Annotated in this window: 44 protein-coding genes and 1 pseudogene; 12 read left to right on the forward strand and 33 right to left on the reverse strand. The window is 30.5% G+C overall.

The genetic code is table 11. The annotated features are described in order from the left end of the window. Positions 1 to 119: 119 nt before the first annotated feature. From gyrA to dnaA, 8 genes are all read right to left on the reverse strand, one after another. Positions 120 to 2,630 (reverse strand): DNA gyrase subunit A, encoded by a 2,511-nt coding sequence (gene gyrA, locus JOC47_RS12895; RefSeq protein ID WP_204702504.1) that lies wholly within the window; start codon positions 2,628 to 2,630, stop codon positions 120 to 122. 104 nt (positions 2,631 to 2,734) lie between these two features. Beyond that, a complete protein-coding gene (gene gyrB / locus JOC47_RS12900; protein WP_204702505.1) occupies positions 2,735 to 4,642 on the reverse strand; it encodes a DNA topoisomerase (ATP-hydrolyzing) subunit B in 1,908 nt (635 codons plus the stop codon). Positions 4,643 to 4,677: 35 nt separating this feature from the next. Next, on the reverse strand, positions 4,678 to 4,926 hold the full coding sequence (remB, locus tag JOC47_RS12905; RefSeq protein WP_204702506.1) for an extracellular matrix regulator RemB: 249 nt from the start codon (positions 4,924 to 4,926) through the stop codon (positions 4,678 to 4,680). Positions 4,927 to 4,942: 16 nt separating this feature from the next. After that, positions 4,943 to 5,815, reverse strand: a complete 873-nt coding sequence (locus JOC47_RS12910; RefSeq protein WP_204702507.1) for a DciA family protein — start codon at positions 5,813 to 5,815, stop codon at positions 4,943 to 4,945. Between the two features lies 1 nt (position 5,816). Continuing rightward, on the reverse strand, positions 5,817 to 6,929 hold the full coding sequence (gene recF / locus JOC47_RS12915; protein WP_204702508.1) for a DNA replication/repair protein RecF: 1,113 nt from the start codon (positions 6,927 to 6,929) through the stop codon (positions 5,817 to 5,819). A 19-nt stretch (positions 6,930 to 6,948) separates the two neighbouring features. Then, entirely contained in the window at positions 6,949 to 7,161 is a 213-nt protein-coding gene (locus JOC47_RS12920; RefSeq protein ID WP_204702509.1) for an RNA-binding S4 domain-containing protein, read from the reverse strand. Positions 7,162 to 7,187: 26 nt separating this feature from the next. Then, a complete protein-coding gene (gene dnaN / locus JOC47_RS12925; RefSeq protein WP_204702510.1) occupies positions 7,188 to 8,294 on the reverse strand; it encodes a DNA polymerase III subunit beta in 1,107 nt (368 codons plus the stop codon). A gap of 303 nt (positions 8,295 to 8,597) precedes the next feature. Further along, the gene (gene dnaA / locus JOC47_RS12930) at positions 8,598 to 9,962 is read right to left on the reverse strand and encodes a chromosomal replication initiator protein DnaA (protein WP_338035354.1); all 1,365 of its coding nucleotides are present in this window, start codon (positions 9,960 to 9,962) and stop codon (positions 8,598 to 8,600) included. A 340-nt stretch (positions 9,963 to 10,302) separates the two neighbouring features. On the opposite strand from dnaA, the gene rnpA reads away from it, so the two are divergent. From rnpA to JOC47_RS12980, 10 genes are all read left to right on the forward strand, one after another. Next, positions 10,303 to 10,638, forward strand: a complete 336-nt coding sequence (gene rnpA, locus JOC47_RS12935) for a ribonuclease P protein component (RefSeq protein WP_204702511.1) — start codon at positions 10,303 to 10,305, stop codon at positions 10,636 to 10,638. A gap of 4 nt (positions 10,639 to 10,642) precedes the next feature. After that, positions 10,643 to 10,864 (forward strand): membrane protein insertion efficiency factor YidD, encoded by a 222-nt coding sequence (gene yidD, locus JOC47_RS12940; RefSeq protein ID WP_204702512.1) that lies wholly within the window; start codon positions 10,643 to 10,645, stop codon positions 10,862 to 10,864. Between the two features lie 62 nt (positions 10,865 to 10,926). Further along, the gene (locus JOC47_RS12945) at positions 10,927 to 11,976 is read left to right on the forward strand and encodes a YidC/Oxa1 family membrane protein insertase (RefSeq protein ID WP_239551239.1); all 1,050 of its coding nucleotides are present in this window, start codon (positions 10,927 to 10,929) and stop codon (positions 11,974 to 11,976) included. 1 nt (position 11,977) lies between these two features. Next, on the forward strand, positions 11,978 to 12,604 hold the full coding sequence (gene jag, locus JOC47_RS12950; RefSeq protein WP_204702513.1) for an RNA-binding cell elongation regulator Jag/EloR: 627 nt from the start codon (positions 11,978 to 11,980) through the stop codon (positions 12,602 to 12,604). Between the two features lie 208 nt (positions 12,605 to 12,812). After that, positions 12,813 to 14,192 (forward strand): tRNA uridine-5-carboxymethylaminomethyl(34) synthesis GTPase MnmE, encoded by a 1,380-nt coding sequence (gene mnmE / locus JOC47_RS12955; protein ID WP_204702514.1) that lies wholly within the window; start codon positions 12,813 to 12,815, stop codon positions 14,190 to 14,192. Between the two features lie 18 nt (positions 14,193 to 14,210). Next, the gene (gene mnmG / locus JOC47_RS12960) at positions 14,211 to 16,094 is read left to right on the forward strand and encodes a tRNA uridine-5-carboxymethylaminomethyl(34) synthesis enzyme MnmG (RefSeq protein WP_204702515.1); all 1,884 of its coding nucleotides are present in this window, start codon (positions 14,211 to 14,213) and stop codon (positions 16,092 to 16,094) included. Between the two features lies 1 nt (position 16,095). Further along, positions 16,096 to 17,964 (forward strand): tRNA uridine-5-carboxymethylaminomethyl(34) synthesis enzyme MnmG, encoded by a 1,869-nt coding sequence (mnmG, locus tag JOC47_RS12965; protein ID WP_204702516.1) that lies wholly within the window; start codon positions 16,096 to 16,098, stop codon positions 17,962 to 17,964. Positions 17,965 to 17,976: 12 nt separating this feature from the next. Beyond that, positions 17,977 to 18,699, forward strand: a complete 723-nt coding sequence (rsmG, locus tag JOC47_RS12970; RefSeq protein WP_204702517.1) for a 16S rRNA (guanine(527)-N(7))-methyltransferase RsmG — start codon at positions 17,977 to 17,979, stop codon at positions 18,697 to 18,699. 278 nt (positions 18,700 to 18,977) lie between these two features. Further along, positions 18,978 to 19,391 (forward strand): hypothetical protein, encoded by a 414-nt coding sequence (locus tag JOC47_RS12975; protein WP_239551241.1) that lies wholly within the window; start codon positions 18,978 to 18,980, stop codon positions 19,389 to 19,391. Between the two features lie 177 nt (positions 19,392 to 19,568). Continuing rightward, positions 19,569 to 20,348: an enoyl-ACP reductase FabI gene (locus JOC47_RS12980; RefSeq protein WP_204702518.1), complete on the forward strand. Its 780-nt coding sequence runs from the start codon at positions 19,569 to 19,571 to the stop codon at positions 20,346 to 20,348. Between the two features lie 117 nt (positions 20,349 to 20,465). Here the strand turns inward: JOC47_RS12980 and JOC47_RS12985 are convergent, their stop codons facing one another. Beyond that, positions 20,466 to 20,903, reverse strand: a complete 438-nt coding sequence (locus JOC47_RS12985) for a Dps family protein (protein ID WP_204702519.1) — start codon at positions 20,901 to 20,903, stop codon at positions 20,466 to 20,468. 293 nt (positions 20,904 to 21,196) lie between these two features. Between JOC47_RS12985 and JOC47_RS15990 the strand changes: the two are divergent. Both JOC47_RS15990 and JOC47_RS15995 read left to right on the forward strand, forming a co-directional pair. After that, positions 21,197 to 22,492, forward strand: a pseudogene (locus tag JOC47_RS15990) (ammonium transporter); the annotation flags it as partial. Between the two features lie 537 nt (positions 22,493 to 23,029). Beyond that, the gene (locus tag JOC47_RS15995) at positions 23,030 to 24,172 is read left to right on the forward strand and encodes a SpoIIE family protein phosphatase (protein ID WP_369127969.1); all 1,143 of its coding nucleotides are present in this window, start codon (positions 23,030 to 23,032) and stop codon (positions 24,170 to 24,172) included. A 154-nt stretch (positions 24,173 to 24,326) separates the two neighbouring features. Here JOC47_RS15995 and JOC47_RS12995 read toward each other — a convergent pair whose 3' ends face one another. From JOC47_RS12995 to JOC47_RS13110, 24 genes are all read right to left on the reverse strand, one after another. Next, positions 24,327 to 24,764, reverse strand: a complete 438-nt coding sequence (locus tag JOC47_RS12995; RefSeq protein ID WP_204702521.1) for a Dps family protein — start codon at positions 24,762 to 24,764, stop codon at positions 24,327 to 24,329. A gap of 147 nt (positions 24,765 to 24,911) precedes the next feature. Then, the gene (locus JOC47_RS13000; RefSeq protein WP_204702522.1) at positions 24,912 to 25,169 is read right to left on the reverse strand and encodes a hypothetical protein; all 258 of its coding nucleotides are present in this window, start codon (positions 25,167 to 25,169) and stop codon (positions 24,912 to 24,914) included. A gap of 113 nt (positions 25,170 to 25,282) precedes the next feature. Continuing rightward, positions 25,283 to 25,861: a hypothetical protein gene (locus JOC47_RS13005; RefSeq protein WP_204702523.1), complete on the reverse strand. Its 579-nt coding sequence runs from the start codon at positions 25,859 to 25,861 to the stop codon at positions 25,283 to 25,285. 22 nt (positions 25,862 to 25,883) lie between these two features. After that, positions 25,884 to 26,411, reverse strand: a complete 528-nt coding sequence (locus JOC47_RS13010; protein WP_204702524.1) for a hypothetical protein — start codon at positions 26,409 to 26,411, stop codon at positions 25,884 to 25,886. A gap of 55 nt (positions 26,412 to 26,466) precedes the next feature. Further along, the gene (locus tag JOC47_RS13015) at positions 26,467 to 27,126 is read right to left on the reverse strand and encodes a leucine-rich repeat domain-containing protein (protein WP_204702525.1); all 660 of its coding nucleotides are present in this window, start codon (positions 27,124 to 27,126) and stop codon (positions 26,467 to 26,469) included. Positions 27,127 to 27,237: 111 nt separating this feature from the next. Further along, the gene (locus tag JOC47_RS13020) at positions 27,238 to 27,681 is read right to left on the reverse strand and encodes a hypothetical protein (protein ID WP_204702526.1); all 444 of its coding nucleotides are present in this window, start codon (positions 27,679 to 27,681) and stop codon (positions 27,238 to 27,240) included. A 2-nt stretch (positions 27,682 to 27,683) separates the two neighbouring features. Continuing rightward, positions 27,684 to 28,736, reverse strand: a complete 1,053-nt coding sequence (locus JOC47_RS13025) for an AAA family ATPase (RefSeq protein ID WP_204702528.1) — start codon at positions 28,734 to 28,736, stop codon at positions 27,684 to 27,686. A 36-nt stretch (positions 28,737 to 28,772) separates the two neighbouring features. Beyond that, entirely contained in the window at positions 28,773 to 29,294 is a 522-nt protein-coding gene (locus JOC47_RS13030) for a hypothetical protein (protein WP_204702530.1), read from the reverse strand. A gap of 36 nt (positions 29,295 to 29,330) precedes the next feature. Next, positions 29,331 to 29,783, reverse strand: coding sequence for a hypothetical protein (locus JOC47_RS13035; protein WP_204702532.1), 453 nt, complete (start codon positions 29,781 to 29,783; stop codon positions 29,331 to 29,333). Between the two features lie 52 nt (positions 29,784 to 29,835). Next, on the reverse strand, positions 29,836 to 30,780 hold the full coding sequence (locus JOC47_RS13040) for a protein kinase domain-containing protein (protein WP_204702534.1): 945 nt from the start codon (positions 30,778 to 30,780) through the stop codon (positions 29,836 to 29,838). Further along, the gene (locus JOC47_RS13045) at positions 30,740 to 31,750 is read right to left on the reverse strand and encodes a PP2C family serine/threonine-protein phosphatase (protein ID WP_204702536.1); all 1,011 of its coding nucleotides are present in this window, start codon (positions 31,748 to 31,750) and stop codon (positions 30,740 to 30,742) included. The genes JOC47_RS13040 and JOC47_RS13045 overlap by 41 nt, the downstream gene beginning before the upstream one ends. 1 nt (position 31,751) lies before the next feature. Then, positions 31,752 to 32,543 (reverse strand): vWA domain-containing protein, encoded by a 792-nt coding sequence (locus JOC47_RS13050; RefSeq protein WP_204702538.1) that lies wholly within the window; start codon positions 32,541 to 32,543, stop codon positions 31,752 to 31,754. Positions 32,544 to 32,606: 63 nt separating this feature from the next. Further along, entirely contained in the window at positions 32,607 to 33,347 is a 741-nt protein-coding gene (locus JOC47_RS13055) for a hypothetical protein (RefSeq protein WP_204702540.1), read from the reverse strand. Positions 33,348 to 33,358: 11 nt separating this feature from the next. Then, positions 33,359 to 34,573 (reverse strand): hypothetical protein, encoded by a 1,215-nt coding sequence (locus JOC47_RS13060; protein ID WP_204702542.1) that lies wholly within the window; start codon positions 34,571 to 34,573, stop codon positions 33,359 to 33,361. Beyond that, positions 34,563 to 35,384: a protein phosphatase 2C domain-containing protein gene (locus JOC47_RS13065; RefSeq protein WP_204702544.1), complete on the reverse strand. Its 822-nt coding sequence runs from the start codon at positions 35,382 to 35,384 to the stop codon at positions 34,563 to 34,565. Before JOC47_RS13065 ends, JOC47_RS13060 begins: the two co-directional genes overlap by 11 nt. Before the next feature lie 57 nt (positions 35,385 to 35,441). Continuing rightward, positions 35,442 to 36,161, reverse strand: a complete 720-nt coding sequence (locus tag JOC47_RS13070; RefSeq protein ID WP_204702546.1) for a vWA domain-containing protein — start codon at positions 36,159 to 36,161, stop codon at positions 35,442 to 35,444. Positions 36,162 to 36,364: 203 nt separating this feature from the next. After that, complete coding sequence (locus JOC47_RS13075) at positions 36,365 to 37,537, reverse strand: protein kinase domain-containing protein (protein ID WP_204702548.1); 1,173 nt, start codon at positions 37,535 to 37,537, stop codon at positions 36,365 to 36,367. Between the two features lie 507 nt (positions 37,538 to 38,044). Beyond that, the gene (locus JOC47_RS13080; RefSeq protein ID WP_204702550.1) at positions 38,045 to 38,428 is read right to left on the reverse strand and encodes a hypothetical protein; all 384 of its coding nucleotides are present in this window, start codon (positions 38,426 to 38,428) and stop codon (positions 38,045 to 38,047) included. A 91-nt stretch (positions 38,429 to 38,519) separates the two neighbouring features. Then, a complete protein-coding gene (locus JOC47_RS13085) occupies positions 38,520 to 44,150 on the reverse strand; it encodes a WD40 domain-containing protein (RefSeq protein WP_204702552.1) in 5,631 nt (1,876 codons plus the stop codon). Positions 44,151 to 44,182: 32 nt separating this feature from the next. Next, positions 44,183 to 45,493 (reverse strand): hypothetical protein, encoded by a 1,311-nt coding sequence (locus JOC47_RS13090; protein ID WP_204702554.1) that lies wholly within the window; start codon positions 45,491 to 45,493, stop codon positions 44,183 to 44,185. An 18-nt stretch (positions 45,494 to 45,511) separates the two neighbouring features. Further along, on the reverse strand, positions 45,512 to 48,412 hold the full coding sequence (locus JOC47_RS13095; RefSeq protein WP_204702556.1) for a hypothetical protein: 2,901 nt from the start codon (positions 48,410 to 48,412) through the stop codon (positions 45,512 to 45,514). 139 nt (positions 48,413 to 48,551) lie between these two features. Then, positions 48,552 to 48,728 (reverse strand): hypothetical protein, encoded by a 177-nt coding sequence (locus tag JOC47_RS13100; protein ID WP_204702558.1) that lies wholly within the window; start codon positions 48,726 to 48,728, stop codon positions 48,552 to 48,554. Further along, complete coding sequence (locus JOC47_RS13105; protein WP_204702560.1) at positions 48,718 to 50,055, reverse strand: ankyrin repeat domain-containing protein; 1,338 nt, start codon at positions 50,053 to 50,055, stop codon at positions 48,718 to 48,720. Before JOC47_RS13105 ends, JOC47_RS13100 begins: the two co-directional genes overlap by 11 nt. Before the next feature lie 176 nt (positions 50,056 to 50,231). After that, positions 50,232 to 50,873: a hypothetical protein gene (locus JOC47_RS13110; RefSeq protein WP_204702562.1), complete on the reverse strand. Its 642-nt coding sequence runs from the start codon at positions 50,871 to 50,873 to the stop codon at positions 50,232 to 50,234. Positions 50,874 to 51,240: the final 367 nt, after the last annotated feature.

Below are 51,240 nucleotides of genomic sequence, written 5' to 3' on the forward strand. Positions count from 1 at the left end.
AAACATTAACCTAGTATTCAATAATTCAAAGCTATGAACTGTTTTTTGGTTTTGAATTTACTACTAGCCACTAGCTTTTATCTACTAGCTAGTGGAACGATAGTACCACTTTATATAGATTATTCCTCAGTTGCTTGTTGTTCCTCTTGTTGTTCCTCTTGTTGTTCCTCTTTGCTTTCTTCTTTCTCTTCTTCTTGATTACTTACTTTATCACTTTCATTAATATAGCCTACTGAAACTACTTGATCATCTTCACTTAAACGCATCACAGTAACACCTTGCGTATTACGACCAGTTTTTGAGATCTCTGCAGCAGAAGTTCTTAATAGAATTCCTTCTTTAGAAATCAGAATTACTTCTTCATCTTTTACTGTTTTAATATCGATTAACTTACCATTTCTTTCAGTCTCTTTAAGAGTAATAATTCCTTTTCCAGATCTCTTTTGAGCTCTATATTTAGGTAATGGAGTTCTTTTACCATAACCTTTATTAGTGATTACTAATAGCTCTTTATCATCATCAACGATATCCATTCCTACGACTTTATCATCGTTTTGCAGGGAAATCCCTTTAACTCCTTTAGCCGTTCGTCCCATATTTCTTACTTCTTTTTCAGAAAATCTGATTGCTAATCCTTCTTTAGTTCCTAAGATAACTTCTTCTTCACCAGTTGTTAACTTAGCATCAACTAATCTATCACCTTCATTTAATCCTAAGCCAATCAAACCTGTATAGTTAGTATTAAACTCTTCTAAAGAAGTTTTCTTCACTAATCCTTGTTCTGTTGTCATAAATAAATATTGGTCTTCTTTAAATTCTGAAATTGGAACTACGCTCGTAATATTTTCTTCAGGGTCAAGGTCTAATAAATTAATAATTGGAATCCCTTTAGCCTGACGACCTCCTTCAGGAATCTGATATCCTTTCATCCTGTAAATCCGACCTTGGTCAGTAAAGAAGAAGAGATAATTATGCGTTGAGGTTACATAAATGTCTTTAGCAAGATCATCTTCTTTAGTCTTTAAAGCAATAACACCTTTACCGCCTCGATGTTGGTTACGATATGTATCAAGACTAGTTCTCTTAATGTAGCCATCTTTGGTAATTGCTACTACTATATCTTCTTCTTCTATCAAATCTTCCATTTCTAGGTCAATATTTTGATCTCTAATTTCTGTTCGGCGTTCATCACTATATTCTTCTTTAATCTCTTTTAATTCATCTTTAACAATTCCTAATAATTTATCTTCACTAGCTAAAATAGATTTGTAGTAGCTTATTTTTTCTTGTAATTCTTCATACTCATCATCTATTTTTGTTCTCTCTAAACTAGTTAATCTACTTAAACGCATATTTAAAATTGATTTAGATTGTTTTTTAGAAAAACCAAACTCTGCTATTAACTCTTCACGAGCAGCAGAAGTATCTTCAGCTCCTTTGATTAATTCTACAACTCTATCAATATTACTTAAAGCTTTCTTGAAACCTTCTAAAATATGGGCTCGAGATTCAGCCTTATTTAGGTCATGTTTAGTTCTGCGAGTAATAACTTCTTTTTGGTGGTTAATGTAATGTTCAATCACTCTCTTAATACCTAAAACTTTTGGTTCCCCATCCACTAAGGCTAACATTATGACACCAAAAGTAGTCTGCATTCTTGTCTGCTTAAATAATTTATTTTCAACTACTTGAGGATTAATCCCCTGCCGCAGTTCAATTACTACTCTCATTCCTTCGCGGTCAGATTCATCTCTTAAATCTGTAATACCATCTATTTTATCATCACGAACTAATTTAGCTATTTTTTCTACTAACTTAGCTTTATTAACCTGATAAGGTAATTCATTAACTATAATTTGATATTTATTGTTACCTATCTCATTTATTTCAGTACGAGCTCTAACTTTTACTTTTCCCCGACCAGTTTCAAAATAGCTTTTAATCGGTTTGCGGCCCATAATAATACCGCCAGTTGGAAAATCAGGTCCCTTAATAGTTTTCATTAATTCAGTCGTTTCAAGTTCAGGATTATCAATTACCTTTATAACCCCATCAATTACTTCTCTTAAATTATGTGGCGGTATGTTAGTACTCATTCCTACAGCAATTCCAGCAGAACCATTAATTAATAAATTAGGCACTTTGGCTGGTAATACCTCTGGTTCTTGTAAGGTACCATCAAAGTTATCAATAAAATCAACAGTGTTCTTCTTAATATCTGTTAACATCTCAGTAGTTATAGGATCCATTCGAGCTTCAGTATAACGCATAGCTGCTGCCGAATCACCATCAATTGAACCAAAGTTACCGTGGCCATCTACTAATTCATAACGATAAGAAAAATCTTGTGCCATTCGTACCATTGTATCATAAACTGCTGTATCACCATGAGGATGGTATTTACCTAAAACCTCTCCAACTATTCTTGCCGATTTCTTATGCGGCTTATTAGGCGTTATACCTAAATCATACATTGCATACATAATTCTACGATGTACTGGTTTTAATCCATCACGCACATCTGGTAAAGCACGACCTACAATTACACTCATTGCATAATCTATATATGCACTCTGCATTTCATCTTCAATATCTACCTGTCTTACATCATCTGCTCCTAATTGTTTCATAAATAAACCTCCTACAATAAACTAAATTCAAATCTTAAAATTTAAGAATGGGTCAAAAACTATGATTTCCATAGCTAATTTTTCATAATTACTTAACAGGTTCTCTAAATGTCTAAGTTATCTACTTCTTTAGCATTTTTCTGTATGAATTCACGCCGTGGAGCAACCTTATCGCCCATTAAAGTAGTAAACGTTTCATCAGCTCTAATAGCATCACTAATTTGAACTTGTAATAAAGTTCTATTTTCCGGATCCATTGTAGTTTTCCATAACTGTCCTGGATTCATTTCACCTAATCCCTTATAACGTTGCCGAGAAACTCCTCTACTACCGAGTTCTGACAATAGTTCCTCTAGTTTACGATCATTGTAAACATAATATTCATCACTATAATGAGTAACCTTATATAACGGTGGTTGAGCAATATATATATTTCCTTCTTCCAATAACGGACGCATATAACGATAAAAGAAAGTTAATAATAATGTTCTAATATGTGCTCCATCAACATCAGCATCAGTCATGATAATGATCTTTTTATAACGGGCATTTTCAATATCAAATTCATCTGCAATTCCCGTTCCTAAAGCAGTAATTAAAGATTTGATTTCTTTATTACCTAAAATTCTATTTAAACGAGCTTTTTCTACATTTAATATTTTACCTTTCAATGGTAAAATAGCTTGAGTTTCTCTATCTCGTCCCTGCTTTGCAGAACCTCCTGCTGAATCTCCCTCCACAATATAAATTTCACTTTCTTCGGGATCTCTGGAAGAACAATCAGCCAATTTCCCCGGTAAAGCAGTACGTGATAAAGCGCTTTTTCGCTGAGTTAATTCTCGAGCTTTTTGTGCTGCTTTTCTAGCTTGGGCAGCCGATTTAGCCTTATTAACTATTACTTGCGCAATTTCAGGATTCTCATTTAAAAAGTTACTTAAATTTTGTGATAAAAAAGAATCAACAATCCCTCTTACTTTACTATTAGCAAGTTTCGTTTTAGTCTGACCTTCAAATTGAGGTTCCGGTAACTTTAAATTAACAATCGCTACAATACCTTCTCTAATATCATCTCCTGCTAGATTATCTTCACTATCTTTAAGCAAATTATTTTGACGAGCATAATCATTAACTGTTCTAGTTAATGCAGATTTGAATCCACTTAGATGTTTACCACCTTCATGGGTATTGATATTGTTAGCAAAAGTAAAGATTTTTTCTACAAAATTATTATTATACTGGATTGCTATTTCAAGCTGAATCCCATCAATTTGGTCTTCAAAAAATATAACATCTTTAAATAGTGGTTCTTGATGTGAATTAATTTCTTTTACAAAAGAAATTATTCCACCATCATATTTAAAGTCTTCCTCTTTTTCTTTGTCCACTCGGTCATCAATAATTTTTATATTAATCCCTCGATTTAAATATGCTAACTCCTTAATTCGTTTAACTAAAGTATCATAATCAAATTGTACTTCTTCGAAAATTTGTGGGTCAGGTTTAAAAGTGATTTTTGTACCACTTTCTTCTGTTTCTCCAATCACCTGCACATCATCTTCAGGAACTCCAGTCGTATATCTTTGATAATAAATTTTATTATTTCTTTTAACTTCAACTTCAAGCCATTCTGCTAGAGCATTAACTACAGAAACTCCAACACCATGTAGCCCACCTGAAACTTTATAACCTTCGCCATCAAACTTACCACCAGCATGTAAAACAGTCATTACTACTTCTAAGGCTGGTCGATCCATTTTACGATGCTGAGAGACTGGAATACCTCGTCCATTATCAGTTACAGTAATCGTATCATCATCATGAATTATTACTTCAATTTGATCACAGTAACCAGCTAAAGCTTCATCAATACTATTATCTACAACTTCATAAACTAAGTGATGTAATCCTTTTTCACCAACCCCGCCAATATACATGCCTGGCCTTTTTCGAACAGCTTCCAATCCTTCTAAAACTTGTATTTGTTCTGCATCATAATTAATTTCTGATTTCATGCAATTAAAACCTCCATTTAAGGTTTTTCTAAATTTTATTCTAAATTATATACAAAGTTCATTCGCTTTCTTAAAGTCTCAGAAGAGATTATAGAATAATAAATTTTTTCTTCTGTTACTACGAATGATTTGGGATCTCCCTCGGCATAATCAATTATAAATCCTTCTTCTTCAGAAATATCCAAAAAATCAACCGTATCTTCTGAGTCTGTAGTAGCCTCCCAATCAGCTATTAATACAACATCTTTCGCTGGAATTGTACGTCCCTGTCCTAAATGTAACATATTCCCCCTCCTCAAATCACAAATTATTATAAATTTTCATTTTATTAGAGCCAATAATTTTCTCAATTAACCTATCTGTTAAATTTTCAGGGCTCACTCCTGTTTCTAGCATCACATAATTTTGCACCAATACCCTTAATTTCTGTTTATCAATTTCACCTTCTAAAGCTAAAACCATCATTTCATCTAACTTAGTTTCCAATCGTTGTGCTAAATTATCTTTAATAGCATCAAAATCACGCTGCTTTAGTTGAGGAAATTTAGCTGCTAATTTATCATAACTAAGCCATGGTGTTGTATAAAGTGATTGCTCAATTTTTTCTACTAACTGTTCATTATTTTCTTTTAATTCACAAATAGAACACTTATCTTTGAATTCAGGGATTAAAACTTCACATTCAGGACATTCATGCCAGTTGTTTTTTTCTCGCCATTTATTAGTTTTTCTACTTTCAGTTAATAAATTTAAAAATTTTTCTCTTAAATTATCATCATCAATATAATTAGCTGTCTGTTCTAATTCTTTTTTTTCTGCTTTATTTAAATCTTCTTTTTCTATTCTATTTTTTTTCTGTTGAGCAAAATTATATTGTTCATCAGAAATATGACCAACCTTAAACCTAATTTCCGTTAACAATTCTTCCTTTAGCTTTTCATTTATCTTAGTAATTAAATTTTCTTTCATGAATAAAAGCTGATGAGCCCAAGAGGAATTATCAACATTAACAAATAAAGTTCCGCGGTCAAAATATTTAGCTTCTGTATGTTCCTTAATTTCTTCTCCAATTACTTTTGACCAAGTATTTAAAATCTGAGTTTTTTTAACTTTTTTAGATATCCCTAAATTCCTTAACGCTTTATCTAGAACATCATCTATTGATTCAGCCATATCAATTCACCTCAGTTACTGAACCTTTCTTTATTCTGTAGATGTTATGGTTTTGTCTTAATTCCTTTAATCGCTTAAGATTAGTATTAGTAATAAAAGTTTGAATCTTATTTTTGATTGTTTCTAATAAATAATTTGAACGCTTATTATCTAGTTCAGAAAACACATCATCTAACAATAAGACAGGGTATTCTCCAATTTCAGATTTCATAAATTCTAGCTCGGATAATTTTAAAGCTAAAGCAGTAGTTCTTTGTTGACCCTGTGAACCATATTTCCTAACATCAACATCATTGACTACTAAAGATATATCATCACGATGAGGTCCTACAGTGGTAACCCCTCGCTCTATCTCTTTTTTTCGTTTGCGTTGTATATAAGAACTAAATTCAGTTTTGATTTCTTCTTTAGAACTATCCCCATCAATATTTAATTTACTGTCATACTGCAATTTTAAACTTTCTGCCCCATTAGTTAATTTACGTTGCATTAAACGAGCTAATACTTTTAATTTTTCTAAAGCTTCAAGTCTTTTAACTATGACTTTAGTTCCTAAATCAACTAATTGTTGGTCCCAAACCTCTAACATTTCTTGTGGGGCATTAGCATCACGAATTTTTTTCAGTAACTGATTTCTTTGCTTAACCACTTGGTCATATTCTTTTAAAGTATGTTTGTAATAAGGTTGAATTTGTGATAATTCTAGGTTCAAAAATTTTCTTCTGCGACTAGGACTTCCCTTAACAAGTTCTAGGTCTTCAGGGGAAAAGATAATAATATTTAAATACCCTAAGAGATCTGAATTTTTTTCTAATTTATTATTGTTAACTCTAATTTCTTTACTGCGTCCTTGCATCTTTATTTCTAATTTATAATTTTGAGTCTCTTTAATCAATTCTCCCTTTAAATAAAATCCATTTTCTTCCCAATTTACTAATTCTGAATTAACGTTAGTTCGGTGAGAATTGCCCGTACCGAGCAAATAAATTGCTTCTAATAAGTTAGTCTTCCCTTGGGCATTATCTCCAATTATTAAATTTAGATTAGGATTGAACTGTAAATATTCTTCACTATAATTCCTGAAATTATTTAAAAATAATTGTGATAAGTACAATTGCTAAAACTCCCTCCTTTTAGGAGGCAACTACTTTATATTTTTGCCCTTCAAATTCGACTATATCACCAGGTTTTAGTGTTTTGGCACGTTGCGTTTCTACTTCTCCATTAACTTTAACTCTTTTTTCGTTAATTACTGCTTTAGCTTCTCCACCAGTAGAAACTAAATTACCCCATTTCAAAAGCTGTCCTAAATCAATAGTTTCGGTTTTTATTTTTATTTTTTCCATAATTTATTCCTCCTAATTACTTAATTTTAAGCACTTCGTACTGGCATAATTACATAAATATATTCACATTCACTTGTAGTTTTTATTACTCCAGGCGATAAAGAACCGGATAATTCTAGATTAACATTTTCATCAGAAATAACTTTTAGACAGTCAATTAAATACCGAGCATTAAAGGCAATTTCTGTTTCTTCTCCTTCTAAATCAATAGGTACTTCCTCATATGCTTGCCCTACTTCAGGAGTATTAGCAGTAATAATTAATTTATCAGATTTTAAATTTATTTTTATAATATTAGAATCTTGTTTAGCTAATAATGCAGCACGTTTAGTAGCACTTAGTAACCTATCTTTATTAACTTGAGCAGTAGTAGAATTTTGGTCAGGAATTACCTGCTTGTAGTTAGGAAACTGACCTTCTATTAATCTTGAAACAATAGAAATACCAGAAAAATTAAATAATGCTTGATTTTCTGTAATACTAATTTGTACTTCATCTTCTGAATCAGATAATAATTTACTTAATTCACTAAGAGTTTTACTAGGAATAATAATTTCATCAACTTCTAAATTTGGTGCATCTATTTTATCTTCACGATAAGCTAAACGATAAGTATCAGTGGATGCTACTTTTATACTTCCATTCTCAACTAACATTAATCCTCCATTTAAAAATGGTTTACTCTCATCATCTGAAACAGCAAATTCAATTTGATCAATAATTGCTTTTAATTTTTCTTGACTAATAGAGAAATTAATGCCTGACTCTACTTCAGGTAATAATGGAAATTCATCAGTAGGTGATCCATGAATATTAAATTGAGAATTACCACATTTAATCTGAGCAGTATTATTTGATTCTTCGGTAGTTAAAATTATTTCTTCACTTGGTAATTCTCTAACAATGCTAGTTAAATATTTAGCTGGTAAAACAATAGAGCCTTCAGATATAATTTCTGCTTCTACAAAACATTCTATTCCTATTTCTAAGTCTGTTCCAACTAATTTAATTTTATCATCTTGAGTTTCTAATAAAATACCCGATAAAATAGGTAATGTCGTTTTTGAAGAAACAGCTTTACTTGTAGTTTGAATTCCTTGATACAGATCTTCCTGATTGACCTTTAATTTCATAAATAAACCTCCCTTGTTTATAAATGGCTATATAACATTGTGCTTATTACAGTAATATAGCTATAAACTACTAGTATTATATTTTTTTTAAAACTAGTAGTAGTAGTAGTAGGGCCTGTGGATAATGTGGATAACTCAACTCGTCCCTTGATATGACTAGGATGATGCTTGTGGATAGATTGTGGAAAACCTGTGGATAACTTAGCGACTTATCCACAGGTTGTGGATAAATAAACTTATCCACAAAGTTATCCACAGCAACACCCCACTTATCCACAGGATATCCACAGACTTATCCACAGCCTAATTATTTACTTTATTGGTTAAAGTTTCAATAGTTTCTTTAAACTTTTCTTCGTCATTAATTTTATTTTTGATTTTATCATAAGCATGAATTACTGTACTATGGTCTCGTCCCCCAAATCTTTTCCCAATTTGTGGTAAAGATAAATCAGTTAACTCTCGAGAAAGATACATAGCAATTTGACGAGGAAAAGCTATTGCTCTAGTTCTTTTTTTAGATTTCATTTTATCGATTGTAATTTCATAATAATCAGCTACAATTTGTTGAATTAAACTAACAGTAATTTCTCTTGTTGTTTTGCCTTCTGATTCATTGATCATATTTTGCAGAGCTTTTTTAGCTAAATCAACTGTTATTTTTTCATTACTTAAAGAAGAATAAGCCACTACTCTGATTAGAGCTCCTTCTAACTCCCGAATATTAGTTTTAAATTGATTTGCTATATAAACAATTACGTCATTTGGAAGCTTGATATCTTCTAATGTGGCTTTTTTCTTTAAAATAGCTATTCTAGTTTCTAAATCTGGTTTTTGGATATCAGTGATTAAGCCCCATTCAAATCTTGACCTTAGTCTTTCTTCTAATGTTGGAATTTCTTTTGGAGGCCTGTCACTAGATATGATTATTTGTTTATTTGCTTCATGTAATGCATTAAAAGTATGAAAAAATTCTTCTTGAGTTCGTTCTTTACCAGCTAAAAATTGAATATCATCAATTAAAAGAATATCGATATTACGATATTCATTGCGGAATTCCATAGTTCTATCGTCCTTAATAGCATTAATTAAACTATTTGTAAATTTTTCTGAAGTTAAGTACATAATTTGCAAATCAGATTTATGATTGAGTACATAATTTCCAATAGCATGCATTAAGTGAGTTTTCCCTAATCCGACATCACCATAAATAAATAGCGGGTTATATGCTTTAGCTGGAGCTTCTGCTACTGCTAAAGAAGCAGCATGAGCAAATTGATTACTGCTGCCAATTACAAAAGTATCGAAAGTATATTCTGAATTGAGATCAGCTTGTACTTCATTGACAGTTGTTTCTTCTTCTTCTGTAATTTCCTCTGGTGGTGCTTCTTCTTCTAAATTAATTTCATCTTCCATTTCAGGTATGATAAATTTTATTTCATAAGAATTATCAGTTACTTCTAGTAGAGATTCTTTGATTAACTTAGAATATCGAGTTTCTAACCAATCTTTAGCAAACTCATTCGGTACTTCAATTAAAGCAGTATTTTTTTGAATTCCTAAAATCTCAGTTGGTTGAAACCAAGTTTCAAAACTAGGTGTACTCAGTTGTGATTCAATTTCTTCTAATGTCTTTTCCCAAATTTCTTCAGCGTTTTCTTTTTGCACAATATTAGCCTCCTGTGCATAGTTATCCACAGTTACTGTGCATAACCCTGTGGATAACTTTTTAAAATATGATAAATTAGCTTAAAAAAACAATTAGTTACTCACAACCTTTAAAGCGCAAATACACTTTAGGGTTGCGAATAACTAATTTTAATTTTAAATTGCTTATTTAATTATGTATACTCATTGTAAGATAATCATACCAAATAATCGTCCGATTATCAACTTTTTGTAGAATAATTTAACTCAGGTTAAGTATTAATCTTGACATGCCAGATTAGATAATCTATAATTTAGTAGAGTAGGGTTAAAAGTTAGCTCCTTATTAGGAGGAAATTGTATGAAAGATGGAAAATTAAAGAAAACACATCAATTTAAAAATGTTTATAATAATGGTCAATCTTATGCTAATAGACTTCTTGTGCTCTATGTTTGGGAGAACAGGAGAAAAATTAGGAGAATTGGCTATTCTGTAAGTAAAAAAGTTGGAAAAGCTGTAGTTAGAAATCGCATTAAACGTCTACTAAGAGAAATATATAGACATAATAAAGATAAGTTGGAAGTAGGATATGATTTAATTTTTATAGCGCGAAATCCTATTGTTGATGCTTCATATCAACAAATTGAAGCAGCAGCTAATAATTTATTTGCTCAGGCAGATATTATAGAGGGTTGATATCATGAATATCTTTTCTATGCTATTGATTAAACTCATTAGATTTTATCAAAAGTTTATTTCCCCACTTAAAGGAAGGCGTACTTGCCGATTTCATCCTACTTGCTCTACATATGCTATCAGAGCGTTGAAAAAATATGGATTGTTAAAAGGTATTTATCTAGCCATTAAACGGGTTTTAAAATGTCATCCCTTTCATTCAGGAGGACATGATCCAGTAGAATAAAACCCAAATAAAAAATAAAAAAGTTATCATGATAAGGATAAGAATTAGGAGGAATACAATTAATGTTTAGGAAAAAATTACTACTAGTTTCGATTGTATTATTAGCACTTGTAGTTACTGGGTGTTCGACGACGGCTGGTATTAATGTAAAGGTGCAGGAAAGTGATGATCAGCAAACAGTATCAGTAAAACCGCAGCAGGAAGAATATGAAGAAGGAGAGAAAGTTACTCTAACAGCTTTTCCTAAGGAAGATTTTAAATATTGGTCTGTTAGCGATAAAAAAGAAAGTAAAAGAATTGAAGAAAATCCGTGGCAAATCAAGTTAGATAGTAAAGATAACATTAAAGCAGTCTATAAAAATGGTGAAGTAGCAGTTGATTTAGTGCAAGACTTTGGTTTTATAGGTAATTTCATGCAGAAACTATTAAATACGCTTTATGATTTTACTAATAGTTATGGGTTAGCAATTATTCTATTAACTGCGATTATTAGAATAATTTTATTCCCGTTGATTTCTAAACAGACTAAGTCGATGAAAAAAATGCAGAAGATTCAACCAATGATAGAAGAATTAAAAGAGAAATATGATGACCAAGAAAAACAGCAAGAAGAGATGATGAATCTATACCAAAAGTATAAGATTAATCCAGCAGCAGGCTGTCTACCGTTATTAGTGCAAATGCCGATTTTAATTGCTTTATTTAGAGCTTTAAAAGGATGGAATGCTCTACAGACTGAGTCATTTTTATTAATTCCTGATTTAAGTCAACCATATATTCCATTAGTTATTTTAACAGGTCTAGCAATGTTTGCTCAGAGTCATTTACAGCAAAAATTCTCTGGAGGTTCACAAGGTAGTAAAGCTGCTTACTTTATGCCGTTATTGATTGTTGTGATTGGATTTAGTTTTCCAGCTGGTGTGTTGTTATATTGGCTTACTTCTAATTTAGCAATGACAGCTCAGCAATATATTATTTATCAACAACCTGATCCAGAATTAGAAGCAATTGATGAAACAGAAGATAAAGAAAAAGATACAGCATCTGAGACAGATGAGACAGAGGATAGTTCAGATTCGCAAAATAGTTCGGATGAGAAGGAGGAATCTTAATATGAAAAGGGTCATTGTAAGTGAGGATACAGTAGATGAGGCCCTTAATAAAGGATTAGAAAGATTAGGTACGATTAAAGAAAAAGTAGATTTTGATGTTCTGCAAGAAGGTGAAGAAGGATTTTTAGGTCTGTTTGGTACTCAATCAGCTAGAATTAAGATTAAAAATCCTGAATCTAAATCAGAACATGCAGAAATGTTTTTACAAAAAGTTGTGAATAATATGGCTTCTGATTTAAGTGTTGAATTAATTGAAGAAAATAAAGAGAATCAAAAGATAGTTCTTAATATTACGGGTGAAGATTTAGGATTAGTAATTGGTTATCGAGGGAAAACCCTAGATGCTTTACAGTATTTAACCAACTTAGCAATTAATAAAGGCGAAGAGGATTATTTACAAGTTGTTTTAGATGCAGAAGGTTATCGTGCTCGGCGCAAGAAAACTTTAGAAAAGTTAGCAATAAAAATGTCTAAAAAGGCTAAAAGTAAAGGAACAAAAGTTAAATTGGATCCGATGCCGCCGCATGAAAGAAAGATAATTCATACTACTTTGCAAAAGAAATCCGGTGTTTCAACGCATAGCGAAGGCCAAGAGCCTTACCGCAAGGTAGTTATTGTAGCTGAATAGAAATTAATGACTAAACCCAGTATTTAAAAAATGCTGGGTTTGATTAATTAATTTCTGTATAATTAAATAGCATTTATGAATTTTGCATATGTAGATACTTGGCATTGCTTGATTTTGTATGTATCATATTAGGATTTTATTTTGATACTGAAATTATATATATAAATTATAAATTCAGGGTAAGCTATTTTAGAACGAGGTGATAAAATTGTATTCAAATGATACTATCGCAGCTATTGCAACTGCAGTTGGCGAAAGTGGAATTGGAATTATTAGAATTAGTGGTCCAGAAGCTATTGCGATTACCAATCAAGTTTTTGAACCTAAACAAGATAAGGATTTAAATGAGGTAGAAAGTTATACTGCTCATTATGGTCATATTGTGGAAGAAGAGCAAGTAGTAGATGAAGTAATTACTTTAGTAATGAAAGAACCAAAAACTTATACTAAAGAAGATGTAGTAGAGATAAATTGTCATGGTGGTACAGTTGTATTAAGGAAAATTTTAGATTTGATTTTAAATCAAGGAGCACGTTTAGCTGAGCCAGGTGAATTTACTAAACGAGCCTTTTTAAATGGTCGGATTGACTTGGCCCAAGCTGAGGCTGTAGCTGATTTAATTCAATCTAAAACTGAAGCAAGTATGGAAGTTGCTTTAGACCAATTAGAAGGTGGATTATCAGACCAAGTAAATGATATTAGACAAGATTTGATTGCGTTATTAGCTCATTTGGAAGCAACTATTGATTTTCCTGAAGATGAAATCGAAGACTTTCAATCTGAAGAATTGGGAGCTAGAATAGATACTGTGCAGCAGAAGATAGACGATTTGTTAGCTACTAGTGAACGTGGTAAAATACTAAAAGAGGGTGTAGAAGCTGCTATTGTAGGGCGACCTAATGTTGGTAAATCAAGTCTATTAAATGCTTTAGTACGAGAAAAAAGAGCAATTGTAACAGATATTCCTGGTACTACTCGTGATGTAATTGAAGAAGTAATTAATATAGATGGGATTCCAGTTAAAATTATTGATACAGCTGGGATTAGGAACGCTGAAAATCAAATAGAAAAAATTGGTGTAGAGAAATCAGAAGAGTATTTAACTAAAGCAGAATTAATTTTATTAGTAGTAGATATTAGTGATGGAATTACTGATGAAGATAAGAGATTAATGAGAGATGCTCAAAATAAAGAAGTGGTAGTTATAGCTAATAAATTAGATTTAGAGCATCAATTAGAATTAGAAAAGATTAAAGAAATTTTACCAGAAGCAGCAATTGTCAAAACTGCTGCTATTGCTAATCAAGGTATTAATGAATTAGAAGACGCTATTGCAAATTTAGTCTATAGTGGTAAGATTAACGCTCAAGAAGAGACAATGGTGTCTAGTTTAAGACATAAAAAGGCTTTAGAAAGAGCTAAAGAAAATGTTAGTGATGTAAAATCAACCTGGGAACAGGGATTACCTAATGATTTCTTAACTATTGATTTAAGGGCTGCTTTGGAAGCAGTTAATGAAATTACAGGAGATGCAGTTGGTGAAGATATTATTGACCAAATCTTTGCTGATTTCTGCTTAGGAAAATAATAACACAGGAGGATAACAATGAAAGAGTATGATGTAGTAGTTATTGGGGCAGGACATGCTGGGTGTGAAGCAGCTTTAGCTAGTGCAAGAATGGGCTGCAGCACTTTGTTATTAACTTTAAATGTCGATCATGTGGCTTTAATGCCGTGTAACCCGTCGATTGGAGGACCTGCTAAAGGTCATATTGTAAGAGAAATTGATGCTTTAGGCGGTCAAATGGGTAGAAATATTGATAAATCATATGTTAATATTATGATGTTAAATACTTCAAAAGGGCCAGCTGTACATGCTTTAAGAGCCCAAGCTGATAAACCTACTTATCAATCGGAAATGATAAGGACTTTGGAAGCGGAAGAAAATTTAGATTTAAAACAAGATGTTGTAACAGAGTTATTAGTTGAAAACCAAGAGGTTACTGGAGTTAAGACAATCACTGGAATGAGTTATCAAGCACCAAAAGTTGTGTTAACTACTGGAACTTCATTAAATGGGAAAGTTATTATTGGTGATGTTAAATATACTGGAGGACGACAGGGTGAATTTGCAGCGACTCATTTAGCAGATAGTTTAAAAGATGCAGGGATTGAATTAGATAAGTTTCAAACTGCAACTCCGCCTCGAATAGATCAGCAAACAGTTGATTTTAGTGGGATGAGAATTCATCCTGGTTCAGAAGAAAAGCTGCAGTTTTCTTTCTTTCAAGATCGAGCTGAAAGAGAACAGAAACCTTGTTGGGTAACGCATACTAATGAGAGAACTAAAGAAGTAATTGAAAGTAATATTGAAGATTCGCCTTTAAGTACAGGGATTGTAGAAGGAGAAGGTCCTCGTTATTGTCCTTCTATTGATCGTAAAATAATGCGTTTTCCTGAAAAAACAAGTCATCAAGTATTTGTAGAGCCAGAAGGAATGGATACTAATGAGCTTTATTTAAATGGTTTAACTACTAGTATGCCAGAAGAACTGCAGGTTAAGATAATTCAAAGTGTACCTGGGTTAGAAGAAGCTGAAATAATGCGACCGGGATATGCTGTACAGTATGATGCGATTCCCACGTATCAATTAAATTCGACAATGGAAAATAAACGAGTTAAGGGACTTTATACTGCAGGACAAATCAATGCTACTAGTGGCTATGAAGAAGCAGCAGCCCAAGGTTTAATGGCAGGTATTAATGCTGTTTTATCTTTACGGGATCAGGATCCATTAATTTTAAAGAGATCTGATGCCTATATTGGTGTCTTAATTGATGATTTAGTTAATGAAAATCCAAAAGAACCTTATCGGATGTTAACTTCTCGAGCTGAATATAGATTATTGTTACGTCAGGACAATGCTGATTTAAGATTGAGTGAAATTGGCTATGATTTAGGTCTGCTCAGTGATGAAGAATATCAACAAGTTAGAAAAAAAGATACTGCTATTACTGATACGATGCAGTATCTAGATAATAATCGTATTACTCCAACTAAAGAGGTCAGAGCTACACTAAAGGATTTGAATAGTGGTGGATTAAAGAAACCAGTTAGTTTAGCAACTATTTTGGCTCGTCCAGAATTAGACTATCAAGATTTAAATCTTTTAGTTGATGATTTACCAGAAGTAAAGCCTGAGATTGCTGAACAAATAGAGATTGAGACTAAATACCGTGGTTATATTGAAAAACAGATGAGACAAGTTGAAAAATTCAAGAAGATGGAGAAGAAAAAACTGCCTGAAGACATTGATTATTCTGAATTAGAAACTTTACGAACAGAGGCCAGAGAAAAATTAGATAAGATCAGACCTGTTTCCCTAGGTCAAGCCTCAAGAATACCAGGCGTTTCACCAGCTGATATTTCAGCTCTAATGATCTATTTAGAAACGTATAAGCAAGATGCTGATGATGAGGAGGAGGAATAGAATGAGAGAATATGATGTAATTGTAGTCGGAACTGGTCATGCTGGTTGTGAAGCTGCTTTGGCCAGTGCACGATTAGGATTTAAGACTTTAGCAATCACAGTTGATTTAGATAATGTAGCCTTGATGCCTTGTAATCCTGCTATTGGAGGTCCTGCTAAAAGCCAAATTGTAAGAGAAATAGATGCTTTAGGTGGTCAAATAGCTAAGAACATGGATAAAAGCTGTATTCAAATGCGGTTATTGAATACTGGAAAAGGACCGGCAGTGCAAGCGCTACGTGCTCAAGCAGATAAACAGACTTATCGTCATGAAATGAAATTAACACTAGAAGAACAAGATAATTTAGATTTAAGGCAGGGTATAGTTGAAGAACTACTAATTGAAGACAATACAGTAACAGGAGTTAAAATTAAAAGTTTAGAAGTATTTAAAGGAAAAAAAGTTATTTTAGCTACAGGTACTTTCCTGCAGGGTAAAATAATAATTGGGAATACTTCTTTTGATTCAGGTCCTCAAAATCAATTTCCGGCTAAAAAATTATCGGAACAACTAGAAGAATTAGGCTTTGAATTGCGAAGATTTAAAACTGGAACTCCTCCTCGAGTTGATAAAAATACTGTTGATTTTTCCGAGTTAAAGCAGGAAGCTAAATTAGAAGAGCCAGTACCTTTATCTTATAGTAATCAGCAGTTAGATAATGATTTAGAGCAACAAGATTGCTGGGAAATTCATACTACTGAAGAAACTCAGCAGGTAATTAAAGATAATTTAGAGTCTTCCCCAATGATTAATAACCAAATAACTGGTGAAGAGCCTCGTTATTGTCCGTCTATCGAGACTAAAGTAAAAGAATTTCCTCATAAGACTAAGCATAAGTTGTATTTAGAGCCAGAAGGGGCAGCAACTAATGAAATGTATTTAGCTGGTTTTTCTACTAGCTTACCTGTGCAGGTACAATTAGAGATGTTGAGAACTCTACCAGGTTTTTCTAAGGCAGAAATTGTGCGGCCAGCTTATGCTATTGAATATGACTGTCTTGATCCTACTAGTTTACAGCCTAGTCTAGAAACTAAGTCAATTAATAACTTATATACTGCTGGTCAATTAAATGGTACTAGTGGTTATGAAGAGGCGGCAGCCCAAGGCTTAATAGCGGGAATTAATGCTGTGCGAGATTTAAAAGGCGAAGAACCGCTTATTTTAAAGAGATCTGAGGCTTATATGGGAGTTTTGATCGATGATTTAGTAACGCAAGGAACTAATGAACCTTATCGGATGTTAACCTCTCGCGCTGAACACAGATTAGTTTTGAGACAGGATAACGCTGATTTGCGATTAACAGAGCTTGGGTATGAATTAGGTTTAATCGATGAAGAAAGATATAATGCCTTTAAAGAAAAGCAAAGGGCTATTGCAGCAGAAAAAGAGAGATTGCGTAATACTAAGTTATCTCCTAGTAATGAAGAAGTACAGCAGCATCTAGAGAGTTTAGATAGTGCTAGAATTACTAAAAAAGATAATTTGGCTCGCTTAATGAAAAGACCTGAATTAGATTATCAGTCTTTAGCATCTCTTGACCCTGAACGACCTGAATTACCTCAAGCAGTAACTGAAGAAGTAGAAATTCAGTTAAAGTATGAGGGCTACATTAAAAAGCAGCGTAAACAAATTGAAAAACAGAAAGAATTAGAGAACAAAAAATTACCAGATGAGATAGATTATCATGAAATTGAAGGATTACGCTTAGAGGCTAAAGAAAAATTGAATGAAATTCGTCCTGTTTCTCTAGGTCAAGCGTCCCGTATTTCTGGCGTATCTCCTGCAGATATTTCTGTGTTAACTGTTCATTTGGAAAAATTAACAGAGTAGGTGGGATAATTTATGTCTGCTAAGAATAAACTAAAAACAGGTGCTCAAGAATTAGGGTTGGATTTGAGTAAAGAACAGTTAGATATATTATTAGAGTATATGGATATTTTACGAGAATGGAATCAAAAGATTAACCTAACAGCAATTGATGATCCTGAAGAAATAGTAGTTAAACACTTTTTAGATTCCCTATCATTATTACAAACATTAGATCTATCAGGTGAGGAACGAGTGATTGATATTGGTACTGGAGCAGGATTCCCTGGTTTAGTATTGAAAATCATTTATCCTAATTTGCGTTTAACACTATTAGATTCAGTTAAGAAAAAAGTTAACTTTTTACGCCAAGCCGCTTATCAATTGGATTTAGACTTAGATACTATTGAATTCCTTCATGGTCGAGCAGAAGATTTAGGTCGTAATCGGCAACACCGTGAACAGTATGATTATGCTATAGCTAGGGCAGTAGCTTATTTGAATATTTTAAGTGAATATGCTTTGCCTTTTGTTAAGGAAGGCGGTCAGTTTATTGCCCAAAAAGGTGAAAATGCTAAAAAAGAGGTAGTTGATAGTCAGGTTGCTTTAGAAAAATTAGGCGGCGAGACTATTAATTTAGCTCCTGTAGATTTACCTTATAATGATGATGACCGTTATTTAATTGTGATTGAAAAAATAATGGCTACTACAAGTCAGTATCCTCGCAGGGCAGGAACTCCCAAGAAAAAACCATTGTAGCAAGTAGGCAATAAGCAAAAAGCACTGCATATAGAATGCGGAATCACAGTAATTTGCAAAATGCATTATACTTTGATTGCGTAAAGTAATTGGCTACAAAGTTAAGTGCTGTGGGCTACACGAAGAGTCTTGTCTTTTAGACTCGTAGGCACTTAATTAGCTCTAAATAGAGAGGTTAGGGCTGCACGAAGTGTCAAATGTTGCGGAGTTAAAAAATTATTTTAAATAGTAAGTAGGCAATAAGCAGGAAGTTTTTAAAAACATCAAGGAGCGAGATTATGAGATTAAAGTTAATTTGTTTGCTATTAATAATTATTTTGCTTACACTTCCTGCTTCTGCGCAGGTAAAGCTAGATACTTTATTGACTACTGAAGGATTAAATAAATCTGGAAATCCGGTGACAGTTAAAAGAGAATTTAGCTTTACTGAAGAGCAGGGAGTGCAGTATTATGTGAAATGGAATTCTGATAATCAACAGCATGATGTAGCTGTGAGATGGTTTGGTCCGCAGGATAAATTAATTAATTTTCTTTACTTAGCTAACTTTTCTGAAAATATAGTGAGGGATTATATTAGTTTTGAACAAGAAACAGCCACCCAGTATTTCATTCCTCAAGAACGAGGAGAATATAGTATTCAACTTTATTTAGATCAACAATTAGTTGCTATTAGTAATTTTATAATTAAATGATTTTTTGCATCCTATCTGTGGATGCTTTTTTAATTAAAGTGCAGGATTATTGCAATTGAGGTATAATTATAATTGTAAGTAGCACAATAATTATTAAAAATATCATATTAGAAACAAAAATTTACATAAATTATTTATTGTCTTTTGATTTAGTATACCTTCAAGGGAGGAATTAAAATGACAGAATTGATGGCTGGTAAAAAAGGATTAGTTATGGGTGTAGCTAATAAAAAATCTATGGCCTGGAAAATCGCTCAAACATTAGACGAAGCAGGAGCTGAGCTAGCATTTACATATAAAGATGAACAAGTAGGCCAAAAAGTAGTACCCTTATTTGAAGAAATAGGTGCAGACTTTTATGAAACTTTAGATGTTACAGATGATGATGATTTTGAAGAGGTATTTACTAAGTTAGAGGAAGAATTTGATGGTCAATTAGATTTTATAGTTCATTCGATTGCTGGCGGACCCGAAAAAGAAGATTTACGTGGTAAATATATGAATACTTCACGGGAAAGTTTTTCTAGAGCTTTAGAAATTAGTGTTTATTCTTATGTTAAAGCTGTGCAGATGGCTTATCCAATGTTAAAAGAAAGTGATGGTGCTGCAGCAATTACTTTATCATATTATGGAGCAGAAAAGGTAGTACCTAACTATAATGTGATGGGAGTAGCTAAAGCTGCATTAGAATCATCTGTTTATTATTTGGCTGATGATTTAGGTTCAGATAATATTAGAGTTAATGCTTTATCTCCAGGACCAGTTTTAACTAGAGCAGCTAGCGGTATTGGAGACTTCAGAAACTTATTAAGGGAGTTCAAAGATAAAGCTCCTCTGGAAAGATTAGTGGATCAAGATGAAGTAGCTAATAGTGCATTATATTTATTAAGTGATCTTTCTTCAGGAGTAACTGGAGAAATAATTCATGTTGATTGTGGATTTAATATTGAAGCTTAAATAATTTCTTTCTCTAAAATTATATAAAAAACTCAACGCCCCTAACTATATATTTCTAAATAGATTAGGGGCGTTGAGTTTTTAAAGAAGTAATAGTTTGATTAATTTAATTAGTCTCTATTCGGCAAGCATACTTTCTAGGAACCATAAATTTTTACTGTAATTAGCTATATGTTCTTCGAACTCTCCAACTACTTCAAAGTCATCAACTTCATCCGCTTCTTCTCTAATTTCATTTGCTAATGATTTCATTTCCTCTAAATCAGATTTAACAATTTTTAATACCTCTTGATCTCCAAAGCTTTTTGCTTCTAACTCTTCAATTGTTGCATTATCGGCATAATCAGTAATTTTAACTAATGGTACTTCACCTTTCATTTTAATTAATTCAGCAACTTCGTCAAATAATTCAAAGAATTGAGTATATAATTCTTCAGTATACTCATGAACCTGCATGAATTTTGCTCCTTCTACATTCCAATGCAAATTGTGTAATTTAGTATTCAAAACAGCTAAGTTTGATAAATAAGTATTTAACTTTTTATAGTTTTCCATTGATATCCCTCCAAATTTGATTATCAATAACTATTATTGATTAGTAATTATATTATATACTTAGTTTAGATATATGTCAAGGTAGAAAAAATACTTTTTATTGTATTAAACTGGAATACATTATGAAATTTTTTGCTTGATATAGGGTGAAATGTTTTTCTTTTATTCATGCAGTTGTTATAATTAAACTATGATTTTTTTAAATCTGTTGTTTTAAAATTTAATGACCTATTAGAAATAATTTTTTATTAATAGTTTAAGGTCAAAGAGTATTAAATTAAGGAGTAACTAAAATGAAAAAAATTATAGCTATTCTATTAATCATATTATTATTACCGATTGAAGTAAAAGCCGCTAATGTAATAGATAATTCGATAAATAGTACAATTTGGATTTTGATGGCCTCATTTCTTGTCTTCTTTATGCAGGCAGGTTTCGCTATGTTAGAAGCAGGTTTTAGCCAAGCTAAGAATGCAGGTAATATTGTAATGAAAAATATAATGGATTTTGCGGTTGGTTCTTTAGTTTATTGGGTTTTTGGTTTTGCTATTATGTTTGGATTAAGTAATCAAATTGTAGGACAAGGTCCTCTTTTCTTACAAGGAGATTTTGCTCAACTTAATTTAAATGTTCCCTTGTCATCGTTTTGGCTCTTTCAAACTGTTTTTGCTGCTACAGCAGCAACTATTGTTTCAGGAGCTATGGCTGGGAGAACTAAATTTAGTGGCTATTTAACTTATAGTATTGTAATTACTGGATTTATTTATCCAGTAGTTGGCCATTGGATTTGGGGTGGAGGTTGGTTATCAGCTATGGTTGATTTCTCTGGTGCTACTGTTGTTCATTCAGTAGGGGGCTGGACAGCTTTAGCTGGGGCCAAAGTTTTAGGGCCAAGGTTAGGTAAATATAATTCTGATGGGAGCAGTAATCATCTAGCTGGTCATAATTTATTGATAGCTGCTTTAGGCACTTTTATTTTATGGTTTGGGTGGTTTGGATTTAATACGGGAAATTTAGTAGCCCAAACTAGTCTAAAAATCGATAATATTTTCAAAATTGCTGATATTGCAGTAGTCACAAATCTATCGGGAGCTGCAGGTGCCACTACAGCGTTAATAACTAGTTGGTTTAAAGATGGTAAAGCTGATGTTAAATCTACTCTAAATGGAGCTTTAGCAGGGTTAGTAGGGGTGACTGCAGGATGTTTTGTAGTTAATAATTTTGGGGCAGTGATTATAGGTTCTCTATCAGGACTAGTGATGGTTTATACAAGTCAATTCATAGATCAAGTTTTAAAGATAGATGACCCAGTAGGAGCTATTTCTGTGCATGGAGTTTGTGGATCTTTAGGTACATTATTAGTCGGTTTTTTTGCTGTGGATAGAGGTTATTTCTATAGTGGAGAGTTAGAATTGCTTTTTATCCAGGCTAAAGGAGTAATTAGTGTAGCAATTTGGAGTTTGACTACTGCTTATATTTTATTTAAATTAATTGATCTTACAATTGGCTTAAGGGTATCTAAACTTGAGGAAAGGTCTGGATTAGATAAATCAGAACATGGTGCTGAAACTTATGCTGGATTTACTTCTTTGGAATACAAAAATGAATTTGAAAAGTTCAGTTCAGAACTAGCAGTTAATTTTATAAATTTGGAGTTTGCCGAATTAGATAAAGCAATTGAGCAAGGACTAAAAAAGGTCACTATGTTTTTTGAAGCTAATAGTAGTTATATATTTTTATTTGATGAAGATAGACAATTGGCAATTAGAAATTATGTATGGACAAATACCGGTGATGATTTAAAATTTCCTCAGCAACTAGAAGTGACTAATTTTCCTTGGTTAATGGGCAAGGTAAATTTAGACCAAAATATTTTACTATTTGATAGAGATGATTTACCTGCTGTAGCGCAAAATGAAGCAGAGCTTTTTAATTCTAGATCTATAAATAGTTTGATTATAACTTCTATTACTAAGCAAAATTCAGTCATAGGTTTCTTTGCCATAGAAGGAATTAATGATCATAGCCTGTGGGAAACTAATCTTTCAACTTTGCTAGAAACTATAGATCAGACGTTTGGAGATGTATTGGAACGTAAAAAGATTGAAGAAAAAATTAAAGAGAGTATGGATGAACAGCAATTATTATTAGATAATATTAAAACGCAAGTTTGGTATATTAAAGATCCCTGTACTTATGTAGCAGCTAATGAAGCCCGAGCTGATTTCTTAGGTGTTGATAAAGAAGATATAGCCTATGCTGAAATTGATAATTTACTTTCATCAGAAATTGCAGGGAGCTGTAAACAAGATAATCAAGAAGTCTTCAAACAAAAAGAGATTGTAAAGACTCAAGGTTGGGTTAGAAATGCAGCCGGAGAGCGAAGATATCATTCAATTACTAAAATACCTAAATTGAATGAACATGGTGCAGTAGAGTATGTCATTTGCTCAGCTGAAGATATTACTGAACAAAAGAAAGCAGAAGCCAAATTAAATCAGTATGCTGAAAAATTAGATGAACAAATTGTTAAAGCACAGCAGTTACATGAAAAATTCTTACCATCAAAATTGCCAGAAATTCCTGAGGTTAGAATGGCTGATTATTATCAACCAGCCGAAAGATTAGGCGGAGATTTTTATAATATAATTAATTTAGATGATATTTTAATGGGCTATGTAGTTGATATTACAGGCCACGGGCTTGATGGTTCCCTATTGAATATATTTGTGCGGGAAACAATTAATAGCTTTTTATTATCACATTTCGATTTAAAAAAGAAAAATCATTTATCAGAATTAATGAAATTTATTACCCGCAAGTATCAACAAGAGGAATTTTCTGATGACTATTTCATTTCAATTATCTTATTTGAATTAGATAAAAACACAATGGAATTAACTTATAGTAATGCAGGGATTCATATTCCCCCTTTATTAATCACTGATGGGCAGTTGGTATCTTTTGAAGCGATTAAAGAACCACCTATTTCTTCTGTGATTGAATTTGATACTTATGAATTTAAAGAAAGATCTCTACAATTAGAACCGGGGAGTTCATTTTTAATCACTACTGATGGATTAGTGGAAGAAAAAGTGGGAACAGAACAATATAGTAAGGAAAGACTACAGGAAAAATTTCTAGAATATCATTCATCCTCTCCGCAGAATATAATAGAGTTACTCATTAATGATTTTCAAAATTTTTCGGGCAAAAATTCAGGCAAAGATGATATCACATTATTAATTTTGCAGCGCGAGTCAGACTAAATTAAAAATCAGAACATGTAACCAAAACACCTATCTTTGTTTACATGCCATCATTTCTTTACTCAATAAAAAAAACAACTCCCTTAGCTATTAAATAGCTGCAGGGAGTTGTTTTTTTTTGGTAAATAATATTTTTATTTAACTCACTTAATTTCTATTCAGCAAGCATACTTTCTAAGAACCATAGATTTTGACTATAGTGAGCAATATGTTCTTCAAATTCTCCAACTACTTCGAAGTCATCAACTTCATCAGCTTCTGCACGAATTTCAGTTGCTAATGATTTCATTTCTTCTAAGTCGGATTTAACAATTTCTAATACTTCTTTGTCTGCAAAGGCTTTTGATTCTAGTTCTTCGATTGTTGCATTTTCAACATAATCATCAGCTTTAACTAATGGGAATTCACCCTTCATTTTAATCAGTTCAGCAACTTCATCATATAGTTCGAAGAATTCTTCATATAGTTCTTCAGTATATTCATGCACCTGCATGAATTTAGCACCTTCTACATTCCAATGTAAATTATGCAATTTAGTGTTTAGCACAGCTAAGTTTGATAAATACGTATTTAACTTATCATAGTTTTCCATATTTTTTTGCCTCCTTTATGATTTAATTACTAACAATCATTCTTATTAGTAATTATTCTTAATTAGTTAATTATATTATATACTGCTACTGACGAGATGTCAAATAAATCTTAGGAGTAAATCAAATATCAGGCTGAAAAATTTAAATTATTTCTTTTTCATTTTTAGTAATACTATAATAGATATACTAGCTAACATAGAATAGACCCCTATGGCTAATATTATTTTAGCATTTGTTTGCTCCAAATATAATTTTTCTATTATAGGAGCAAAGAATAACAAGCTATCCCTAAAAGATTTATCAGCAAAAGCTGTAATTGCATATGGTTTAGAAAATACCAAAAGAATACTTAAACTTACAAAAATTGTTATACTAAAAATAACGAATTGTTTTTTACTTTTCATTTTATCCCCTCCTTTCAAATTTGTTTGATTTATATTATTATCAGGTAAAGTCTCTTTTGGTTTTTTGATTTTCTTTTTCTTTTTTAGGAAGACCTTACCTGATTTCATATATTCTATTTTTTATAATCTAAACTAAAATTTTCATTCAACTTTTCTTCATTATATCTTTTGATTAGAAGCTCTAATTTGTCAGTATACTCCTTGGTTAATATCTTTTTGTCAGCTAAATGAGCAACTGACTGTTGAAATGTTTTAATAAAAGTTAGTTGTTGAGTAGTCACTAATGGTTCTTGTTTTTCATCTGAGTCTATAGTGATAGAAGAAAAATTAGATCTTTCTGAGTTGTGAAAAGAGACCTTTTTCATTATTTGAGCGACAATTTCAAAGAAGGGCTCTAATGTTTCACAAATAATTAGTACATCAACTAAAAAAAGCCTATGAACTTCTTCAATCTCTTTTATAGTGCTTATTATTTTTTTGGTAGAAGATATGGTTTGTTTAATATAAAATACAAACTGAGAAAAAGAATCTAATTGCATAATAGGTATGGTGGTGTTAGTATTGTTACGATCTTTTACTTTTAGCTGTATTTGTTGTGCATTTTTGACATTATCAGCTAAGTTCTGAGTTAACATCTCTAAGGTGCTAATTATTTCCTTACATGTGCTATCTGTAGCCTTTGGTGAAGACATTTGCTATCACTCCTTATCTTTCTTACTCTTTAATTTTTTCCTCAAAAGTACTATACTTAAAATAAGAATACTCTTTCAAAGCTTTCTCTAACCTGTCTTGAATGTAATCTAATTCTTTTTGACATCTATTATTCAGCAAAGAACCAAAACTATCTTTGTTTACTACAACCTTTTGGTTTAAGGTGTGTAAGTTTAGCTTGTCTCTTAGTTTAGCAATAGGTCTAAACAGCTTATCGGTGTTGTCTAAAATAATAACTACTCTCAAAACCTCAGCAGTATCAGTACCATCCTTTCCTTGCTCATCTAATTTTAATATCATATCTTCTATCATCTCACTTATCTTTTTTAGCTGTTGTATGATAGGTTGGTGTCCTTTGAAAACAGATGTTTTAGTTGCATGATCACTTTTCTCTTTTAGTTTGATCTGTGCACTATCTAATAGTTTAATATCAGCTAATAATTTTTCTTGTTCTTCTCTCAAATTTTTAATCATGTCATCAGGTATTTCAGGTAGATCCTCATCACTTATTGTTTGCTCATCAAAACTCATTATAATCAACTCCTTAATTAGTATTTTTAGTTTAAAAGTCAATATTATCTAAAATTTAGTAGTTGTCGCTTTCTTCTATCACTCCTGGGATCGTTTCAAAATAAGGCATATTGCTATCCTCATATCTTTCATCAGGATGAAACAATACTTGCACACCTTTATCTTCTAGTTTAGAAATTATAGGTATATTTTTTAGCTTATCTACACTTAAACTACCTGGTAGTTTCATAAAACAAGGATTACCTGTTAACTTAACTGCTTTGAGATTAGGCAATTCTAACAACACTTCTAGTTGTTCTAATTCTCTTATTTCATTATAACTCAAGTACAACTCTTGTAATTGTTGAAGGTTTTCAACAACACTAATATTGCTCACATCACAATGATTTAGAGCCAATATTTCAAGATTTGTTAGTTGGTTCAATTTACTAATCTCATCAACCTTAGTTTGTTCTAAGTTAATTACTTTTAGTTTAGTAAGATTGTTTAGTTCACTGACATCTTGAATACTATTACAACTTAAGTCTAAGTACTTTAGATTTTCAAATATCCAAATACCTTCTACACTTTCAAGGTGGAATAATGACAAATCTAACTTATTAATTTTCTTGACTTCTTTTTCAAATAATTTGGGGTCTTTGCTTAGTTTATGTCTAATAATCTCCCTAATAGCTTGTCTTTTAATTTCTCTATTTAAATTAATATCTTTTTTCATTAGCTATCCCTCCCTGGATTATAAATGTGATAAAAATAGTTAAAAAATTTATCAGTACTACAGCAGAACAATATAGTAAAATTAGATTTTATTAAAAAAGAGTATCAAAACTTATATATATCTCAATTGCTTTAACTTTATTAGTTTCTTTTTTATAATAGTCCTTCTTAAATTCCCAGAAAGGTGTTCTCTTTTTTCTAATATATCTAATTTTAATATTTCTTCGAAAAGTGATGCTTTTATATCAGCTAATGTTTCTTTACTTAATTCATCTAATAAGATTTCATCATCTTCTATTGTTAGATAGAAACAATATTCACCTCCTTCTCCTTCATAAATAAGATCAAAGTCACAGCTAATACTAGCTAATGATAATAGAAAAATTTCATCTACTTTTTCTAGATAATCCATTATTTTTTCGGGAAGATCAATCCCAGATAATTCCTTTTTGACTTCATTTAAACATTTAATATTATCAACTACATTTTCTTCATCTATTGCAAAGCAATTTGCATAATTAGTTAATAAATCCTCATCTATTTTATTCATATTCATGACTATTCCTCTCCTTTCTTCTTTAACTCTACTCCTTGTTCTGTTAAGCAGACCTGAGTAATTTGAGTATTTTCTTGCTCTATCTCTAATTTATAAAAGATATCAGACAAATCGGACTTGATTTGATTTTTAATTTCTCGAAAACCAAAATTAATCTGGTCAGGAAGCCTATGCTTATAGGAATCTTGAATAGTTAATTGGATATCTCTCTTATTAAGCAAACTTTTATATCGATTAACTAGTGTATCATCTTTTTCTACCATGTCAAATAATTTTTCTTTGCTTTTGATTGGGTTAATTTTCAAGATTACACCTATTCTGCCCAGTAGTTCTTCTTTAACCCCTTGTTCCTTTAGTAGTTCTCGAGTCACTTTGTAATCATATTTTTTTAATGTGTTTCTATTATTACTTTGCTTTTTTGCAAAGCCTACTAATTGAGAATAATTTTTTTCTACGCCACTAAAGCTCCCTGTGAAAATAAAAATGTTATTAGTAGTATTAATTTCAAAAGTTTCTTTACCACTTTCTGTTTCTCTCTTGATTTGGTAATTGCTTCCTTCCACCCAATTTAAGAGCTCATCTTGAACGTCTGCCTTGCTAACTTTTCCTTCTTTACTAAAATCTTGTAACTTGTCCATTTCGTCTATCCAGTAAACACCTATGTCTGCTAGATTGCTACCAACTTTTTGCTCTAAGGATAAGTAGGTTTGATTCAGTGATTGTCCTTGATAGCCACTACTGCTTAATGAAGCTGCTGATATTTTAACATAAGGTATTTCTAATTCTTCTAAAACATTTTGTGTAATGTAAGTTTTCCCAGATCCTGTTGAGCCAGTGATTAGAATACAAGTAGAGTCATGATTTGTTTTGTCCATTTGATATGATTTATAATGAAAATATAGCGTTGAAAGCAATTTAGTTATTTTTTCTTCGTTTCCCACTATCTTATTTTTTAGTCTTTGTAGTACATTTTTAAATTTAATATTTGTAATTCTTTGTAAAAACCTTTCTTGTATATCATCTACTGGCTGACTACTTCTGTCGAAAAATCCCATAATTAACCCCTCCCTAATTTTGAAATTATAATTAAGCTATTCAATAACATTATATATTTTCTTTATAGTGTTAATCTTTAAAATATTGTTTATCCAATATTCTTTATTTTTAATCAATTCTTGTTTGATTTCTTTCTTTTCTTCCAGATGTTCTTCTGCAACTATAGTTAACTCGATCCATTCTTTGATAAATATAGTGAACAAATTTGAAATTTGGAATTGCCATAATTCACTTATTTTTCTGACTACTTTTCTACCTTTAGCGTTGACTTCAATATATAATTCTGGTTTTCGATCTTTTTTAGATTCTAACTCAAGCCAAGTATTAGCACTTAAAGAAGCTGAAGCTAATTGAGCTAATAAAGCCCAATCAAATTGAGACTCAAAATTAAAGGGAACTCTATAATGCATATATGATTGGATATTACTAAGATACTCATGATAAAATTTTTCTTCTTCTAGTTTTCCCGTCAATCCTTCCACTTTCTCCTCGTAATCAGTTACAACTTGGTTATTTTCTTCTTTCAATTGGTTTAGTACATTTTTATAAGTAAACATTTGTTATACCCCCTTATTATTTTTAATAGTTTTCATCTATAAAAAAATAAATAAGATTACTATTCCTATTATTATTAAAGATAACACTTTACCTGGATGTTCGATTATCAGGCTGATTATTATAATAGCTGATATTACTAAAACAGCCCATTTTACAATTTTAAAAATAAATAATACTACCTGCCAAATCACATTCCAATATATTACTGCAGAAAAAATCAAGCCACCTATCAAAAGTACTATAACTATACCTATTAGACTTAGAATAAAATTCCCACCTAAAATAGCCCAACTCAAGTGCTTTTTTCTTAAAATCAAGTTCAACTGCTTATGAAGTATAGTTAAATTATCATCTCCTAACCAAAAACCAATAAATAAAATTGGATAGAAGAAAATGTATAATACAAATAGTAAATTTCTCTTTAAAGAAAAGATATTATCCATAAAAACACAAAAGTAATAAATTAGATCTCTAAACATAGCTTTCAACTTAATCACCTCCCCATATTTAAACTAAATAAGAGATTCCCAATAATAATCCTTAAAACCAACTTATTTTTTTAGCCGTCTTATTCTTTTTCATATCTAATAAACGATTATATACTTCTTTACTATTTGGCCTTTTACTAGGACTAAATTCCAGCATATCTCTAAGCAATATATAAATCCGATAACTTTTTGGAATTTTAAACCCTTTTGATATTGTAATCTTTAAAATGGAATCTTTTCCTAATGAAAATTCTTTTGTAGTAGGAATTTTACCAAATAATAATTCAGAAAAAATAAGTCCTAATGAAAACACATCTATTTTTGGGGTGATATCTTTTATTTTGACCCCAAATTCCTCCTTTAAATTTGCACTGCTGATTATAATAACCTCAGGTGCTGAATAAGCTAAATCCGTTACTATATTGCTCTTTTTTATATCCTTTTTAACAACACTATCATCAAAATCAATGATATTAAGAGCAATTCTTACTTTTTCAGATTTATTTATTTTGCTAACAACGATATTATCTGGCTTTAAATCAGCATGAATAATGTTTTCTTCATGAATTTGCTTTATTAATTTAGCAGCTTCTACCATCAAATCTAACTTAAATTCAAAATTTAGATTATTCAAATTAGTCATTGGTTCTATATTTTCTAAAAAATTAGTTATTTTATAGATAAAATTATTAGCTTCAAAATACGTATCAGCATAAATCAACTTTTGTTGTGAATTTTCTTCTTTGTTATTATTTTTTTCTACCTTCTTTAATCTATTATTGATTTTTATTAACTTGTTTTTATATAGGCTGAATTTTTCTAATTTAGCAGGCGATTTTTTGGGAGCTAATATTTTTTTAATAAACTTTTTATTCTTAGCAGAATCCATAGCAACAGCCCATTCACAATTTCCGCCATTTTTTGCTGAAAAAGGCTCTAATAATGTATAATGCTTATCATTTACACTTATTTTCCCAAAACTTTTCTCCAGGTTCATAATAGCCACCCCCTAATTGTTTAATAAGTCTTAATTTTTCCCACTCAATAAATTTTTTATAAATTTTATTGAGTTTATCATAATTCTGATTATTCTTAATTAATAAATTAGCATATCTTTTTAATTTTAAGAACCTAGATTTATAAATTGATCTTAAATTTTCATATTTCTTGAAACCAACTGAATATAGGATCAGTGAACAATCATCTTGAGCTTTAGCTCTAAATAATTTTTTTAGATTTCTTTTTAGGTTTACAAATGATTTTGACTTGTATATATTGTTCACTATTAAATATTCAAAAAATACAGGGTTACCAGTAAAATCAAAACAGCCATCGCTACAACTAATTATAATGAATGGTTTTGTGATTCTAACTTTAAATATATTCAATTCAAAATCGGTACTTAAATTAATAAAATTGCTTATTCCAGCAGTAGTATTATATAATCGATTAACTGTTGTTGTTAATGGAACTAAAGCACGAGGAGATAGCAAATAAGTCATTGAATCACCGGCATTAAAAGATATAATCTTAGAACTTTCATTAGTCAAATTTTGTAAAAAACAACCAGAAACAGTAGTCGGTAACTTATAAGAATAACTAGCAACAAATTCTTTTCTATTTTTGGTTAATTTTTCATTATAATAAGTGGTCAATGATTTTTTTATTTGAAAATTCAAACTATTTATAAAATCAATTATATTATTGTAATTAGTATCTAAAGAATGCAAAGTTTCTTTATTTCTATCAAAATAGCTAGATATTATTTGCTTCGTATACCGCGAACTTAAATATGCCCCTGTATAACAATCCCCATTTGAGAGTTTATAAGATTGCTTACCCGACCCTCCCATACCATCAAAAGTAGCAATAAGTGCTAAATCTTTATAAGTAGCATAAAGGGGCGGAGCATCTTCACAATGCTCCTTCCCTCCCCCTTTTAAATGGATTTTTAAAATTTCATTCATCTTAATTCACCTCTTCAAAAGCTGTATCAACATCATTTTGATTATAATTATTATCACTATTAACAGCTTTTCCAATACTTTGACATACAGTTGCTACAATGCGATTTAAATCAGTTTCTGTTAATCCTTTAGCAGCTTTTGTCCTCTCCCAAGTTGTATTTTCGAAATTAGCAATCTTCTTCCAATTCTTTTGAGCTGGAGCAAATAAAACAAGTCGTTTGGCATTCTGGTCAATTATTGAATCATCATTCCATTTTTCTTCTAATTCTTCTTTAGAAGCAGAAATATTTGCTGGATAATTAGAAATATCTTTTTCCGCCATAGTCTCTAAACTGCGATGGGGAGCGTCAGTTAATAATACCACCACATGGCGAGCATTAGCTTTATTAGTTGCCCACTCAGTAGTAGTTAGTGCTTGATCAAAAGCTTCTAAAGAACTTTCGGGTGCTTTGCCTCCGCCTTTAGCTTCTAATCCCTCAATGTATGCTTCTAAGTCACTCTCTTCTTCTGGTAAATCGAAAAACTGGGAAGACTGCAAAGGCTCAGCGTCATGCGTATAATCTCTGAAACTTAGAATTTTAACTCGTAAATCATTAATCGGTTTCTTCATTTCCTCCATCTTTTCTAATAAAGCTGGACCAAAAGTGAAAGCAACTTTTTTTGCATCGGCTATTAAACCTCTCATGCTGCCAGTGACATCTAAACAAATGGTCAAATCAACATTATACTTTGATTCTTCATCAACCTTCTGTAATACGTCTTCAGTAAGCTGTTCGGGTTCTAATTCCATCATCAAAACCACCCCTTTTGAAAATTTATTTTTTCTACTTATTTGAATAATAGACTAATAAGATAATCAATTCCTAAAAAATTTGTAGTTAAACTGGTAATCAGCAAAATTATTTTCTTTAAGCCCAATCCCAAAGCTTTCTAAGCGACTATTTATAATCATCTTATAAAATAATAAAAATAAGTTTTTCTTATTAAACTCCAGATTTGTCCCTAAAGAATTATTTCTTTTTTTTCTTAATAGACTATAATAGTATTGGCAATTATGATTAGTAAGATTTACTTCATCATAGCTTAAAAAGTAACTTAAAACCTGTTGAACACTAATCTCCTCCGCTGGATAAATATAACCCTGTAAATCATAAATTCTTCGACCGACATGATCTGTTTTTTGAGTTTTTCTAACATTACTAAAAACCCAATATTTATGATAATTATAAAGATAAAATCCATTATCATCTATTAAGTGGTAGTAACTCATCTGTTTTAATTTCAACAAGTTATCTTCTAATTTGGCTGAGAAAAAATTAGGTTTTTTGGCAAAATAATAGTCATCCTGCTTATTTCTAGTATGATAAACTTTATAATTTGAATTGTAATCTTCTTGTTTCTCTTTCAAATTCAAAGCCAGTATTTTTTTAACAATCTCTTTATCTTTAGTTGTTAATTTCGCCTGCTGATCAGATTCTTTTTGAGTGAATCTTTCCTCTGATGTTTCTGGTTTTATAATTGCTTGGTCTTGATTATCATTAATAAATTCCCGTTCAACTACCGTTTTGGTTGGTAAAATAAAATTATCTCCCCCCATCAATATCCCTCCTATAGTTTATAAGAAATAAGTTTCTTTTTCTCTTGCTTTTCAAAGTTGTCAATAAAATTTTCTATAGCAGTTTGTTTAGCTTCAATCCGCTTTTTTAACTTTTTGCTATGCTTCAGAACCTCTTTTAATTCTCGATGATCTTGACTAAAATTAGTAATTCTTTTTCTACCATGATGCGTCAACCAGTTAACTGGATTCGCTTTGGTAGTTACTTTTCTAATTAAACTTGTCTTACTTTTCTGATGTATTACCTCCTTTTGCTTTTCTAATTTTTCCAAGTTAATTGGTAACTCATTTTCTTTATACTGATGAAGTACTAACTTGAAAAATTTCTTAATAGGTGCTAAAATCTGAAAACTTTTCAATTCCTCTACATCTTCAATCATCATATTTCCAGCTCGATCTTCAACTGCAGAACGACCATAGACACTAACAGGATAAGCTGTACCTGCTATTACAATATCTGAATATTTATTTAACTTAGGATACGCAATTCCTCCTATTATTTTGGAATTATTCTTCAAGTTCTTAACCATATTTCTAATTGGGTCAACAACCTGTCTCAACTGTGTTCTTAACTTTTTAGTATTCCAGCGGCGCAGTCCAAACCAATTTGTGTTTAACGCAAAAGAATCGACTTTAGTAAGAATTGGGAAAATAGTGATTGGACGAGGGTTAGTAGTTAAAGTGATCCGGATCAAATCGCTAAAAGCTTGAATTTGCTGTTTTATTTTAGCTAGGTTTTGAGTAGTATCTATGATCCAGAAAATGCTATATGATGATTGTAATTGAGTAATAACCTTTTTTACTTCTCTAGAAAAACTAGACTTTTGATTTTGAATAGCTTTAGCAATTTTATTAGCATTATTTAGCAATCCTCCTCTGTAGTCTTGCCAAGTCCAATTTAGAATATATTCGTTGTTGGAGGATTTAATCTTAAACTGCCAATCTTCATCTACTCTGCTAGTGCCAGGCAAATTACCATCTTCACATAGTTCGTTATACATATTGTTTAATCTATTTTTAAAGTTACTATCATCATTTTGATGCTCAATTTTCAAATATTTATTATCCCTTAAGGCTTGAATTGCAGTTGTCATATACGATGTTTTTCCCACTCCTGAAGGCCCCAGAAAGAATACTTTGTAATCTCTTTTTTGTGTTGTGGTTGTTTGCTTTAATTTGTTTTTTAATCTTTTCACATCAATTTTCATTATTATCCTCCTCCTCTTCACTATTAGTAAAATTTCTAATAATAAATACAGCTCCTACATCATCTCCATAATGACCCTGAGATCTTTCATGTCGAATGAATATTTTTAGCTTGGGAATCAACTTTTGCAAATCATTATTCAGAAACTGATTCATTAAATAAACCAAGTTATTTTGGTCTACTTTATTTTGATTCATTAATAGCCCATCTAAACCATCTGATCCAATTATAAATCCTAAGTTTTCTTCTAAGGAAAAAGTTCTTTTCTGCACCTCTGCTAACCTCTTTCTTAAATTTAAAAATAAAGTAGTATTGGCAAACTCACCGTTATGCCCAGGCAGCAGTTTAGTTATCCCCCCCGTTTGTTTATCTGCCGCAGAATTTATCTTAGAGGCTGAGTTTAATCTAATTTGATAACCATCTCCGAGTTGAAAGGAAAAACCCAGGTTAGTATCTAAATTCAAAACAAGCAAATTAAAAGTAGTAGCAAACACACCTTCCTTGTCTTCTAAATTATCAATGGCAAAGGCAATTTTTCTACACCATGTTTTATGGATGTTTGATATCAGAGGGTCTATATCATCTTTTTCATCTTTAGCTTGATTAACTAATTCGGGCTGAGCAAAAATAACTTTTTTAGCTGCTTTAGCTAAATATTCAGCTCCTAGATAGGAATGCTGTCTGCTGCCTGCTCCGTCGTTAACTACAGCTATTATCAGGTTCTCTTTTTTTGCTACTAGAGTATAATCATCACATTGCTTATAATCTACACCTTTCATCAATAGATCAGCATAATCGTAATCCAGATTCATAAATATAACCTCCCCTTACTAATTTGTAGTTAAAAAGGAGGGGATATCCCCTCCTTTTTAAGCAGGTTCAAAGAATGGCTCTGTTCCCTCAGTAACATCATGCTGCTCTTCAGTATCATTTGATTGTGATTTGCTGCTCATCGAATTTGAAAGCAATTTGAATACCCCTTCAAACTGCTTATTCTTAACCTTGGCAATTCTAACATTCTTTTTATGATCCTCCTTAACTCCTTCTCTATATTTCTTGAGTTTTTCCATATCAGCAGAATCAACTCCTAAACCAAAGAAGACTACCTTATCTTGATTAGCTGCTGCAACAACATTATTAACCGACTTTTGGAAATCTTCACCATTCGGTTTTCCATCTGTTAAAACTACAACAAAAGGTCGGTGATATCCAATGCCTTTGGTGCGATATTTTTCTTTATCCTCTTCAATCATCTCCAGGGCTAAATTAACTGCTTGGCCCTGTGGAGTACCGCCCCCAGCAGATAACTTATCACCAGGACTCTGATAATTAGCCATATCGGTGAAGGGATGTAACACATTAACTTTCCCTCCGAATTCAACTACAGCGAACCTCACTTTATTCTGAATTTTAGGATCATTTTTTGCCTCTTTCTCCAATGTTTGTAATCCCTGTTTTAATTCCTCAATATCACCGGTCATACTCCCAGAGGTATCAACCACAAATACCAAATTGAAGCGGTCATTAGTATTAGTTGTTAACTCATCTCCAAAGCCTTCTCCTTCAATAACTTCTTCATTAGTAGTCATCTTTATCACTCCTTTTAAAGTTTTGGTTCAACTTTCATTAATTTAATAGACAATTCTACTGCTGAGATATTAAATTTTCTATTGGTAATTTTTTCATAATTAGAGAGCAGTCTTTTCATCCCCCCCCTTTACTATTTATAATTGACACTTAAGTTATTTGATTCTCAAATTTTTGGTTACTTTTTTTGAAAAATTTATTTTAGTTATAATTCTCCATTTGCTAAAGAATTCACAGCTTTTCTCCAATTATCTTTTTCAGGTTGATATAAATCATATTTCACTTTCGCCTCAGCAATTCTTTGCTTTCTTAATTTTTCTACCTCTTTCAAAAATGTAGTAGATTTGTTTTTTTTGCGGTTTTTATTTGTGGAACTTGAAGTTTTAGGTTCGGGAAAGACTTCTTCCCCCATCTTTACCTTGTATTCACACCAAGGGCATTTATTTTTTTTATAATGATAGTAATGATTGGAATTAATTGGACATTCTTTTAATTCGTTTAAATATTGTTTTAGAACCTTAGACAATTCAGTTAGTGAGGGTCTACTTCTTTGATTTCTTTGAAAAGTTTGCTTAAATAATTCCCATAATTCCTTATTAACAAGCTGCTTTGATAATATCTTGAATTTTGCTAAAGGGTTTATATTTCTAGATGTATGAGGATATAATCCTTTATTAATTTTTTGCTGCACTTTCAAATTTCTACCTTTTTTGTCCTTACCATGAAAAGGGTGGAGATTATCATAAAACAATTTAAATATTATAATACCTAGAGCAAAAATATCATCTTTATCATTTAATTTTTCTCCTGGCGAAAAATTAGGTGAACAGAACCCTGGCATCGCTACATTACATTTGTAGAGTTTATTACTTTCCTTAAATTGGTAAGAATCACTATCAATGAAATAAACGTTTTTATCTTCAGTTATTAAGATGTTATTATCATTGAGATCTCCAGCAAAAATATGATTTTGATGAAGCTTTTTAATTCCCTTTATAATTTTTAAACTTATCTTGACCCTATCTTGAAACGAAAAAAAGCTTTTTTTATATTTACCTATGTTTATATTCTCTATTAGATTCGATAGTGGAAGTGGATTTTTGACTTGTTTCATAGCATAGCCGATCACTTTACCTTTGTCTACTACTAATTTAGTGGGCCAAATGATTTGGGGTTGCTTATTTAGAAATAACTCTTTTAGATACTTATTATTTTGATATTTATCAACCATTATTTTAATTTTGTTTATTTTGTCTTTGTTTAGCTTATTTTTATGGTAAATTTTAGCTATTAAATTGGAGTTTTTTACTTGATATACGATTGCTTCCCCCCCAGCATCAAATTCTTTACCTAAACAGCTGCTATCAAGCTTATTCATTACTACCACTCCTTTCTAAGTTTGCTTTAATTTCAGCAATATTTTCAGCCGATTTTCTTTATTTCTCTTTAATTCAGATTCAAGTTTCAATCCTTCATATAATAGTTTCCAATATTTAGTCAGTTTTAAGCTAGAAACTAAAAGGATAACATTGAATAAAAATAAACCATTATAAATAATATTGCCCCCAATAAAATCAAATAATTGATTAAACCCAAGCAGACCAAATAGGTATTTTATTTTACCACCTCATTTTTTATTTGTTATAGTAATAGTTAACCTAGCTTTTGTATTCAAGAAATTTTCAATAAAAAATTGTGTTTTTTTATTAAACCTTTTAAATAATTTAGTAATAAAATTAGATATATTGTAATTAATTTATTGGAAGCATTAACTTTATAATTTGGAATATTTTATTCAAAAAATAAAAAACCGACCTGACTAAGGTCGATTTCTAATTAAGATGAAATTTTATTTTTCTTTGAAATAGCATTATCTAGACAAAGATTAGATGTTTTTTTCTTGCCCTCCTTTTTTTTCTGAATTTTGCTTTAATTGTTTATTATTTTTGGTTTTTTCCTCGTTATTAGTAAAAAGTAAAAAAGCTAAAAAGAAAACTAAAAAATTAGAAATTATACTTGGAATATATTGAAAAAAATATTTTATATTATAACGCAAGCTATATGTCTCCCATTTAAGACCGCTAGTCCAAAAACTAATTATTTCTTCTAAAATTGGAAGAGTAAAAAAAAGTAAAATCAAAATTAAAAGAAGTATTCCTATTCCTATTAAAATTATCAGTAATCTCCCTATAGTTTTGAAAAAAATCAAGCTGTATTTCTTTAAAAATTTTAATATTTTTTTTATTTTATTATTTATCTTTTCTTTCATTTTACTTTTCCTCCTTCTTGAAAATTAATTTAACTTTTTTATAATAAGGTATTAGATAGGTTATAATTAGTTATACAGTTTTTCTTAAATTTTAAAGATCAAAGTCATTTAAAATTTCAATTATAATATTATATATCATATGAGAAATAAAAAAAATGCTTAAAAATAATATCCAAGCTACTTTTGTTAACCCATTTATTAATAGTGTAAATACAGTCGATTCCTTTAACTTTTTCATGACTATACTAAGCGACCCTAAAAAAACACACAATATTATCCCATGTATTATATCAGAAAATTCCAAATTAAGCGGAGAAAGTTTCTTAAATATACTAAAATTAAAGTGATTAATTGTATAAAAAAGATTTTTAAACTTATTGTAATTCACTTCCACTCTATATGACTCTAATTGTTTTTGAATCTCAAGTGTAAATGCACTTTCTGGGTGTAGATTAGATAAATCACAACCTTGCAGTAAAATACCTGAAATGTTTATAATATTAGGATGAATAATAGGGAAGATAGTATCATTTTGCCAACCTGTTATTAGACTAATTTGATTTTTAAATTGAAAATAAATATCTATTCCTGGATAACAAGTAAAATCATTTATTTTTTTAAAATGTGACATCATAGTAAGTTTATTTTTATATTCATTAATTTTAATACACCTTTCTTCATCAACGTCCCAAATTCTTATATAAAATTCTCCGTCCCTTCCTTTGCCTTTTGAAACTATTTTATCTTCTTCTGAATGATAAATTACACTCGTTACTTTTTCTTGAAATTCCTCATAAGTTTTAATAATCTCTCCACTTCTACTATCTAATTCTGCTATTATATTATTTCCTGACATTTCTACTCCTGCTATTACTAATTTATGTTCTTTTGGGTGATACGCTACATCACTCACATTAGGAATAGAAACTTCATATACTTTTATTAACTCTCCCCTTCTAATATCCCATTCTTTAAAATCGGTATAGGGTCCCATTTCTGAAGTAGACAACATCTTATTATTTTTAGGATGATATACTACATTTGTTATAAAACTATCATGGGCTTTATAATTTCTAATTTCCTTTCCAGTTATTGTATCAATTTCTTTTATTGTGCCATTCTTTAATCCTGCAACTAATTTAGGTTCTTTCGGGTGATATTCAATTTTTTCTATAGAAACATCATAATCATCATAAACTCTAACACATTTATTATCTTCTAAACTAAACTCTTTTATTGTATTATCCCCTGAGGCTAAAGCAATTTTATTATTTTTTATATGATAAGCTACATCAATTATATCCACACTATATTTATTATAAATTCTAATATAATCTTTTCTATTCTGTCCCCATTCTTTTATCGTGCCATCTGTTGAACCAGACATTATTTTATCTCCGTCTGGATGATACGCTACAGGATGGTATGCTACCATTACTACTCTTTTCTTATGTCCTTCATAAGTTCTGATACTATTTTTTTTTCCATATTTCCATTCCATTATCGTGCCATCTGCTAAACCAGATATTATCTTATCCTCTTCTGGATGATATTCTAAACTTACTACTTTGTTTTTATGCCCTTCATAAGTTCTGATACTATTTTTTTTTCCACATTTCCATTCCATTATTGTACCATTTTCTGAAGCAGATATTATTTTATCTCCGTCTGGATGATATTCTAAACTTACTACTTTGTTTTTATGCCCTTCATAAGTTCTAATACTATTTTTTTCCCCGCATTTCCATTCCATTATTGTACCATCTTCTGAACCAGACACTATCTTTTGCCCCTTCGGACTATAACTTACACTTGTTACACTATGCTCGTGTTCTTCATAAGTTCTGATACTATTTTTTTTCCCACATTTCCATTCTTTTATCGTGCCATCTGCTGAACCAGATATTATTTTATCTCCGTCTGGATGGTATTCTACACTTAATACCCAATTTGCGTGTTCATTATAAGTTATAATACAATCTTCACTTTTTCGCTTCCATTCCTTTATCGTGCCATCTGCTGAACCAGATATTATTTTATCTCCGTTTGGATGATATTCTACACTTAATACCCAATTTGCGTGTTCATTATAAGTTATAATACAATCTTCACTTTTTCGATTCCATTCCTTTATCGTACCATCCGCTGAACCAGATATTATTTTATCTCCGTTTGGATGATATTCTACACTTAATACCCCAGCCTTATGACCTATAGAGAGAAAATTGTTTCCATTCAATTTAGCCCCTTCAAAATTTGCTGTAAGATATCCAGAATCATCTAATCGACTACATCTCACTCCGCGTAAATTACAATCTGTTAAATTTAATTTTGATAAATCAGCTTCTGTTAATTCTCCCCGCACATCTTTCCAAATTTCTATGATATTCCAAACAGCATATCCTATATTTGATTTAAATCTACCTCTGTAACACTCGATAGCTCTTTGTAAATTTGTTCTATAATTATTGTAATGTGATATACTCCATTGTTTCCCTTTTAATTTTGGCTTAATATAATACTCTTTTTCTAACTCTCCAATGAACTTTCTTACTTCTTTTCCAAATTTTCTTTTCTCTAAAATTTCAATTTTATCTTTGCCATTATCTAAATCAATTTTAATCTGATTAACAATATGAACTGCTGAAAAATAATCCCTAAAGATTTGATGAAAAAACCTATATTTTCCATCTTCTTCAACTAATAATAGTAGTTCTTTTACAATGATTTTTAAAATTTCTTTTCTTTTTCTAGCATTCAATTTTTTTAAATAAACACATACCTCTTCATATTCAATATTATCATCTGTATCATAAAAATAAGGATTAGAAAGTTTATTACAGCTAGATTTTATAACTTCATGCAACTTTCTTTTATTTAAGCTAAAAACACCTTTCTTTTCCATATAATAACCAATATAAGCTACTATATGCTTAATGATTAACTTATGATATAATTTCTCATTCTTTTGCTTATTACTTTTATAAACTTCGAGCAAATTAGCTTCAATAAAATCCCACAGCAGCTCTCCAGCACTATTTACCTTATCTTTAAAATCTAATGCTTTATTAGCAATCTTACTGTTTTGTTTCTGTTTATAAGTTTTAGCATAAATAGTTAACATCATCGGATTCCTAATTAAATCTAACATTCTTTCTTCTTCCGGTAGATCTACTGATTGTTTATTTAAATAATTTTCAATTTGTTCGTTTTTTAAATTGATTAGATTTAACTGATGATATCCGTCAAAACAGTTAAAGGTCTGCATATCATGCCTGCTGGTAACTACAATTTGCACTCCATTGTACAAATTAAACTTTTCAATTTCAGATAATAAATTCATTTTCTCATCAACAGTAATTTCATTAAATCCATCCAACAGTAATATAACTGCTGGAATATCATCAATTGGCTTATCCATCATTTTTTTTAATTTATCTTCAGTAATTTCTGTTTGATTAAGATAATTTTCCTTAATTTGCTCCATAATAAAGTTTTTACTTTTAGAATAATTATTATAATCATGAAGCTGAATAAAAAATGGAACTGGTTTCTCCTTCTGCCTTTTATAAGTTTTCCATAAGTTTAAAAGTGATACCGTTTTCCCCATTCCGCCTGAACCCAAAATTACGGCATTCTTAATTTCACCTGCCCATAAACTTTCAATACTAGCAATCAAATCAACCTCTTCAGCCTTTAATTCTACTTTTGTATCAAGGTCTTGTTCTGACGAAGTTTCTTGTTCTGATTCAGGAAGAATAATCTCTGAAATATCAATATGTTCAAATCGTTTACTTTTTAGCTTTTGATAATAATCCTTTGTACTTACTCTAATTTTTTCTAGCAAATGCTTAGCTTCATCTTGTTTCTTAGCTTCCTCTACTTTAGCCAATTGTAAATGATTAGTAAAGAATTCATCTAAAGTACAGCCGATAACTTTAATATTAGTTCTATTCTTATATTCAGGATTTAAATTTGCTTCATAATCAGTTTTGGTCATAAAAATCTTAGTATAGCCCTGCTTATTTGCTTTTTTAACTTTTAGATTAATATCTGCTCCTACTGCTTCTAATTCTTGATGATGAAAATTAAGTCCAGCTAACAAGGCTGTCCTATTATATTCTTTTATAAATTTACTATTATAATCTTCAAAAATTTCATATAAACAAGCACCCAAAAAGCTAAATCCGGCTGACCTTCCTGTTATTTTACCAATGAAATTTTTTTCTTGTAAATCTAAGACTTCTATTATAAAGCTGTAACTTAAATCTAATCTTTTTCTCAAAATATCTACTGCTGTTTTAGCAGAACCCTTAAGTCCTCCTAAAGAAGTTTCGTCTACTTGACCGTAAGTGCGGAACTTAGCTTTTTGATCGATATCATCTGCAGGAGTAACCATCAAATCTTTAATTACAACTGACTTTTGATTACTTATCTCTCCTTGCTGCATAATAAATATCGGGCAGTTGCCTTCTAAGTTATTTACTGAAGAAAGCTGGTAGATAAACTCTTCATACTGCGGTAATTTACCAATTAAACTAGTTACTGGAGATACCTTTACTTTCCAGTCAAACTGACTTTTTACTTCTTGCTTTACTTTGACTACCAAATCATCTTCTACCAGTATCTGATTTAATCCTAACCGCCTAATCTCAGGTAGCTTCTGTTTAACCTTAACCGAATTGGCAGGTTTATTCTCTATGAAATTGCAGATAACTGCTGTCTTGCCGGGAGGAAATGAATCAATTATCTCTTTTATGTCTTTTCGTACATCTTCTTTTAAAAAATTATCCGTTAAGCACTTCCTTAAAATCTCAAAACAGACAGCCAGAGTACCTGATTGACCTGTAATTTTCTCATCTTTGCTTATCCTTAAGCTAAAGCCCCAGTTATCATCTTTAACTAAATCTTTTTCATCAATAACTGATTTTACTTTTTTTCCACTGTTTCTAAGCCAGTTCAGCTTACTATCAGGTACTGTTACTTCCCCGGAGCGATTCAATATTACAGTTATAAAGGTACTGCTAGATTTATTTTTACTAGCCAGGAAAATTCGGTATCTTGCTCCGGTTACTAGCTGATTTAAAGAACTAAAATAATAAATTGTTTTAGATTTGTTTAAGGAAGATATATTCAGCGGATCAAACTGCTTTAAATCATAGTCAAAACTGGGATTATTAATTAATTCATCAACTAAGCCATAGTTAGCCTGGAGAAAGCAATTGTTAAATTTTAATTCGGATAAAATATTGATTATCTTTTTCTGATCTATATTTTGGTCAAAGTTAGCTAATACAGTTATTTCTTTATTTTTAGCTATTTTAAATATCTTTTCTACTAACTTTTGAAATTCACTGCTTTTGTCATGCCATCCCTCTTCAAACCCTAATTCTTTATCTTCTTTTATAAATCTATTATAATAATTTTTTCCTTTATTCTTTCTAAGATGAGATAATAAAGCAAAGAAAAGAGCTACCGTTCCTTGCAATTGACTTATTTTTTTATTTAATTGAAATTCAATTTTTACTGTTAATGGCTTTAGATATAATTCCTTATTTAAAAAGGATCTAAAACTATCAGATAATTCTTCTTTTATAGACTCTTCTAAATTGTGATTAGTTATTTCTACTTTATTTTCTTTTTCAGTTGTCTCAACTTCATTAATAGAAATTGGTATTTGATGATAATCTTCATCACTTTTAGCGATTAATCTGAAGCTCATACTTTCACCTCCAATTTTTCAATTAATATAAATTATAACGACTTAAGTTCATAAACTTTAATATAAATTTTAAACTGATCACAATCTTGTTCCAGCTTATTCTTTATTCTTCTAGCCAAATCTTTCTTATCTTGACTGATATCATTATAATCCCATTGTTGAACTATTAGCCCACAATCACTTTCTTTTTTACCAGAAAACAAAACAAGTTCTTCTTGTGTATCATTTTTATTAGCAATAACTATGTCATAATCTAGTTTAAAGTCTTTATTATCATTAGTTGTAATTTTAATTTCTTTTTTAGCTAAGTCAATACGATACTTGATTGAGTTAGTAATATTTCTAGGGCTATCAGAAATTGATTCCACTTTTGCTGCCCAGCTTTCATCTGCATCAAAATGTTCCTGTAAAAAGGCAAGATAGTCTAGTCGCATCTTTTTATCATAATCAAAGGGTAATATAAATTTATAGTTGTTATCTGCTATCATAATATTAGATAGTCTGATTTCAAAACTCAAATCCGTTTCTTCATTTTTTAACTCATCTTTTAAATTATCTCTTTGTTCTTTTATAAAAATGGGTGAAAATATATTGTTTTCAGAATTAGTTTTTACCTCTGCAATATTAAGCAAATAATTTTTTTCTCCGATTAAAACTAACTTACTAGTTAAAGTAAATTGCCGGTCATTAGTATTTTTAACTTCAAATGAATTCTGTTCACAGTTAAATCTAAATTTAAAATTACTAAATTGTTGTGTTAATTTTTGCTCAATAGATGGGTTTCCTGTATATAAATAATCAAGTAATTTCGTTTTTATATCATCTTTCAATTCTAGTTTGTACTCTTGTGCTTCATTAATTTGTCCCTCGTTTTTTAATTCTTTTTTAATCTTTTCTTCTGTGTTATTAATTTTACGATCTATTTGCTTGAATTTAATGAAACAATTTATTTCTGATTTATCTTCAAGTGCTTGGTTTAATTTTTTCTTTTTATTTGAATCAAGAAAAAAATCAAGCTGATTTTCGCCAACTTCTAATCCCAAATTATTTTTACTAAATAATTCAAATTTTTTCTCACCTAATACTAATTCTAAAACAAAATCTAATATTACTCGATTGTATGACTTATTAATAATATTTAATCTATTATCAGTAATTAAGTTAAAGATAAAATAACTATCTTCAAATAATCTAATTTTATTAAATTCTGTATTTAATCTTTTTATTTTAGAATCTAATTGATTTTTTAAATAACTAAGAAATCGATTATTATCTATTTGTCTTTTATAAAGGCAGTCAAAATCAAAACCATCTATTTCCCTAAAATCTTGTTTATTTACCACGGTAACCAACCTCCTAAATTATTTTAATTTAAAGCAGTCATCATCTGAATCATAGTAAACAGTTCTAGTTTCATGATCATCAGGAAAAGCTACTAAGACTGCTGCTCCATTATCTTTTTCGAAAGCATATTTAGCCCCTTTTTCAAAAATAGCTGTGTCATTCTCATCGATTTGAGTTTTATCAATTTCGGCAAGTATTTTTGAGTTAACTTTTGCCTCACTAAATTTAACTTTTAATCTATTTAATTTTCCTTTCTTTAATTTTTTAACCGTTAAAGTTACTTCATTCCCAATATAACTAACAAAATCATTTATCTGTTTTCTAATCAGTTCATTTACCTTAGCCTCTGAATGATTTACTGAAGGGAATATTTCTTTACTACTTTCATTTATAAAATCTTCACTTTTATTATCGCTTTTTACAATCTTTATTTTCAAAGTATCCCAATTGGGAGGAGTTATTGATAATTTATCTCCCAGTTTGCCCGTGATTTTTTCACCAGTATCAGAATCAACTTCAACTTCAACTTTAATTAAATCATTAGGAAAAAATATATAACCCAAAAATCGATTCCAATTGTCGACTAATCTCTGCTTGATCGTTAAACCAGCAGAATTTTCATCATAGTTAATTTCTAACCAATAGTGTTCCTTTAAATATAATAGGTCAAACATGGTTCCACCGAAAATATTAAATGTTTTAAACTTTTGTTTAAGCTTATAATTGCCCTTACCCTTTGTGTAAAAGAGCTTAAGCTTTTTTTCAGCCTCCTTTTTTTTATTATTCTCCTCTTGAAAATAATTATTATTTTTTAAAAAGGGGTTTAAATCTATTTCTATATCCTCGCATTTCATCTCTAAATTATATAAATCGTCACCACTTACTTTATTAGCCTTATTCTTATCCTCCAAAACATGTAATTTTTCAACTTTAAAAATTTTCTTATCCCCAATAAATCGTTTTGCTTCAATCTTAAAAGTTTTATTTAAATCCTTCGAAGATAAATAAATACCTCTTTCTTCTAGCCACTCTCTTAAAATTGATTTTTTCTTTGAATTTAAAGAATTTTCTTCAGCATAAGAATTGATCTTTTTTTCAATATCATTATTCGACATCTGTTCTAATTCCTTTTTAACAGATTTGATTTTATCAACTTTATTACCTTGTTTATCTTTTTTTTGAGCTTCAAAAAAATCATCTATCGTCTTTAACTCTTGTTTATCATATTCTTCTGCTAATACCTTTCGGACTTTATGTCCTACGATATCAAAAGTGCCCAACACATCAAGATTAGACCCATACTTCAATTTAGTATTACCTTTAAATCTTAATAGTTTATTTGCTAATTTTAATTTAGCTTTTGGCAAAGGCATTGCATTTTCTTCTGCTACAAGACCTAACTTGAAATTTCCTTGATTATCTGACTTACCTAAAATTCCAAGGAAAACATTGTAAAATACAGGAAAGGAACTGTTGAATTTCTCTTCTATTAATTTTTTATAAGAAATAAGTAGTTTTTTCTTAATTGTTTTAGTATTAATTTTATCTTGCAATTCATCTGTAAGTTTTTTTACATTTATATTTTCTTCTACTAAATCATTGATTAGATCATTTCTAGATTTTTCTAGTTTTTCAATATCATCCTCTTTTTGTAGTTTTTCAATATCCTCTTGATATATATTTTTAACCGATGCTCCTAAAATATCTGTCACTTTCTTTGGAAACTTCTTTTTTAGACACCCATTTTTCTTAATGTTAAATTTAAGTACAGCTTTCCAAAAAAATTCTTTGTTTCGTTTAACTACTTCTTCTAGTTCATCTATTTGGTCTGACCACTTTAAACCTACGTCTTCTAACCAAATTTTAATAAATGATTGTTTAGATTCTTTGAATTGTTCAATGGTTTTTTGTTTCAATTCCTCCACAGTAATTTCAATTTTTTCTTCTTCTAAAGAGAAATCTACAAACACTTCTTCATTTTTTCCCCCATCATATAAGATATCATAAACAGACCTGGCACCTTCAGAATTGTTTTCTTTAGAACCTGCTTTTTGTTTTATCTCATCAAGGTTTTCTATTTTCTTATTATTTTTAACTTTTTCATAAACAGTTACTATTTTATTTAAAATCATGCTTTTATAGTAATTAGAAAAAAGTCCTAGAGAAGGGTCATAATTACTATTAATTTTTTTTACTAAAGCTTCAATTATTGACTTTCCTTTATTGTTTTCTTCCCAAAAATACTTTTGAATTTTCTCAATATCATTGTTATCTATTGTTTTATTTAAAAAATTATTTTCCAAAACTGTATTTGTATTTGAAATATCAAAAAAATTTGCATGATCCTTTAATTTAAACTGAATTATATAAGTTATAACACCATATAAATATTCTATCAGTTTGTTGTAAAAAAAATCAATAGTTGACTTTAAATTATGAGATTGAATGTATTTATCTGCTATTTCTTTCCTCACATATTTGATTTCCCGTTCAGTCCCATCTATTTCAGCAGTTAATTTTCTTTGTTTTCCTGAAGACCAACTTAATTTTATAATTTCTCCTACTTCATTTTCTTTTGCCTTCCAGTTTAACTTCAAAATATTTTTACTATCATACCCCTGGTCAGAAAGAAATGTGTTTAGCTTTTTTCTACATTGCAAGACTTTATTTAAATAATCATATACGGTAACAGCTAAAGTATATCCAAAGTTCCAATTTGTATTACCAGATTCAAAATTTTCCTTAGAATTTTTATAAGAAAATGCTTTTTCTAAATGCTGCTCTATAGTCTTTTTTAATATTTCTAAATCGTTACATTTAATAATCAATTTTTTAGCTAATCCCATTAAATTATTTGATGTTTTATTTTTTTTAATCCACTTCAGACCCTCTGTTGGATTTTTTGTTTCTTCCTCCATAAATAAAACCTCCCACTTTTTATTTTTCATTTCTATCCTTAATATCAAAATTAGACATATAGAGAGGTTTTTCCTTTATTATTTACCTATTAATTCCTTTGATTTATTCCAGGCTGGCTTAACCAGCCTGGAATGATATTCAGGAGCCATCTCGATACCCTTCATCATAACCTTCAATATAGGTGTTGACCGCATTTTGACTGAATAATGCTTTTAATTTAGGCATATTCTTCTTATACTGCTTTGATTTTCCCGCCTGAGCATCAGCATATCCATCTTGGTAGCCTTCCTTATAAGCATTAGTATTAATTACCATCTTTTTTCACCACCTTTTCTCTCAAAAAATCTCTGATTTCTCGTTTATTAGCTACTTGAACAATCTTCTTAAATTCATCAGATGTCAATGCTTCTTCTTTTAATAATATTTTAATCACTTGTTTATGCCCTTTGATAGGTTCCACTGTTGAAGCTGCTATCATTAAAGGAGTAACTTCAATTTCTTCAGCTTGATAATTAACCTTTGCTCCTGCCTGGATTAGCTTTTCCACATAATCCACATTCCCAAAGTAACTGGCCCACACCAATGGTGTAATTCCTTGAGGATCACTTTTATTAACAGAAGTAGTTGATAACTCAAATTCAAACTTATTATCATCAGCTTCAAATATAGACTTCAATAATTCTGGCTTATCTTCAGGATATTGAGCCTCATAATCTTTCAATAATCTAATCAGTTCCTCCTCGCCTTCTTTTATAGCATAATCCAAAGCAACATTATCTTTATAGTTAGGGTCAACGCCCGCTTCTAATAATTGCTGTATCACTGCCTGATTTTGATTAGTAATTGCATTTTTTAGCGGCTTAAACCCGTTATCCTCTGTTTGCTGTAAATCTAAATTTTCTAAAAAATATTCGACCAACTCACTGTCTCCCCTGCTGGCAGCAATACCTAACGGAGAAAAACCATGTTCTGTTTCATAATTCACTTCTGCTCCAGATTCAACTAAAAGTTTTACAATATTTATATTTTTAGAAATCATTAATGGGGTAAAATCTAAATTATCAAAGTTATTTACTTGAGCTCCTTGGTCAATTAAAAACTTTGCTATCTTTTCAGCTTCCTGTTTACAAGCATAAAATAATGCTGTTTGACCCCGGGCGGTTTCTTTTTCTAAATCAGCTCCATTCTTAACTAAAGCCTTCACTTGCTGTAAATCACCAAATTTAGTGGCCCAAATTAACGGTGTATGTCCATCTGCATCTTTCTTATTTATTGCTTGAGATTTTTTTAACTCAGCTTGAAATTTATCATCATCTCCTTTAAATACAGCCTGCATTAAATCAGTTTTATCAGGTTCATATTCGGCACCGTAATTTCTCAGCAAGTTGATTAGCTGCGGATTTTGATTTCTTATCGCAATTTCTAAGGCCGTTTTCCCTTTTTCATTTGTTGCTTCAACCTCAGCTCCTGCCTCTAATAATTTTTTAGTTATTTCTAATTGACCTGCTTTAGTGCTAATCATCAAGGGGGTCACTCCATTTTCTAAAGTAGTATTTATCTCTCCTTCTTTACTCAATCGGTTTACCTGTTTTCTGTCTCCAGCATCAATTGCCCTAAATAATTCTTCTAAATTATTAGTCATTTTATCCACCTCCAGGTTTTTTTAATGGCTTTATTTTATAATAGTCAGTAAAATTGCCCATTTCTTGAAAAATTAAATATATTTATTTATTAATTGTGAAGCAAATTCTATTATTCATATATACTTATTTCTTTTTTAAGCAGGGAGAAACAAGTGTTTCGCCCTGCTTAACTTAATTAAAGCTTACTAGCATTAGTTTTTAAAATTTTATCTCCTTTTACTCTTAGTTTCCGTAATTTTTGTAACAATTTTTTGGCTTCTTTTCTTATGTCTACCAATTTATTTATATTAGTGTTAATTACGCCAATTACATGACTGATTTTGACAGATGTTGTTAAATCAGAACCTCTTTGAATTACTGTTTTAATTTCTCGTAGTACCTGACCAGTCTTGGTATATTGCATAGTAAATTTTTCATTTAACTTATTATTTCTAAGCTTATTTTTTTCTCTTAACTCTTTATCTTTAATTTGGTCTGTTAATTTACTAAGTTGCTTAAAATATTTTTCTTTCTTTTCACCAATTTTTTCATAATCTTTTTTAAGCTCTTTATATTCTTTTACTGCTTTTTCCCATTCTTTAAATAACTTTTCTCGAGCAGATTTTGATTTATCTTCGTTAACCTGAGCAATCGCATACGTTATTTGTTCTCCTAATTTCTTTTTTTTCTTCTCAAACTGATTAGTCTGTTTTGTTAGCTCTTGACCAATGGTTTTTGTTCTTTCATAATCAGTTTGTAAAACAGCAGGTTTAGTACATCCTATGAACAAAATTGCTATTCCTATAATGACAAGCATAAAAGCTAATTTTCTTCTCATTATTATCACTCCTTTTAAAACTAATCCTTTCCAACTATATTCATCTTAAGATGAATATAGTTGGAAATATAATATGAAGCAACTGTAATTTATCTACTTTTAGTACAATTTCGGTGGCCGCAGTTTTGGCAACTTCCTCCTTCACCTTGATTTCGTTCAGAACACTTGCAACAAAGCCACGTTATCATGACAATCACCTCCTATTGTGATATTTTATTAGTAAAGCACATTACTTCTAGATAGAAAGCAAGTACTTCACCTTAATTTTTTACCTTTGATATGATATAATTATTTGTAGCGAGGTGGAGTATCTCTGCGACTCCTATCTAGGAGTAACGCTCTAACATTGAGATCTCTACCTCGTTTT

Origin of the sequence: Halanaerobacter jeridensis, from assembly GCF_016908315.1 — a bacterium.
Taxonomy (GTDB): domain Bacteria; phylum Bacillota; class Halanaerobiia; order Halobacteroidales; family Halobacteroidaceae; genus Halanaerobacter; species Halanaerobacter jeridensis.

Excerpts from the sequence above, each read along its gene's own strand:
- gyrA (WP_204702504.1), bottom strand. The coding sequence starts at position 2,630 with ATGAAACAATTAGGAGCAGATGATGTAAGACAGGTAGATATTGAAGAT.
- gyrB (WP_204702505.1), bottom strand. The coding sequence starts at position 4,642 with ATGAAATCAGAAATTAATTATGATGCAGAACAAATACAAGTTTTAGAA.
- remB (WP_204702506.1), bottom strand. The coding sequence starts at position 4,926 with ATGTTACATTTAGGACAGGGACGTACAATTCCAGCGAAAGATGTTGTA.
- JOC47_RS12910 (WP_204702507.1), bottom strand. The coding sequence starts at position 5,815 with ATGGCTGAATCAATAGATGATGTTCTAGATAAAGCGTTAAGGAATTTA.
- JOC47_RS12920 (WP_204702509.1), bottom strand. The coding sequence starts at position 7,161 with ATGGAAAAAATAAAAATAAAAACCGAAACTATTGATTTAGGACAGCTT.
- dnaN (WP_204702510.1), bottom strand. The coding sequence starts at position 8,294 with ATGAAATTAAAGGTCAATCAGGAAGATCTGTATCAAGGAATTCAAACT.
- rnpA (WP_204702511.1), top strand. The coding sequence starts at position 10,303 with ATGAAAGATGGAAAATTAAAGAAAACACATCAATTTAAAAATGTTTAT.
- yidD (WP_204702512.1), top strand. The coding sequence starts at position 10,643 with ATGAATATCTTTTCTATGCTATTGATTAAACTCATTAGATTTTATCAA.
- JOC47_RS12945 (WP_239551239.1), top strand. The coding sequence starts at position 10,927 with ATGTTTAGGAAAAAATTACTACTAGTTTCGATTGTATTATTAGCACTT.
- jag (WP_204702513.1), top strand. The coding sequence starts at position 11,978 with ATGAAAAGGGTCATTGTAAGTGAGGATACAGTAGATGAGGCCCTTAAT.
- mnmG (WP_204702515.1), top strand. The coding sequence starts at position 14,211 with ATGAAAGAGTATGATGTAGTAGTTATTGGGGCAGGACATGCTGGGTGT.
- mnmG (WP_204702516.1), top strand. The coding sequence starts at position 16,096 with ATGAGAGAATATGATGTAATTGTAGTCGGAACTGGTCATGCTGGTTGT.
- rsmG (WP_204702517.1), top strand. The coding sequence starts at position 17,977 with ATGTCTGCTAAGAATAAACTAAAAACAGGTGCTCAAGAATTAGGGTTG.
- JOC47_RS12975 (WP_239551241.1), top strand. The coding sequence starts at position 18,978 with ATGAGATTAAAGTTAATTTGTTTGCTATTAATAATTATTTTGCTTACA.
- JOC47_RS12980 (WP_204702518.1), top strand. The coding sequence starts at position 19,569 with ATGACAGAATTGATGGCTGGTAAAAAAGGATTAGTTATGGGTGTAGCT.
- JOC47_RS12985 (WP_204702519.1), bottom strand. The coding sequence starts at position 20,903 with ATGGAAAACTATAAAAAGTTAAATACTTATTTATCAAACTTAGCTGTT.
- JOC47_RS15995 (WP_369127969.1), top strand. The coding sequence starts at position 23,030 with ATGGATGAACAGCAATTATTATTAGATAATATTAAAACGCAAGTTTGG.
- JOC47_RS12995 (WP_204702521.1), bottom strand. The coding sequence starts at position 24,764 with ATGGAAAACTATGATAAGTTAAATACGTATTTATCAAACTTAGCTGTG.
- JOC47_RS13000 (WP_204702522.1), bottom strand. The coding sequence starts at position 25,169 with ATGAAAAGTAAAAAACAATTCGTTATTTTTAGTATAACAATTTTTGTA.
- JOC47_RS13005 (WP_204702523.1), bottom strand. The coding sequence starts at position 25,861 with ATGTCTTCACCAAAGGCTACAGATAGCACATGTAAGGAAATAATTAGC.
- JOC47_RS13010 (WP_204702524.1), bottom strand. The coding sequence starts at position 26,411 with ATGAGTTTTGATGAGCAAACAATAAGTGATGAGGATCTACCTGAAATA.
- JOC47_RS13015 (WP_204702525.1), bottom strand. The coding sequence starts at position 27,126 with ATGAAAAAAGATATTAATTTAAATAGAGAAATTAAAAGACAAGCTATT.
- JOC47_RS13020 (WP_204702526.1), bottom strand. The coding sequence starts at position 27,681 with ATGAATATGAATAAAATAGATGAGGATTTATTAACTAATTATGCAAAT.
- JOC47_RS13025 (WP_204702528.1), bottom strand. The coding sequence starts at position 28,736 with ATGGGATTTTTCGACAGAAGTAGTCAGCCAGTAGATGATATACAAGAA.
- JOC47_RS13030 (WP_204702530.1), bottom strand. The coding sequence starts at position 29,294 with ATGTTTACTTATAAAAATGTACTAAACCAATTGAAAGAAGAAAATAAC.
- JOC47_RS13040 (WP_204702534.1), bottom strand. The coding sequence starts at position 30,780 with ATGAACCTGGAGAAAAGTTTTGGGAAAATAAGTGTAAATGATAAGCAT.
- JOC47_RS13045 (WP_204702536.1), bottom strand. The coding sequence starts at position 31,750 with ATGAATGAAATTTTAAAAATCCATTTAAAAGGGGGAGGGAAGGAGCAT.
- JOC47_RS13050 (WP_204702538.1), bottom strand. The coding sequence starts at position 32,543 with ATGATGGAATTAGAACCCGAACAGCTTACTGAAGACGTATTACAGAAG.
- JOC47_RS13055 (WP_204702540.1), bottom strand. The coding sequence starts at position 33,347 with ATGGGGGGAGATAATTTTATTTTACCAACCAAAACGGTAGTTGAACGG.
- JOC47_RS13060 (WP_204702542.1), bottom strand. The coding sequence starts at position 34,573 with ATGAAAATTGATGTGAAAAGATTAAAAAACAAATTAAAGCAAACAACC.
- JOC47_RS13065 (WP_204702544.1), bottom strand. The coding sequence starts at position 35,384 with ATGAATCTGGATTACGATTATGCTGATCTATTGATGAAAGGTGTAGAT.
- JOC47_RS13070 (WP_204702546.1), bottom strand. The coding sequence starts at position 36,161 with ATGACTACTAATGAAGAAGTTATTGAAGGAGAAGGCTTTGGAGATGAG.
- JOC47_RS13075 (WP_204702548.1), bottom strand. The coding sequence starts at position 37,537 with ATGAATAAGCTTGATAGCAGCTGTTTAGGTAAAGAATTTGATGCTGGG.
- JOC47_RS13080 (WP_204702550.1), bottom strand. The coding sequence starts at position 38,428 with ATGAAAGAAAAGATAAATAATAAAATAAAAAAAATATTAAAATTTTTA.
- JOC47_RS13085 (WP_204702552.1), bottom strand. The coding sequence starts at position 44,150 with ATGAGCTTCAGATTAATCGCTAAAAGTGATGAAGATTATCATCAAATA.
- JOC47_RS13095 (WP_204702556.1), bottom strand. The coding sequence starts at position 48,412 with ATGGAGGAAGAAACAAAAAATCCAACAGAGGGTCTGAAGTGGATTAAA.
- JOC47_RS13100 (WP_204702558.1), bottom strand. The coding sequence starts at position 48,728 with ATGGTAATTAATACTAATGCTTATAAGGAAGGCTACCAAGATGGATAT.
- JOC47_RS13105 (WP_204702560.1), bottom strand. The coding sequence starts at position 50,055 with ATGACTAATAATTTAGAAGAATTATTTAGGGCAATTGATGCTGGAGAC.
- JOC47_RS13110 (WP_204702562.1), bottom strand. The coding sequence starts at position 50,873 with ATGAGAAGAAAATTAGCTTTTATGCTTGTCATTATAGGAATAGCAATT.